Origin of the sequence: Hydrogenibacillus sp. N12, assembly GCF_019645935.1 — a bacterium.
Classification (GTDB): domain Bacteria; phylum Bacillota; class Bacilli; order Thermicanales; family DSM-22653; genus Hydrogenibacillus; species Hydrogenibacillus schlegelii.
This window is the reverse complement of sequence record NZ_CP080953.1, coordinates 113,635-167,697: the sequence shown is the minus strand read 5'-3', so window position 1 is coordinate 167,697 and position 54,063 is coordinate 113,635. Positions and strand designations below refer to the sequence as shown.

General features: G+C 65.0%; 62 protein-coding genes, 8 tRNA genes, 3 rRNA genes and 2 pseudogenes (2 of these 75 cut by a window edge). 10 read left to right on the top strand and 65 right to left on the bottom strand.

Annotated features, from left to right (window positions below):
• Positions 1-521, top strand: partial view of a DUF2249 domain-containing protein gene (locus K2M58_RS00950; protein WP_252393495.1) — the 3' portion only. It extends 106 nt beyond the left edge of the window; the window shows 521 of its 627 coding nt (coding positions 107-627); the start codon falls outside the window, past its left edge; the stop codon is at positions 519-521.
• Positions 522-549: 28 nt separating this feature from the next.
• Positions 550-1,764 carry a cbb3-type cytochrome c oxidase subunit I gene (locus tag K2M58_RS00945; protein ID WP_220677911.1) on the top strand — a complete coding sequence of 405 codons (1,215 nt, stop codon included), beginning with the start codon at positions 550-552 and terminating at the stop codon, positions 1,762-1,764.
• A 77-nt stretch (positions 1,765-1,841) separates the two neighbouring features.
• Here the strand turns inward: K2M58_RS00945 and K2M58_RS00940 are convergent, their stop codons facing one another.
• Together K2M58_RS00940 and K2M58_RS00935 are read right to left on the bottom strand one after the other, a co-directional pair.
• Positions 1,842-3,032: an RNA-guided endonuclease InsQ/TnpB family protein gene (locus K2M58_RS00940; RefSeq protein WP_220677910.1), complete on the bottom strand. Its 1,191-nt coding sequence runs from the start codon at positions 3,030-3,032 to the stop codon at positions 1,842-1,844.
• Positions 3,019-3,144, bottom strand: a pseudogene (locus K2M58_RS00935) (IS607 family transposase); the annotation flags it as partial. The gene K2M58_RS00940 and the pseudogene K2M58_RS00935, both read right to left, overlap by 14 nt.
• Before the next feature lie 329 nt (positions 3,145-3,473).
• Here K2M58_RS00935 and K2M58_RS00930 point away from each other — a divergent pair.
• The gene (locus tag K2M58_RS00930) at positions 3,474-3,821 is read left to right on the top strand and encodes a metal-sulfur cluster assembly factor (RefSeq protein WP_220677909.1); all 348 of its coding nucleotides are present in this window, start codon (positions 3,474-3,476) and stop codon (positions 3,819-3,821) included.
• 20 nt (positions 3,822-3,841) lie between these two features.
• Here the strand turns inward: K2M58_RS00930 and K2M58_RS00925 are convergent, their stop codons facing one another.
• The gene (locus K2M58_RS00925; protein WP_220677908.1) at positions 3,842-4,537 is read right to left on the bottom strand and encodes a Crp/Fnr family transcriptional regulator; all 696 of its coding nucleotides are present in this window, start codon (positions 4,535-4,537) and stop codon (positions 3,842-3,844) included.
• Between the two features lie 78 nt (positions 4,538-4,615).
• Between K2M58_RS00925 and K2M58_RS00920 the strand changes: the two genes are divergently transcribed.
• Positions 4,616-5,896 carry a hypothetical protein gene (locus K2M58_RS00920; RefSeq protein WP_220677907.1) on the top strand — a complete coding sequence of 427 codons (1,281 nt, stop codon included), beginning with the start codon at positions 4,616-4,618 and terminating at the stop codon, positions 5,894-5,896.
• A 49-nt stretch (positions 5,897-5,945) separates the two neighbouring features.
• Here the strand turns inward: K2M58_RS00920 and K2M58_RS00915 are convergent, their stop codons facing one another.
• From K2M58_RS00915 to K2M58_RS00905, 3 genes and pseudogenes are all read right to left on the bottom strand, one after another.
• Complete coding sequence (locus tag K2M58_RS00915; RefSeq protein WP_252393494.1) at positions 5,946-6,809, bottom strand: S1 family peptidase; 864 nt, start codon at positions 6,807-6,809, stop codon at positions 5,946-5,948.
• Positions 6,810-6,930: 121 nt separating this feature from the next.
• Positions 6,931-7,428 (bottom strand): annotated as a pseudogene (locus tag K2M58_RS12915) (substrate-binding domain-containing protein); the annotation flags it as partial.
• Positions 7,429-7,558: 130 nt separating this feature from the next.
• On the bottom strand, positions 7,559-8,044 hold the full coding sequence (locus tag K2M58_RS00905; protein ID WP_066201967.1) for a hypothetical protein: 486 nt from the start codon (positions 8,042-8,044) through the stop codon (positions 7,559-7,561).
• Positions 8,045-8,463: 419 nt separating this feature from the next.
• Here K2M58_RS00905 and K2M58_RS00900 point away from each other — a divergent pair, with 419 nt between their 5' ends.
• Together K2M58_RS00900 and K2M58_RS00895 are read left to right on the top strand one after the other, a co-directional pair.
• Positions 8,464-8,784, top strand: coding sequence for a cupin domain-containing protein (locus K2M58_RS00900; RefSeq protein ID WP_220677904.1), 321 nt, complete (start codon positions 8,464-8,466; stop codon positions 8,782-8,784).
• Between the two features lie 237 nt (positions 8,785-9,021).
• Positions 9,022-9,156 (top strand): tyrosine-type recombinase/integrase, encoded by a 135-nt coding sequence (locus K2M58_RS00895; RefSeq protein ID WP_082718168.1) that lies wholly within the window; start codon positions 9,022-9,024, stop codon positions 9,154-9,156.
• Positions 9,157-9,360: 204 nt separating this feature from the next.
• On the opposite strand, the gene K2M58_RS00890 is transcribed toward K2M58_RS00895, so the two are convergent.
• The 13 genes from K2M58_RS00890 to K2M58_RS00830 all read right to left on the bottom strand — a co-directional run bounded on the left by K2M58_RS00890 (position 9,361) and on the right by K2M58_RS00830 (position 16,506).
• Positions 9,361-9,435: transfer RNA gene (locus tag K2M58_RS00890), tRNA-Lys, on the bottom strand.
• A 6-nt stretch (positions 9,436-9,441) separates the two neighbouring features.
• Positions 9,442-9,515: transfer RNA gene (locus K2M58_RS00885), tRNA-Gln, on the bottom strand.
• 49 nt (positions 9,516-9,564) lie between these two features.
• Positions 9,565-9,650: transfer RNA gene (locus K2M58_RS00880), tRNA-Tyr, on the bottom strand.
• A 6-nt stretch (positions 9,651-9,656) separates the two neighbouring features.
• Positions 9,657-9,732: transfer RNA gene (locus K2M58_RS00875), tRNA-Val, on the bottom strand.
• A 7-nt stretch (positions 9,733-9,739) separates the two neighbouring features.
• Positions 9,740-9,816 (bottom strand) — tRNA-Glu (locus K2M58_RS00870).
• A 3-nt stretch (positions 9,817-9,819) separates the two neighbouring features.
• Positions 9,820-9,894 (bottom strand) — tRNA-Asn (locus K2M58_RS00865).
• A 123-nt stretch (positions 9,895-10,017) separates the two neighbouring features.
• Positions 10,018-10,791 (bottom strand): TrmH family RNA methyltransferase, encoded by a 774-nt coding sequence (locus K2M58_RS00860; RefSeq protein ID WP_220677903.1) that lies wholly within the window; start codon positions 10,789-10,791, stop codon positions 10,018-10,020.
• A 168-nt stretch (positions 10,792-10,959) separates the two neighbouring features.
• Positions 10,960-13,875, bottom strand: a 23S ribosomal RNA gene (locus K2M58_RS00855).
• A 51-nt stretch (positions 13,876-13,926) separates the two neighbouring features.
• Positions 13,927-14,002 (bottom strand) — tRNA-Ala (locus K2M58_RS00850).
• A gap of 4 nt (positions 14,003-14,006) precedes the next feature.
• Positions 14,007-14,082: transfer RNA gene (locus K2M58_RS00845), tRNA-Ile, on the bottom strand.
• A gap of 8 nt (positions 14,083-14,090) precedes the next feature.
• Positions 14,091-14,207, bottom strand: a 5S ribosomal RNA gene (gene rrf, locus K2M58_RS00840).
• Between the two features lie 59 nt (positions 14,208-14,266).
• Positions 14,267-15,796: ribosomal RNA gene (locus K2M58_RS00835) — 16S ribosomal RNA — on the bottom strand.
• The 16S, 23S and 5S rRNA genes sit together here with 2 tRNA genes alongside, the layout of an rRNA operon.
• A 263-nt stretch (positions 15,797-16,059) precedes the next feature.
• Positions 16,060-16,506 carry an OsmC family protein gene (locus K2M58_RS00830; RefSeq protein ID WP_066200635.1) on the bottom strand — a complete coding sequence of 149 codons (447 nt, stop codon included), beginning with the start codon at positions 16,504-16,506 and terminating at the stop codon, positions 16,060-16,062.
• A gap of 271 nt (positions 16,507-16,777) precedes the next feature.
• Between K2M58_RS00830 and K2M58_RS00825 the strand changes: the two genes are divergently transcribed.
• Positions 16,778-17,533 carry a polysaccharide deacetylase family protein gene (locus K2M58_RS00825; RefSeq protein ID WP_220677902.1) on the top strand — a complete coding sequence of 252 codons (756 nt, stop codon included), beginning with the start codon at positions 16,778-16,780 and terminating at the stop codon, positions 17,531-17,533.
• On the opposite strand, the gene K2M58_RS00820 is transcribed toward K2M58_RS00825, so the two are convergent.
• Positions 17,493-18,182 (bottom strand): KinB-signaling pathway activation protein, encoded by a 690-nt coding sequence (locus K2M58_RS00820; RefSeq protein WP_220677901.1) that lies wholly within the window; start codon positions 18,180-18,182, stop codon positions 17,493-17,495. The two genes, K2M58_RS00825 and K2M58_RS00820, sit on opposite strands and share 41 nt — an antisense overlap.
• Before the next feature lie 242 nt (positions 18,183-18,424).
• Here K2M58_RS00820 and gerD point away from each other — a divergent pair, with 242 nt between their 5' ends.
• The gene (gene gerD / locus K2M58_RS00815) at positions 18,425-19,057 is read left to right on the top strand and encodes a spore germination lipoprotein GerD (protein ID WP_066200758.1); all 633 of its coding nucleotides are present in this window, start codon (positions 18,425-18,427) and stop codon (positions 19,055-19,057) included.
• Positions 19,058-19,094: 37 nt separating this feature from the next.
• Here gerD and K2M58_RS00810 read toward each other — a convergent pair whose 3' ends face one another.
• From K2M58_RS00810 to rpsJ, 38 genes are all read right to left on the bottom strand, one after another.
• Positions 19,095-20,165, bottom strand: a complete 1,071-nt coding sequence (locus tag K2M58_RS00810) for an Mrp/NBP35 family ATP-binding protein (protein WP_220678738.1) — start codon at positions 20,163-20,165, stop codon at positions 19,095-19,097.
• 205 nt (positions 20,166-20,370) lie between these two features.
• Positions 20,371-21,291 carry an N-acetylmuramoyl-L-alanine amidase gene (locus tag K2M58_RS00805; protein WP_220677900.1) on the bottom strand — a complete coding sequence of 307 codons (921 nt, stop codon included), beginning with the start codon at positions 21,289-21,291 and terminating at the stop codon, positions 20,371-20,373.
• A 250-nt stretch (positions 21,292-21,541) separates the two neighbouring features.
• Positions 21,542-21,934 (bottom strand): 30S ribosomal protein S9, encoded by a 393-nt coding sequence (gene rpsI / locus K2M58_RS00800; protein ID WP_220677899.1) that lies wholly within the window; start codon positions 21,932-21,934, stop codon positions 21,542-21,544.
• A gap of 99 nt (positions 21,935-22,033) precedes the next feature.
• Positions 22,034-22,489, bottom strand: a complete 456-nt coding sequence (rplM, locus tag K2M58_RS00795) for a 50S ribosomal protein L13 (RefSeq protein WP_220677898.1) — start codon at positions 22,487-22,489, stop codon at positions 22,034-22,036.
• Between the two features lie 55 nt (positions 22,490-22,544).
• Positions 22,545-23,363, bottom strand: coding sequence for a tRNA pseudouridine(38-40) synthase TruA (gene truA, locus K2M58_RS00790; protein ID WP_220677897.1), 819 nt, complete (start codon positions 23,361-23,363; stop codon positions 22,545-22,547).
• On the bottom strand, positions 23,360-24,175 hold the full coding sequence (locus K2M58_RS00785; RefSeq protein ID WP_220677896.1) for an energy-coupling factor transporter transmembrane component T family protein: 816 nt from the start codon (positions 24,173-24,175) through the stop codon (positions 23,360-23,362). Before K2M58_RS00785 ends, truA begins: the two co-directional genes overlap by 4 nt.
• A complete protein-coding gene (locus tag K2M58_RS00780; protein ID WP_220677895.1) occupies positions 24,172-25,047 on the bottom strand; it encodes an ATP-binding cassette domain-containing protein in 876 nt (291 codons plus the stop codon). The genes K2M58_RS00785 and K2M58_RS00780 overlap by 4 nt, the downstream gene beginning before the upstream one ends.
• Positions 25,023-25,880, bottom strand: a complete 858-nt coding sequence (locus K2M58_RS00775) for an ATP-binding cassette domain-containing protein (protein ID WP_220677894.1) — start codon at positions 25,878-25,880, stop codon at positions 25,023-25,025. Before K2M58_RS00775 ends, K2M58_RS00780 begins: the two co-directional genes overlap by 25 nt.
• Positions 25,877-26,251 carry a 50S ribosomal protein L17 gene (gene rplQ, locus K2M58_RS00770; protein WP_066200664.1) on the bottom strand — a complete coding sequence of 125 codons (375 nt, stop codon included), beginning with the start codon at positions 26,249-26,251 and terminating at the stop codon, positions 25,877-25,879. Before rplQ ends, K2M58_RS00775 begins: the two co-directional genes overlap by 4 nt.
• A 31-nt stretch (positions 26,252-26,282) precedes the next feature.
• Positions 26,283-27,227: a DNA-directed RNA polymerase subunit alpha gene (locus tag K2M58_RS00765; protein WP_066200666.1), complete on the bottom strand. Its 945-nt coding sequence runs from the start codon at positions 27,225-27,227 to the stop codon at positions 26,283-26,285.
• Between the two features lie 131 nt (positions 27,228-27,358).
• On the bottom strand, positions 27,359-27,760 hold the full coding sequence (gene rpsK, locus K2M58_RS00760) for a 30S ribosomal protein S11 (RefSeq protein ID WP_066200668.1): 402 nt from the start codon (positions 27,758-27,760) through the stop codon (positions 27,359-27,361).
• A 99-nt stretch (positions 27,761-27,859) separates the two neighbouring features.
• Entirely contained in the window at positions 27,860-28,228 is a 369-nt protein-coding gene (gene rpsM / locus K2M58_RS00755; RefSeq protein WP_066200673.1) for a 30S ribosomal protein S13, read from the bottom strand.
• A gap of 93 nt (positions 28,229-28,321) precedes the next feature.
• Entirely contained in the window at positions 28,322-28,435 is a 114-nt protein-coding gene (gene rpmJ / locus K2M58_RS00750) for a 50S ribosomal protein L36 (RefSeq protein ID WP_008881921.1), read from the bottom strand.
• Positions 28,436-28,471: 36 nt separating this feature from the next.
• Positions 28,472-28,690, bottom strand: coding sequence for a translation initiation factor IF-1 (infA, locus tag K2M58_RS00745; RefSeq protein ID WP_066200676.1), 219 nt, complete (start codon positions 28,688-28,690; stop codon positions 28,472-28,474).
• A 54-nt stretch (positions 28,691-28,744) separates the two neighbouring features.
• The gene (gene map / locus K2M58_RS00740) at positions 28,745-29,524 is read right to left on the bottom strand and encodes a type I methionyl aminopeptidase (RefSeq protein WP_220677893.1); all 780 of its coding nucleotides are present in this window, start codon (positions 29,522-29,524) and stop codon (positions 28,745-28,747) included.
• On the bottom strand, positions 29,521-30,174 hold the full coding sequence (locus tag K2M58_RS00735) for an adenylate kinase (RefSeq protein ID WP_220677892.1): 654 nt from the start codon (positions 30,172-30,174) through the stop codon (positions 29,521-29,523). The genes map and K2M58_RS00735 overlap by 4 nt, the downstream gene beginning before the upstream one ends.
• 37 nt (positions 30,175-30,211) lie before the next feature.
• Positions 30,212-31,504 (bottom strand): preprotein translocase subunit SecY, encoded by a 1,293-nt coding sequence (secY, locus tag K2M58_RS00730; RefSeq protein WP_220677891.1) that lies wholly within the window; start codon positions 31,502-31,504, stop codon positions 30,212-30,214.
• On the bottom strand, positions 31,505-31,948 hold the full coding sequence (gene rplO / locus K2M58_RS00725) for a 50S ribosomal protein L15 (RefSeq protein WP_066200689.1): 444 nt from the start codon (positions 31,946-31,948) through the stop codon (positions 31,505-31,507). It lies immediately after the preceding gene.
• Positions 31,945-32,166, bottom strand: coding sequence for a 50S ribosomal protein L30 (rpmD, locus tag K2M58_RS00720; protein ID WP_220677890.1), 222 nt, complete (start codon positions 32,164-32,166; stop codon positions 31,945-31,947). Before rpmD ends, rplO begins: the two co-directional genes overlap by 4 nt.
• Before the next feature lie 5 nt (positions 32,167-32,171).
• The gene (gene rpsE, locus K2M58_RS00715; RefSeq protein WP_066200695.1) at positions 32,172-32,684 is read right to left on the bottom strand and encodes a 30S ribosomal protein S5; all 513 of its coding nucleotides are present in this window, start codon (positions 32,682-32,684) and stop codon (positions 32,172-32,174) included.
• A gap of 66 nt (positions 32,685-32,750) precedes the next feature.
• Positions 32,751-33,125, bottom strand: coding sequence for a 50S ribosomal protein L18 (gene rplR, locus K2M58_RS00710; protein ID WP_220677889.1), 375 nt, complete (start codon positions 33,123-33,125; stop codon positions 32,751-32,753).
• A 14-nt stretch (positions 33,126-33,139) separates the two neighbouring features.
• On the bottom strand, positions 33,140-33,685 hold the full coding sequence (rplF, locus tag K2M58_RS00705) for a 50S ribosomal protein L6 (protein ID WP_220677888.1): 546 nt from the start codon (positions 33,683-33,685) through the stop codon (positions 33,140-33,142).
• A gap of 17 nt (positions 33,686-33,702) precedes the next feature.
• A complete protein-coding gene (gene rpsH / locus K2M58_RS00700; RefSeq protein WP_066200702.1) occupies positions 33,703-34,101 on the bottom strand; it encodes a 30S ribosomal protein S8 in 399 nt (132 codons plus the stop codon).
• Between the two features lie 58 nt (positions 34,102-34,159).
• Positions 34,160-34,345 carry a type Z 30S ribosomal protein S14 gene (locus tag K2M58_RS00695; RefSeq protein ID WP_066200704.1) on the bottom strand — a complete coding sequence of 62 codons (186 nt, stop codon included), beginning with the start codon at positions 34,343-34,345 and terminating at the stop codon, positions 34,160-34,162.
• 57 nt (positions 34,346-34,402) lie between these two features.
• Positions 34,403-34,948, bottom strand: coding sequence for a 50S ribosomal protein L5 (gene rplE, locus K2M58_RS00690; RefSeq protein WP_082718385.1), 546 nt, complete (start codon positions 34,946-34,948; stop codon positions 34,403-34,405).
• Positions 34,949-34,977: 29 nt separating this feature from the next.
• Positions 34,978-35,292 carry a 50S ribosomal protein L24 gene (gene rplX / locus K2M58_RS00685; protein ID WP_066200707.1) on the bottom strand — a complete coding sequence of 105 codons (315 nt, stop codon included), beginning with the start codon at positions 35,290-35,292 and terminating at the stop codon, positions 34,978-34,980.
• A 33-nt stretch (positions 35,293-35,325) separates the two neighbouring features.
• Positions 35,326-35,694 carry a 50S ribosomal protein L14 gene (rplN, locus tag K2M58_RS00680; protein WP_066200709.1) on the bottom strand — a complete coding sequence of 123 codons (369 nt, stop codon included), beginning with the start codon at positions 35,692-35,694 and terminating at the stop codon, positions 35,326-35,328.
• 26 nt (positions 35,695-35,720) lie between these two features.
• Positions 35,721-35,987 (bottom strand): 30S ribosomal protein S17, encoded by a 267-nt coding sequence (gene rpsQ / locus K2M58_RS00675; RefSeq protein ID WP_156423589.1) that lies wholly within the window; start codon positions 35,985-35,987, stop codon positions 35,721-35,723.
• Positions 35,988-35,999: 12 nt separating this feature from the next.
• Entirely contained in the window at positions 36,000-36,203 is a 204-nt protein-coding gene (gene rpmC, locus K2M58_RS00670) for a 50S ribosomal protein L29 (RefSeq protein WP_066200715.1), read from the bottom strand.
• Positions 36,193-36,627: a 50S ribosomal protein L16 gene (gene rplP / locus K2M58_RS00665; RefSeq protein WP_066200717.1), complete on the bottom strand. Its 435-nt coding sequence runs from the start codon at positions 36,625-36,627 to the stop codon at positions 36,193-36,195. The genes rpmC and rplP overlap by 11 nt, the downstream gene beginning before the upstream one ends.
• A gap of 6 nt (positions 36,628-36,633) precedes the next feature.
• On the bottom strand, positions 36,634-37,284 hold the full coding sequence (rpsC, locus tag K2M58_RS00660; protein ID WP_066200720.1) for a 30S ribosomal protein S3: 651 nt from the start codon (positions 37,282-37,284) through the stop codon (positions 36,634-36,636).
• A 3-nt stretch (positions 37,285-37,287) separates the two neighbouring features.
• Entirely contained in the window at positions 37,288-37,650 is a 363-nt protein-coding gene (rplV, locus tag K2M58_RS00655; protein ID WP_066200723.1) for a 50S ribosomal protein L22, read from the bottom strand.
• Between the two features lie 88 nt (positions 37,651-37,738).
• Positions 37,739-38,017 (bottom strand): 30S ribosomal protein S19, encoded by a 279-nt coding sequence (gene rpsS / locus K2M58_RS00650; protein WP_066200726.1) that lies wholly within the window; start codon positions 38,015-38,017, stop codon positions 37,739-37,741.
• A gap of 51 nt (positions 38,018-38,068) precedes the next feature.
• On the bottom strand, positions 38,069-38,896 hold the full coding sequence (gene rplB / locus K2M58_RS00645; protein WP_220677887.1) for a 50S ribosomal protein L2: 828 nt from the start codon (positions 38,894-38,896) through the stop codon (positions 38,069-38,071).
• Between the two features lie 47 nt (positions 38,897-38,943).
• On the bottom strand, positions 38,944-39,234 hold the full coding sequence (gene rplW / locus K2M58_RS00640) for a 50S ribosomal protein L23 (protein WP_220677886.1): 291 nt from the start codon (positions 39,232-39,234) through the stop codon (positions 38,944-38,946).
• On the bottom strand, positions 39,231-39,854 hold the full coding sequence (gene rplD, locus K2M58_RS00635; protein ID WP_066200735.1) for a 50S ribosomal protein L4: 624 nt from the start codon (positions 39,852-39,854) through the stop codon (positions 39,231-39,233). The genes rplW and rplD overlap by 4 nt, the downstream gene beginning before the upstream one ends.
• 26 nt (positions 39,855-39,880) lie before the next feature.
• Positions 39,881-40,519, bottom strand: a complete 639-nt coding sequence (gene rplC, locus K2M58_RS00630; protein ID WP_220678737.1) for a 50S ribosomal protein L3 — start codon at positions 40,517-40,519, stop codon at positions 39,881-39,883.
• Between the two features lie 19 nt (positions 40,520-40,538).
• Entirely contained in the window at positions 40,539-40,889 is a 351-nt protein-coding gene (rpsJ, locus tag K2M58_RS00625) for a 30S ribosomal protein S10 (RefSeq protein WP_066200741.1), read from the bottom strand.
• A gap of 344 nt (positions 40,890-41,233) precedes the next feature.
• On the opposite strand from rpsJ, the gene K2M58_RS00620 reads away from it, so the two are divergent.
• Positions 41,234-43,288, top strand: coding sequence for a carbon starvation CstA family protein (locus K2M58_RS00620; RefSeq protein ID WP_220677885.1), 2,055 nt, complete (start codon positions 41,234-41,236; stop codon positions 43,286-43,288).
• A 169-nt stretch (positions 43,289-43,457) separates the two neighbouring features.
• Positions 43,458-43,643 carry a YbdD/YjiX family protein gene (locus tag K2M58_RS00615; protein WP_066441823.1) on the top strand — a complete coding sequence of 62 codons (186 nt, stop codon included), beginning with the start codon at positions 43,458-43,460 and terminating at the stop codon, positions 43,641-43,643.
• A 91-nt stretch (positions 43,644-43,734) separates the two neighbouring features.
• Here K2M58_RS00615 and tuf read toward each other — a convergent pair whose 3' ends face one another.
• The 7 genes from tuf to rpoB all read right to left on the bottom strand — a co-directional run.
• Entirely contained in the window at positions 43,735-44,925 is a 1,191-nt protein-coding gene (gene tuf / locus K2M58_RS00610; protein ID WP_220677884.1) for an elongation factor Tu, read from the bottom strand.
• A gap of 72 nt (positions 44,926-44,997) precedes the next feature.
• The gene (gene fusA / locus K2M58_RS00605) at positions 44,998-47,076 is read right to left on the bottom strand and encodes an elongation factor G (RefSeq protein WP_220677883.1); all 2,079 of its coding nucleotides are present in this window, start codon (positions 47,074-47,076) and stop codon (positions 44,998-45,000) included.
• Between the two features lie 29 nt (positions 47,077-47,105).
• The gene (rpsG, locus tag K2M58_RS00600) at positions 47,106-47,576 is read right to left on the bottom strand and encodes a 30S ribosomal protein S7 (protein WP_220677882.1); all 471 of its coding nucleotides are present in this window, start codon (positions 47,574-47,576) and stop codon (positions 47,106-47,108) included.
• A 27-nt stretch (positions 47,577-47,603) separates the two neighbouring features.
• A complete protein-coding gene (rpsL, locus tag K2M58_RS00595; RefSeq protein ID WP_066200423.1) occupies positions 47,604-48,026 on the bottom strand; it encodes a 30S ribosomal protein S12 in 423 nt (140 codons plus the stop codon).
• A 94-nt stretch (positions 48,027-48,120) separates the two neighbouring features.
• Positions 48,121-48,387 (bottom strand): ribosomal L7Ae/L30e/S12e/Gadd45 family protein, encoded by a 267-nt coding sequence (locus K2M58_RS00590; protein ID WP_066200421.1) that lies wholly within the window; start codon positions 48,385-48,387, stop codon positions 48,121-48,123.
• Between the two features lie 75 nt (positions 48,388-48,462).
• Positions 48,463-52,059, bottom strand: a complete 3,597-nt coding sequence (gene rpoC / locus K2M58_RS00585; RefSeq protein WP_220677881.1) for a DNA-directed RNA polymerase subunit beta' — start codon at positions 52,057-52,059, stop codon at positions 48,463-48,465.
• A gap of 45 nt (positions 52,060-52,104) precedes the next feature.
• Positions 52,105-54,063, bottom strand: partial view of a DNA-directed RNA polymerase subunit beta gene (gene rpoB / locus K2M58_RS00580; protein ID WP_220677880.1) — the 3' portion only. The gene runs 1,578 nt beyond the window's last position; 1,959 of the gene's 3,537 nt are visible here — the last part of the coding sequence; the start codon falls outside the window, past its right edge — the gene reads right to left on this strand; its stop codon occupies positions 52,105-52,107.

The following is a 54,063-nucleotide window of genomic DNA, read 5'->3' as shown; positions in this document are numbered from 1 at the left end:
TCGAACCTGACGATGTCCTCCTATTGCATACGACGTTCAAGCCGACGCCGCTCCTCGGCCTCATGCGGGCAAAAGGATATCACTACTCGGTCCAGAAAAAAGCGCGCGATCACTGGCTGATCGCGTTCAGTCGAAACAAGGCGCGCGTCAAGTCGGGGACGGATGGCGAAACAACGCTCGCGGAAGCCGGCGAGAAAGCGCCGATCGGGGGCGCGGAGACGGCTTCCGAAGCGGAAACCGTCAAGCATCCGAAAGGCGGGCTGCCGACTTCGGGGACGGCCGGAGCGCCTTCGGTCATCCGCCTCGACAACCGGGGCCTTGAGCCGCCCCTTCCGATGATGCGCACACTGGCCGCCCTCGAGCGGGCCGACCCCGGAGATCAGATCGTCATTCATAACGACCGCGTCCCCGTTTTTCTCCTCGAAGAACTCGATCAGCTGGGTTATCCCTATCGAATCGAGGAGCAGCCGGACGGCAGTGCCGTCGTGATCATCACCAAACGACCCCCCGTCCACCCGTGAAACAAGGAGACGCAAGGAGACGGACGCCATGTACACCCTGCCGTTCTTGTTTCTCGTAAGCGGTCTTTTGAGTGCGGCGATCTATGCCGTTTCGACGTGGACGCCCCTCATGGCCTTGGTCTTCAGGGACCTTCAGTCGCCCGGCGCCCTTTATTTCGTGCATCTTTTCATGCTCGGCGGGGCGCTGATGATCGCCTTCGGAGCCACCTACCAGTTGCTGTCGGTCGTGCTCGGCCGGGAAATATGGAGCCGGAAGCTTGGATTTGTCCACTATGCCTTCTTTGCCCTGGGCACGATCCTGCTCCTCGTCGCCTTTTTGAACTTCCGGCCGCCTGATATCGCTTTAGCTGCGACACTCGTTTGGATCAGCGTCCTCCTGTTTGCGGTCAATGTGGGCATGACCATGGGGCTGGCAAAGAAGTGGGACGCCGTCATTTTTTCCGTAGCGGGGGCAACGTTTTTTCTCGTCATGGCGGCGACCTTAGGCTGGCTGATGGGCCTTTCGCTCGCCGGATGGATCAAGCTGCCCCATCTCACCCCTATTTTGCTCGCCCATATGTGGTTTGCCGGCGTCGGCTGGTTCGGGCTTTTGATCTCGGGGTTTAGTTACAAGCTGCTCAGCATGTTTTTTCTGGCCCATGGGGTGCCTTTGGGGATCAGGCGGTGGACGAGCGCGCTCTGGTTTTTGAGCGGCTTTTTCGGCGGGTTCTCCTTTTTCATCGCCGGGCCGGGCCGCATCTGGCTTGTCGGCCCGCTCCTTTTGGGGCTTGCGAGCCTGGGGTACGCCCTCCATGTCCGCCAGATCCAAAGCGCCCGCAATAAGAACAATCCCGGTCCCGGAATTCAACTGGCCGTACGCCTCAACGTTCTCTTGCCGGCGCTGAGCTTGTTGATCCTTGTGCTTTCCGGATGGCTCCTCCGGGAAAAGCCGGGACACGAGACCGCCGTCCGGTGGGTCGCGCTTATGATCGGCGCGTATCTGCTCGGTTGGGTTGGCCTGACGATCCTCGCTTATCTTTCCAAAATCTTTCCCTTTTTGTGGTGGACCGCCCGCTATGGTCAGCGGGTGGGGCAAGGCCGGGTGCCGACGGTGAACCAGCTTTTAAACGAGACCTGGACCAGGCGTCTCCTTCGACTCGTCTTCGCCCTTACCTTCAGCACCGTTCCGCAACTCATGGACAAATATTCCATCGAAGGAATACCGCCCCGGTTGCTTCCTGCTTCTTCGGCGGGGTGCTCGTAGACCGCGGCCAGCCGCGTTCCGCCGCAGAGCCCGTCTCCACAGGCTTGACTTCCCGTGGAACTCACGGTAGGACCGTCTTACGCCACGGTCAGGGCAAACCTGAGCAGATTCTTGGCCGCATTCACGTCCCGATCGTGATGCGTGCCGCACGCCGGACACGTCCACGCCCGGACGGAAAGCGGGAGTTCTGACAGAACGTGGCCGCAGGCGTGGCACGTCTTCGACGTCGGCTCAAAGCGCCCTGCCTTCACGATCCGCACGCCTCGAAGTTTGGCTTTCGCTTCGAGGAGCGCCCGGAAGGTGCCCCAGCCGACGTCGGCGATGGGCCGCGCCAGGTGGTCGTTCTTCAGCATGCCGGCAACGTTCAAATCCTCGATCGCGATCACCGGATGCGTCCGGACGAGTTCGGTCGTGCGCTTGTGGAGGAAGTCCAGACGAATGTTCCGGATCTTCCGGTGCAGCCGGGCCAGGCGAAGGGCCGATTTTTGTCGGTTCTTTGAACCTTTTTCCTTCCGGCTGTGGGCACGCTGGCGTCTTTGGAGGAGGCGGAGCCTTTTGGCGAGGGGCTTGGGCGCTTCGATTCGAGTGACGCCGCCGGCTTCTTCCGCCTTCGTCGCGAAGGAATTGAGCCCGAGGTCAATCCCGGCGGCCGGACCCTTAGGAGGGGTGGGATCCGGAATTTCTTCCTCCACCGTTACGCTCACAAACCAGCGGTCAGCCTCCCGGCTGACGGTGGCGTGGAGGATGCGCCCCTGCGGGAAGCGGGGCTTTACGCCGCCTTTCTTCCGGCGGACGGGCTTCTCTTTCAGGCGCACGGCGCCGATGCGAGGGAGCACGATGTGGCGCGCCTTTCCGGGATAACGCCTGTCACTCCCGTCCAGAAGCAGGCGAATCGTGCCGGAACTGTTGTCCAGCCGGAAACTGTCCCGCCGGTCGTGTCTGCGGCGGAACTTCGGATAGCCGATCTTCCGGCCGGTCTTCCGCCCGCGGAAGAAGTTTTGGAACGCCTTTTCCAGGTCCCGAAGCGCCTCCTGCGGTGCCCATTTGGACACTTCGTACATCCACGGGAAGTCCGTCTTCTTCAGGCGGTTCAGTTCCCGGTGGAGCTCCATCGCATTTGTCGTGCGGCCTTCTTTTTCGTAGATCTCGATCCATCGCGCGAGGCCCCAGTTGTAGGCGAAGCGGGCGGCCCCGGCGTGCTTGGCGAGGAGGATGCGTTGTTCCTTGTTAGGATCGAGCTCGTACCGGTAGGCTCTATGGATCTTCACGCTGAAGCGCCTCCAGCGCCTTTTTTGCCCGACGTCTCGGGGAACGCTTGCCATACAATCGTGCGGCAAGGGAAGTGAGGACCTCGGTCATGTCGCGCACCAGGTCATCGTCAACCTCTCTTTCTTCTTGCCCTCTTTGACCCAGCGCCACGCCGTCTTGTAGGTGATGCCGCGATTTTTGGCCCATTAGCTGAGTTTCATGGGTATATTTTATCCGAGAAAGTGATGAAGATCAATCGTATTTTCAGCTGCTGGCAGCCCTCTTTCTGTATGCGCTCCACACCGGACTGGCCCATCGGTCGGCCGGGATGAGCGCGTTTTTATCAGCGTCGGTTGCCGTCTCCCAGGGGCTTTTGTCGGCCGCCCTTTTGGCGTACGTGTTCCTGCTCGGCCGGGTGCTTCGGCGGTAAAAGTCTTCCAGCTGGAGGAGGGATCCGGACCATGTCCGACGTGAGCCACCGTCCATCCCCTCGCCCGCTCCAAACCCCAACCGTTACGCCGGACGAGATCCGCGAGCTGCTCAAAAACGTCTACGATCCGGAACTGGGCGTGAATATTGTCGACCTCGGTCTCGTCTATGAGATTCGCATCGATGACGGTCGGGCGAGAATTCGGATGACGCTGACCACTCCGGGATGTCCGCTGCACAATTCGATCGCCGGCGGAGTAGAGCGCCTGCTCAAGCTTCAGCCCGGCATCCGGGAAGTCACGGTGGAGCTGGTCTGGAACCCGCCGTGGTCGCCGGAGATGATGTCCCGGGAAGCCCGGCGCAAACTCGGTTTGTCATAACCGGACGGCGCCACTGGTCTTTACACCTCCTGCCCCATTTTTTGTTTCAGCGCCGCTACATTGAGCAGCCGGATTTCGCCGCGCCGGTAGTCGATCAGTTGCTCTTTTTTCAGGTCGTTCAGGACGCGATTGACCGTTTCCCGGGTCGTCCCGATCATGGAGGCAAGGTCCTGATGGGTCAAGGGCAGGCGTATCGCGGCCCCCGTTTTTTGGTTGTCGGTCAGAGAAAGGTGGACCAGAACGGTCATGAGCCTTTGCCGCACTTCCCCGGATAAGGCGGCGGAAAGCTGAGCCTGCAGGTCGCTGATCTTTTTCTCCAGCATGTCCCAAAGCGCAAGCTGGATCTCCTGATGGGTCGTGATCAACGTCCGCAACGCCTCCCGGGTCATCCACAGGACGAGCGTCTCCTCCAGGGCTTCCGCCGTCCCGGGATAGCGCCTTTGCTGGAGCAGCCCGATATGGGGAAACATGTCTCCCTTCTGCAAAATGGAAATGATTCGTTCATTGCCCTGGCCGCCCATCTTGTAGACCTTCACCCAGCCGTCGACGATGAAGTAAACGTCCTTCTGCTCCTCCCCTTCCGTAAAGATGATCGAGCGCTTTGCAAACGTCCGTTCGCGCATGCGCTCGCCGATTTCCGCCAACCGTTCCTCCGGCACATCCTTGAAGAGGAAGAATTGCTTGAGCGCCGTATGGCGATGCCGGCCGCTTTCCAATCGAAGTCACTCCCGACGAAACCGGCGTAAGAGCCCGTGCTTTTCCCGGGTCTTTTCGCGACGAGGGAAGGGATCGCGATGCAGAACTTAGATTCCTTGGGGGCTGCCCGAAGATCCGGCCGCGCGCTTCTTTTCCGCTTCCGCCTCACGCGCCGCTTTATGCTGACCGGATGGGGGTTTTTTGGCGCCGCCTGGATCTTGCTCGGCATGTCTTCCGAGGCCCTTGCCGCCGGCAACCGCTTTTCTCCGCTTATGCTCGCCGCCGTCCATCTTCTGACCGTCGGCTTTGCCCTTCACGTCATCCAGGGGGCCATTCTCTTGATGACGCCCATTCTTTTTCAGGGAGCCCTGTTCCACGTCGGACTGGCCCGCCTGGAGCTCGGCTTTTCGCTCTTCGGGGCCGCCGGACTCGTTTTTCAATTTGCCCACGCCGGCGGTCGTTCGGTCGCCTGCTTCGGCGCGCTCCTCGCCCTGGCCTACGCGATTTTGCTTCTCAACCTCGTCCGGAGCATCAGGACCGCCCGACGAAAACGGGACGCCCTGTACACGCTCTGGCCCGTCCTCTGGCTCGGCGTGACCTTAATCGACGGCCTGCGCCTTGCGTGGGGGATCGTTCCGAACGAAAAAGCCCTTTTCGCGCACCACCTCACCGCCGGGCTTCTGGGAACGATGACGGCTTTGATCGGCCTTCTTTCGCCCCGGTTGCTTTCCGTCTTCGTTTCGTCCCGGAGCTCTCCCTTCGCCCGAAAGCCGCGGCCGGAGCCGTGGCTGTTCGCAGGCGTTTTGGCGCTGGTCATCGGCGGAGATCGGCCGGCCCCGTTTGTCGTCGGCAGCGTGCTGTTCCTCACCGCCTACGGCCTTATCGCCTTCAGAGCCTTGCAGGCGCTCCGGAACCGAAGGCGCCGGGAACTCGACTGGCCGATCCCTTGGATCGTCGCCGGCTTTCTGCTCGGCCTCCCGGCGACCGCCGGCTGGCTGGCGGCCGATTGGGCGGTCCGGTCCGGAACGAAGGAAGCGCCTCTTTTTCTCGCCGCCGTCTTATTTCACCTGATGGCTTTCGTCGCCACGACGATCGCCGCGTATCTGGCTCGGATTCTCCCGTTTCTGCGCTGGTCGGTCCGCTATGACCCGGCCGTCCGGCCGGAAATCTGGAAAACCCCGGATCAGGTGCCGAAGCCCCGGCAGATGATGCCGGCACGGCCGGCGATGTTCGGGATGGCCGCCTTCCCGGCGGCCGCGGGCCTGTTCGCCCTGTCCGTTCTCACCGGGCAGGCTTTTTGGGCCGAAATGGGGGCGGGGATCGGCGTCCTCGGATGGAGCGCCTATACCGCCGCGCTGGCGCTCATGGAGCGGCGTTAGGCACATCCGGGCCGCATGCGGGGCGACGCCAATCCTCGGGGCGCGTCCCCTAAGGGCGACCGCCGGGGAGCGAGAGGCCCGCGACCGGCACGGCCAGGCCGATCGCCCGGCGCGCCTTTTCTCCTTCCAGCGTCGCCGTCCCGAAGACGACGGCGAGAACCGTCCCGTCGGCGGCAAGAACCGGCGAACCGCTGTTTCCGGGGAAGATCGGCGCGTCGAGGGCGATCGCCTCCCGCCCGTCCTTCAGGCGGACGGGGCCGAGCACGGTCCCCCGGACGGCGACGTCCGTCTCAAACAGCGGATGGCCGACGACGACGATCGCCTCGCCGGGGCGCGGCATGCGGTCGGCGAGCGGAAGGACCGGATAGCTCCGCTCCGCCACGCCCATCCGTTCCGTTTCGTCTTGCGCGCCGCTCCTCGACGGCCGAAGGAGGGCCAGGTCCTTGGACGGATCCGACCAGACGAGGGCGACAAAAAGCCGCCGGCCGTCGGGAAACACGGCCCAGGCTCGGCCGGCGTCGCCGACGACGTGCCGGTTCGTGACGATCGCCCCTTCCGGGGCGATGTTGAAGCCCGTCCCGTGGCCGTCCGGCGTAACGACCGCGACGATCGCCGGCCGGATCGCCGCGACCGCCTCATCCCCGACGAGGCGCTCTTCGGCCTTCCGTTCGGCGGTCCGTCCGAAGAGGAGGGGAAAAAGCCCCAGTCCGTTGGCAAGAAGCCCGACGATCACCAGCCCCACGACGAGTCGCCTTGCGCCGCGACGCGGGGGCGGAAGATCGTCCCCTTCTTCCGGCCGTTCGGCGCGACCGTCCTCCGAAGCGCCTTCGTCCTCCGAAATACGGGCCGCCTCCGTTCGGCCGTTGTTGCGGGAAGCGCCGCCCGCCTGTTCGACGTCGTCGTTTTCTTTCATGGCCGCCTCCCTTCGTTCGCGGTCGCCGCCCTTCGTTCGCGATCGCCTCCCCTCGCCTGTGGCCGCCTCCCGCCCCTGACGTTCTTCTCAGGGAGCCGCGGGTGCGGGCGCTGGAGGCCCGCACGACGAGCTCCGGCGGAAACCGCCACTCCTCACCGAACTGAAGCGTCGGCCCCCCTTGTCCGCTCCCGGAAACCTGTCCGCTCCCAAAAAGGAGGACGGACACGGCGAGGCGCCCCATGTCCCGAAGCGACTGGGCGACGCTCGAAAACGGCGGGGCGGCCAGGGCGGCGAGCGGTGTATCGTCGAAGCCGACGATGCCGACCGCCTCCGAGACGGAAAGCCCGGGCGTCCGCACGGACCGAAGGACGTCGAGGTCCAGCCGGTCGTTGCAGGCAAATACCGCCGTGGGCGCCACTTCCGCGGTTTGGTGGACGACCGTCGTCCAGGCTTTCGGAACCGGCGCCGGAAGCGCCACGACGGACGCGGCATCGATTCCTCGCGAAAGGAGCCGCTCGGCAAACGCCGTAAGACGCTCGCGGCAGCTTTCGACCGCCCCCGATTCGGGGACGAGGACGACGCCGGTCGCCCGGGCGACGCCGGAGATCGTCGGAGGCATCGTGATCCCCATGGGAGTTGTTTTGGCCTCATTATATCGAAAAAATCGCCCGACATCCCCAGCATCGGGCGATTCTCGACAGAGGGCGGTTGGATGATCACGTCCGACCCGCACTCAATCGCCGTACGCCTCATCCGCCGAACATCAGGCGAAGCCCAAGCCAGCTGACGATCAGTCCCAGAAGAAGGTTGAGTCGCCCCACCCAGCGCCCCAACGCCCGGTAAGAGCCCCGAGTCACCGTCCCTCCCCTGGCCCGCAACCGGGCCATCGCCACATCGTGCAGTACCGTCAACAAGAGAATCCCCAGCACCCCAAGCAGTTTCCAGCCGAGAGTTCGTCCTAAAGGCGTCCGGTAAAACCCCAGATCAAAAAGCGTCTTCCATGGGACGTTAAGAAAATAAAGGTTTCCCACACCCGTCGCCACCAACAGGGCCAGAGCCCCCAACATCCAGGGACGCGATTGCATCCCCACTTCATGGTAGAGCTGGGCTCGTTTTGCCGTATCCCCCTGCCGATACACCACGGGTGTCAGGATCAGCATCAGCGTCAGCATCTCTCCGATCCAGAACATGGCTGCCACCAAATGGAGGTAAAGCATGAGGAACTTTACCGTCATGGATGCTTCACCACGCTTCGATCCTTTCTCCGGTCCTCCGTCCCGAACGGGCGGCAATCGCGATGAAATCGCTTGTCTCCAACGTCTCCTTGTCCCCGTTGTTCCTTTGTCCCGGTGTGGATCGAGTCTATCACAATTCCGGCAGGTGATCCGTGAAAGATATCACAATGTTGGGTGACAGTCGCTCGGGCGGACGGCTCCTCACGATCGAATCGGACCGCGGAATCGGGGAAAAGATCACGATAACGCAACGCCCGCTCTTTCGGCCCGGCATTCCGGCTTTTCCGATCCGGCGTGTGACGAATCTCTCGGCAAAATCGCACACGATGCGGTACGGTCGGTGTGTCCCCGGATCAGGCGGTGCGAAAATCCTTCAAAAGTAAGCCGGTAAAACCTTTAGGATGAGAAGGAGGAGCGCAATGCCGCAAAAAATGTTGCTGTCCGAGGCATTTTCGATCCCTGCCGATCGACCGTTCCGCCGGATCTGGCGCCGGGATGACCCGAGAACCGACGTCCTCATCGGCCTCAAACCGGCCCAGCGCATACCGGAGCACTCCCATCCCGGATCCGAGGTAACGCTTCTCATGCTGCAGGGTAAATTGCAGGTGACCCTATCCGGGGAAATAATCGAACTTTCGGTGGGGGAGCTGTTACGTGCTTCCGGCGACGATCAACTGGCTTTGGACAATGTTGGCGAAATCGATGCCTATGTCCTTGTCATCCTTCAAGAGCATCATTAGCCTCCGCCAAAATCATCATTGACCTCGTTCTTACCGATTGCGTTTCCGGCGGATCAGGAAGCTCTCCTCCCCCGCCTCGGCCGGATGTGAAACCAGAAAGCGACGAAGCGCTACGAAATGCACAGTCAGAATTTCTCACCCTGTCGGTCATAATTCCCGTCGAGAAGCAGGGGACTAAACCGGGAAACCGCTTTGCTACGTCCTCCTCGACGCCATTACGCTGGAGGCGCTCCGGCCATGAGACGGAACGTGTATCGCGATTTTAAGGCCGGCATCCGGAGGGCCGGCGTGCCGGAGATTCGCTTTCACGACCTCCGGCACACGCACGCGACGTATCTCCTGTCGAAGAGGTGGCACCCGAAGGTCGTTTAGGGACGGCCGGGACACGCGAGCATCCAGATCGCGCTCGACACGCACTCGCACGGCTCCCAAGCCTGCAGGACAGTCTGGCAGATGCAACGTTAAACACTCGTCTCTATGACGTCAAAATAGCGGCAGAAAGGCCGGTAAAACGGCCGGTAAAAAAAAGACCTCCGGAGAGTAATCCCCGGAGGCCCTGATCTTCGCAGTATGGACTGGTGAGCCATGCAGGATTCGAACCTGCGACACCCTGATTAAAAGTCAGGTGCTCTACCTCTGAGCTAATGGCTCACCGGCTGGCTGGGGTGGCTGGATTCGAACCAACGATCGCGGATCCAAAGTCCGCTGCCTTACCGCTTGGCTACACCCCAACGTGCATTCGTCGCGATGTGAGAACGCCGTTCGGCGAACCAAGATCGCTGGTGGAGGGGGACGGATTCGAACCGCCGAACCCATGAGGGAGCAGATTTACAGTCTGCCGCGTTTGACCGCTTCGCTACCCCTCCACGGCATGGTGGACGATGACGGGATCGAACCGCCGACCTCCTGCTTGTAAGGCAGGCGCTCTCCCAGCTGAGCTAATCGTCCGCCGCGATGGTGACCCGTAGGGGATTCGAACCCCTGAATGCCGCCTTGAAAGGGCGGTGTGTTCGTCCACTTCACCAACGGGCCGGATGGCTCCGCAGGCAGGATTCGAACCTGCAACCCTCCGGTTAACAGCCGGATGCTCTACCGTTGAGCTACTGCGGAACGGGAACGCGCTAATCGGATCGCCGAAACCATTGGGGTTCCTCAGCCGCGACATAAAATAGTATATCGCAAAGCGATGTTCCCATCAACGGAAAAAAATACATGTTCCTCTTCCCGGAAACGTCATCCGGCCTTCCCGCCGTCGCCGCCCGCCTCGGCGCTTTCCTTTTCGAGCGCCGCCAGCCGTCGCGTCCGGTCGTTCGCCTGCCGAAGCCAGCGGCCGAGCAGGGCGCGCCGCTCGTCACGGCCGAGAAAATATCGCTCTCCGACGAGCGCACGCGCTTTTTGCGTCGCCGTGTAAAGCGTGATGGCGGCCGCGACGGAGACGTTCAGGCTCTCGACAAACCCGACCATCGGGACGATGAACCGGACGTCGGCGAGCGCCCGGGCGGCCTCCGAAAGCCCGTCCTTTTCGTTGCCGAAGACGAACGCCGTCGGCCGGGCAAAATCGAGCGCCTCGAGGGGAACCGCCGTCGGATCGAGGGCGCTTGCGGCGATCACATACCCCGCGGCTCGAAGGGCCGAAAACGCCGCTTCCGGCGAAGGATGCCGGTGGATCGTCAGCCAGCGCTCCGATCCGCGGGCGACGCCCTCGGAGGGGCGAAAGGGCGCTTTGCCGACGAGGATATGAACGTCCTGTACGCCGAACGCATCGGCCGAGCGGAGGACCGCCGCCTGATTGTGTCCGTCGTCGACCGCTTCGAGGACGACGGTCACATGCCGGGTCCGCCGCGCGGCCACCGTGTAAAGACGACGGAAGCGCTCCGGCGTCATTTCCGCGACGTATCGAAGCTCGTCCGGTTCCAGAAGGCCCTTTTGTAGAGCCTCCCGAACGAGCGGATCGTCCGGCATCGGACCGCGGGCGTCGGACCGCTCCGGGATCGAGGGCGTCGACACCGAATCCCCCCACGCGCTTTATCTTGCACCACGGCGTTCGATCACAAAACTTCGGAAACAAAACAAAGGCGGTTTCCCGCCTTCGCTTGATCTTGACCTCTTGTTCGCCATGCACGCCCGTCGAAGCCGACGGTCGGCATCGGCCGATTCCCTCAAAACCGGATCGTGGGGGGCAAAGCCTCGACCGATTCGGATCCGTCAGCTTCACGCGTTACCGCGCTTCCACCTCGGACCGATCGACCTCGTCGTCTACGAGGGGTCTTACCCGGTCAAGCCGGTGGGAAATCTCATCTTGGGGTGGGCTTCGCGCTTAGATGCTTTCAGCGCTTATCCCGTCCGCACTTGGCTACCCAGCGGTGCGCCTGGCGGCACAACTGGTACACCAGCGGTGCGTCCGTCCCGGTCCTCTCGTACTAGGGACGACTCCCCTCAAATTTCCTCCGCCCGCGACAGATAGGGACCGAACTGTCTCACGACGTTCTGAACCCAGCTCACGTACCGCTTTAATGGGCGAACAGCCCAACCCTTGGGACCGGCTCCAGCCCCAGGATGCGATGAGCCGACATCGAGGTGCCAAACCTCCCCGTCGATGTGGACTCTTGGGGGAGATCAGCCTGTTATCCCCGGGGTAGCTTTTATCCGTTGAGCGATGGCCCTTCCACTCGGCACCACCGGATCACTAAGCCCGACTTTCGTCCCTGCTCGACCCGTCGGTCTCGCAGTCAAGCCCCCTTCTCGCCTTTGCACGCTCCGCGCGATTTCCATCCGCGCTGAGGGGACCTTTGGGCGCCTCCGTTACCCTTTAGGAGGCGACCGCCCCAGTCAAACTGCCCACCTGACACGGTCCCCCGACCGGCTCACGGCCGCGGGTGAGTCGTCCGCCGCCTCCAGGGTGGTATCCCACCGCCGCCTCCACGCCCCCTGACGAGGGCGCTTCCCAGGCTCCCACCTATCCTGTACAGAAGGCGGCAAACAACAATATCAGGCTGCAGTAAAGCTCCACGGGGTCTTACCGTCTAGTCGCGGGTACCCTGCATCTTCACAGGGACTACGATTTCACCGAGCCTCCTGCCGAGACAGCGCCCAGGTCGTTACGCCTTTCGTGCGGGTCGGAACTTACCCGACAAGGAATTTCGCTACCTTAGGACCGTTATAGTTACGGCCGCCGTTTACTGGGGCTTCGGTTCAGAGCTTCGCCTAACGGCTCACCCTTCCCCTTAACCTTCCAGCACCGGGCAGGCGTCAGCCCCTATACGTCGCCTTACGGCTTCGCAGAGACCTGTGTTTTTGCTAAACAGTCGCCTGGGCCACTTCTCTGCGGCCTGCCCTCAGGACAGGCGCCCCTTCTCCCGAAGTTACGGGGCCATTTTGCCGAGTTCCTTAGCAGGAGTTCGCTCGCGCGCCTGAGGATCCTCTCCTCGCCCACCTGTGTCGGTTTCCGGTACGGGCACTCCCAGGCCTCGCTAGAGGCTTTTCTCGGCAGTGCGATCCGGAAGGCCTTCGGTACTCGTCTTCCCTCCCCGTCACGGCTCAGGCTTAAGGCGCGCGGATTTGCCTGCACGCCACCCTCGCCGCTTGGACGCGCTCCTCCATCCAGCGCGCGCCTTCGGACCCCCTGCGTCCCCCCGTCGCTCAATCGGCCGGGAGCGGTACGGGATTCTCCACCCGTTTCCCATCAGCTACGCCTCGCGGCCTCGCCTTAGGTCCCGACTTACCCTGAGCGGACGAGCCTTCCTCAGGAACCCTTGGGCTTTCGGCGGGTCGGATTCTCACCGACCTTCTCGCTACTCACGCCGGCATTCTCGCTTCCCTGCGCTCCACGCGCCCTCCCGGTCGCGCTTCTACGCCCAGGGAACGCTCCCCTACCGCACTCCTCGTGCCCGGCGCTTCGGTGTCGCGCTTAGCCCCGTTACATTTTCCGCGCAGCGCCACTCGACCAGTGAGCTATTACGCACTCTTTGAATGATGGCTGCTTCTAAGCCAACATCCTGGTTGTCTTCGCAGCGCCACATCGTTTCCCACTAAGCGCAAACTCCGGGACCTTAGCGGCCGGTCTGGGCTCTTTCCCTCTCGACGACGAAGCTTATCCCCCGCCGTCTGACTCCCAAGGACCACGCCCGGGCATTCGCAGTTTGACAGGGCTTGGTAGCCCTCGCGGGCCCCGCACCCAATCAGTGCTCTACCTCCCAGGCGCTCCCCTTGAGGCTCGCCCTCAAGCGATTTCGGGGAGAACCAGCTATCTCCGGGTTCGGTTGGCTTTTCACCCCTACCCACACCTCATCCCCTGGTTTTGCAACACCAGTGGGTTCGGGCCTCCAGTCGGATTTCGCCGACCTTCACCCTGGACATGGGTAGATCACCCGGTTTCGGGTCGACGCCTGCATACTCCCGCCCTCTTCAGACTCGCTTTCGCTCCGGCTCCAGCCCTGAAGGCCTTAACCTCGCATGCAAGCGTCACTCGCCGGCTCATTCTGCAAAAGGCACGCCGTCACCCTTCGACGGGCTCCGACTGCTTGTAGGCACACGGTTTCAGGTCCTCTTTCACTCCCCTCCCGGGGTGCTTTTCACCGTTCCCTCACGGTACTCCTCCACTATCGGTCGCCAGGGAGTATTTAGCCTTGGGAGGTGGTCCTCCCCGCTTCCCGCGGAATTCCTCGTGCCCCGCGGTACTCAGGAGCCGGGCCAGGAGGAAAGAGCGTTTCGGCTACAGGGCTCTCACCTTCTCCGGCCGACCGTTCCAGGTCCGTTCGCCTACGCCCTCTCTTTGTCACTCCCATGCGGCCCGGTCCTACAACCCCGGACTTCCGTCCGGTTTGGGCTCCTCCCCGTTCGCTCGCCGCTACTTGGGGAATCGCGGTTGCTTTCTTCTCCTCGGGGTACTGAGATGTTTCAGTTCCCCCGGTTGCCCTCCCGCGCCTATGCATTCAGCGCAGGATGCCAGGGCTCCACCCTGGCGGGTTCCCCCATTCGGGCACCCCCGGATCTACGCCCGCTTGCGGCTCCCCGGGGCATTTCGCCGCTTGCCGCGCCCTTCGTCGGCTCCTGGCGCCGAGGCATCCACCGTGCGCCCTTCCACCTTTGCCTCGCCCACGATCCAGTTTTCAAGGAACCTGGCCTTCCGGCCCTCGTCTTCCCTGGTGGAGCTAAGCGGGATCGAACCGCTGACCTCCTGCGTGCAAAGCAGGCGCTCTCCCAGCTGAGCTATAGCCCCACAGTGGTGGGCCTAAATGGATTTGAACCATTGACCTCACGCTTATCAGGCGTGCGCTCTAACCCCTGAGCTATAGGCCCACACCGGTGCCCGGCAGCGTCCTATTCTCCCAAGGGGTCGCCCCCTCAGTACCTTCGGCGCTGGAGTGCTTAACTTCCGAGTTCGGAATGGGATCGGGTGTGGCCACTCCGCCATCGCCACCGGACACCCGGGAATGCTCCCGCATTCCCTCAAAACTAAACAGCACCCAGCCCCAGCTCCTAGAAAGGAGGTGATCCATCCGCACCTTCCGGTACGGATACCTTGTTACGACTTCACCCCAGTCGCCAGGTTCGCCTTCAGCGCTGCCCGCGCCTTCGGGCGCCCCCGACTCCCATGGTGTGACGGGCGGTGTGTACAAGGCCCGGGAACGGATTCACCGCGGCATGCTGATCCGCGATTACTAGCGATTCCGCCTTCATGCAGGCGAGTTGCAGCCTGCAATCCGAACTGAGACCGGCTTTCAGGGATCCGCTCCGCCTCGCGGCTTCGCTTCCCGCTGTACCGGCCATTGTAGCACGTGTGTAGCCCAGGGCATAAGGGGCATGATGATTTGACGTCATCCCCACCTTCCTCCGCCTCGTCGGCGGCAGTCCCCTTAGAGTGCCCGGCTCCACCCGCTGGCAACTAAGGGCAGGGGTTGCGCTCGTTGCGGGACTTAACCCAACATCTCACGACACGAGCTGACGACAACCATGCACCACCTGTCTCCGCCGTCCCTCGCGGGAAAGGCCCATCTCTGAACCCGTCAGCGGGATGTCAAGCCCTGGTAAGGTTCTTCGCGTTGCTTCGAATTAAACCACATGCTCCACCGCTTGTGCGGGCCCCCGTCAATTCCTTTGAGTTTCAGCCTTGCGGCCGTACTCCCCAGGCGGGGTGCTTAATGTGTGAACTCCGGCACGGATGGGTCGCCCCACCCACACCTAGCACCCATCGTTTACAGCGTGGACTACCAGGGTATCTAATCCTGTTCGCTCCCCACGCTTTCGCGCCTCAGCGTCAGTTACAGGCCAGTGCGCTGCCTTCGCCATCGGTGTTCCTCCCGATCTCTACGCATTTCACCGCTACACCGGGAATTCCGCGCACCTCTCCTGCACTCAAGCCCGCCAGTTTCCGCTGCACCCCCACGGTTGAGCCGTGGCCTTTCACAGCAGACTTAACAGGCCGCCTACGCGCCCTTTACGCCCAGTCATTCCGGACAACGCTCGCCCCCTACGTATTACCGCGGCTGCTGGCACGTAGTTAGCCGGGGCTTCCTCGTCGGGTACCGTCAATGCCGCTCACGCAGCCCTTCTTCCCCGACAACAGGGGTTTACAACCCGAAGGCCTTCCTCCCCCACGCGGCGTCGCTCCGTCAGGCTTCCGCCCATTGCGGAAGATTCCCTACTGCTGCCTCCCGTAGGAGTCTGGGCCGTGTCTCAGTCCCAGTGTGGCCGGTCACCCTCTCAGGCCGGCTACGCATCATCGCCTTGGTAGGCCGTTACCCCACCAACCAGCTAATGCGCCGCAGGCCCCTCCTAAAGCGGGTCGCCCCTTTCCTTGCCCCAGCATGCGCCAGGACAATCTATCCGGTATTAGCACCGGTTTCCCGGTGTTATCCCGGTCTTTAGGACAGGTTGCCTACGTGTTCCTCACCCGTCCGCCGCTAAGAGACAGGCTTCCACCCAAAGGCTTCCGCCCGCCTCCCCGCTCGACTTGCATGTATTAGGCGCGCCGCCAGCGTTCGTCCTGAGCCAGGATCAAACTCTCCGTAACACCCCCGGCCCAAAGGCCAGGACCTTCCAATCCCCCCCGGTCCCAACAGACGCCCAAGGCCGCCGGCTCCATCCCGGCCCCCCTCGGCCGCCCGCCGGTCCCGGAAAGGCCTTCCTCACAGGGCGGGTGCTGTTTAGTTTTCAAGGAACGCGGGGCTTTCGTGACGACAATGGCTATAGTATCACCTTTCTCATCGCGCGTCAACCCCCTTTTTCGTGAACGGGATATGATATTTTTGCACTATCCGATGGAGCAGGCCGACTTCAGGCCTCGACGGACGGCGCGTCGGCAGAAAACCGCTCGCCGTTGATTTCGAACGTCGCCGTGAGCGCGGCGTTGAGCGAGGCGGCGGCGGAGCAGTACTTGTCCATCGAGAGGCGGATCGCCCGGCGGACTTTTTCCGGCGGAAGGTCGGTCCCCTGAAGCCGGTAATGGAGGTGGATGCGGGTAAACCGTCTCGGATGCTCGGCCGCCCGTTCCGCCTCGATGTCGAGGGAAAAAGCGTCAAACGAAAGACGCATTTTCTTCAGGATCGACACGATGTCGATGGCGGTGCATCCGCCGAGGCCGTGAAGCAAAAGCTCCATCGGCCGGGCGCCGCGGTTTTCCCCGCCGACCTCCGGCGCGGCGTCGATCGAAACGGCATGACCGCTCGTCTCCCCGCGGCCGACGAAATGCATCTTCCCTTCCCACGCCAGCTGAACGCGCATCGGTCCCCTTCCTTTCTCTTCGTTATTTTCGCCTGACGGATCCTCAAGCGCGCCGGGAATTCAATCCATGGCGCGGATGCTCGGGCCGGCTTGACGGACCGGCCGAGCGCCCTCCCGCTTCGGCGAGCTTTTCCCGGTCGGATGAGCCCGTTACCGTCGGATGAGCCCGTGACATAGGGCCGGACGCCCGGACATAGGGTAAGATCAGCCCGACGCCCGGTCACCGGATCTTCAAACGGGCGGGGAACGATCAAACCGGGAGGCGAACGACATGCCGGTCTGGAGCTTTTCCTGGCCCGCCGTGCGGCGCCTCGCCCTCTTCCTCGCGCTCCTCGGCATCGCCTTGGTCGTCTTGACCCGGGAAATGGAGGCGGTTCCGGCGCTCTGGAGCCGTCCGGTCGGCGCCATCGCCCGGGTGCCGACCGAGGAGCGCCTCGTCGCCCTCACCTTTGATGTGAGCTGGGGCGAGCGCGTCTTTCCCCGGCTTCTCGACGCGATCCAGCGGGCGGACGTCCGCGCTGCGACCCTTTTCGTCACCGGAGAGTGGGCGCGGACCCATGCCGACGCCGTCCGGGACGCCCAGGCGGCGGGGCTGGAACTCGGAACGATGGGGGCGACCCACCGGTCCCTCTCCCGCCTGCCGGACGACGCCCTCGCCGCGGAGATCGCCGCCGGCCAAGAAGCGCTGGAGGCGATCACCGGAAGAAAGCCCACCCTCTTTCGCCCGCCGAACGGCGACGTCGACCGGCGGGTGCTCGCGGCCGCCGACCGGCTGGAACTCATCACCATCCTCTGGGACGTCGATCCGTCCGACTGGAAGACGCCGTCGGCGACGACGATCGCCGAACGGGTGCTTCAGGCCGCCCGGCCCGGATCGATCGTCCTGTTGCACGGAAGCGATGCCGCCGCCGCCACGCCGGAGGCGCTCCCGCTGATCGCCCGCGGCCTTCGGCAGCGGGGCTTTTCCCTGGTGACCGTCTCGGATCTCATCCGCGGCGTCCACGTTCAGGTGAAACGGGTCGACTGACCGGGCGACCCCGCCCGCTCCCCGGCGGCCCGTCCGCTCCGGCGCGATGCCCGGCGGACCGGGCGGCTCGAACGCGGCCGGCGACGAGAACCAGGTAGCCGTTCACCAGCGTCAGGGGAACCGCCATGTCCCAGAAGGCGAGGGGGTTGCCCAAGCGTAGCGCCGGCACGAGCTCCAGGATCGTCCCCGCGAAGAGAAAAAAGACGACCGGAGCCGCTCGCCGGAGCCCGCCCGCCCCGAGGCGGAGCCAAGCGATGAAAACGGACCACGCGAGAAGCGCAAGCGCCGCCGCCGGCGGCGGAAGGGGGAGCCCCAGGCGCTCCCACCCCGAAGCAAAGACGACCGCCTCCAGCGCCAAAAGCGCGGTCGCCATCCAAAGCAGGGTGTCCCAGAGCGCCCGGTAGGGCGGGGAGAAGAGCTCCCGCCCCAACCGGTCGAAGAACGAAAACGCGACGTAGCCGAGAAGGCCGAGGGCCCCAAAAATCGCGCCGCCGCCCAGCCAGCCGACGAAACCCATCAGCCAGTCTGCGGGCGTCCAGCCCCCGGCCCGCCCCGCCGGAAAGGAAACGGCGAAACCCGCGACCGCCCCGCCCAGCGCCCCGACGGCGAGCGTCGAGGCGAGGAGCCGGAAAAAGGTTCGGCTGTCCATCCGCACCGCCTCCAAGCCGCATCCTGCCGCAAACCGGAAGCCGCGGCCCGGCATAGCGCCGGACGCCCGGCCGCATACTAAACGCACCGATTTTCGCGACGCCGAAAGCATCCGCCCCGGCGGACCGCCGCCGGATGGGCGCGGTCCGGAAGCGTTCTTCGGCGGATCGCCCGCCATCGTCGGACCGGGGCCGGCGAATTCGACGGTCGGAACGCGTTCCGGACGAAAGCGGGGGAACGGGCATGCGGAGACCGATTTGGACCGCCCTCGCCGGCTTCCTCCTCCTTGCCGGGTGTGCCGGTGGCGAGGCGGCCTCCGACGGGCAGGGCCGACCCGACTACGGGGAAATCAAATCGATGGTCAAAGACATCCTTCAGACGGAAGACGGCAAAAAGGCGATTCAGGAAACCATCAAGAACGATGCGGTCAAGCAGGAACTTCTGTTCAACCAGGAGGAGATCAAGCGCGCCGTCGTCCAAGCCCTGACCTCGGAACAGGGGAAAAAAACGCTTCGGACGACCCTGGAGGAGCCGAAATGGGCCGCAACCGTCGCCAAAGCCATGCAAAAAGAAAATGAACGGCTGCTCCGGGCGCTGATGAAAGACCCCGAATATCAGGCGATGCTCCTCGACGTGATGAAAGGACCGGACTTTGAAAAAATGCTCCTCGACCTCATGAAAAGCCCGCCCTACCGAAAGCAGATGCAGCAGGCGATTCAAGACGCGTTTGAGAGCCCGCTCATGCAGGAAAAGCTGTACGCCATGATTGAAAAGGCGGTCGAATCGGCCCTCAAACCCGGGCAAAAGGAAAAGGGCGGGGAAAAAGAAAAGGGCGGGGAAAAGTCGGAAGAAGGCGGCGAAGGCGGCGGGAAGTAAGGCCGCGTCGCCCGTGCGCCCTCCGCCCGCCGGCCCGTCAGCGGCGGGGAGAGGGCGATCCGATTTTCGCCCACACCTTCTCCGCCAGCGCGTCATACACTTCGCCGATCGGGTGCCGGGCGTCGTAGACGGACGGCGCAAAATCCGGGTCGTCCGGATCGGCCGCCTCCGGAAGGCCGATCGGGATCTCCGCCAAAAGTTCGGTGCCGAGGACGTCGGCGAGCTTTCGACCGCCGCCCTGGCCGAAGAGGTGAACCCGATCGCCGTTCGGGCAGCGAACATAGCTCATGTTTTCGACGACGCCGAGGAGCTCGTGGCCGGTCCGGAGGGCCATGGCGCCCGCCCGGGCGGCGACGAACGATGCCGTGGGATGCGGGGTCGTGACGATGATCTCCTTTACTTTCGGAATTTTGCTGTGAATGTCCAGCGCGATGTCGCCGGTCCCCGGCGGAAGGTCGAAGAGGAGGACGTCGAGGGGTCCCCAGCTCACCTCTTTGAGGAAGGTGTCGAGCATCTTCCCGAGCATCGGCCCCCGCCAGATGACGGGCGCGTTGTCGCTCACGAAAAAGCCCATCGACATGACCTTGACGCCGAAACGCGGCACCGGCAGGATGACGTCGCCGATCACCGTCGGCCGCTGCTCGATGCCCATCATATCCGGGACGCTGAAACCGTAGATGTCGGCATCGACGATGCCGACGGCCAGTCCCCGACGGGCGAACGCCACGGCGAGGTTGACCGTCACCGTGGACTTGCCGACCCCTCCCTTGCCGCTGGCGACGGCGAGGAAGACGGTGCGGGCGTCGCCGGGCAGGCGGTTAGCATCGAGCCTCACCTGCGCCGGATCTTTGCCCCGGAGGCGAAGCGCCAGCGCCTCTCGCTCCGCCTCGGTCATCGTCGAAAGCTCGACGTCCACCGCTTCGGCGCCGAGGGCGGCGAGTTTTCGTTCGACGTCCTGCCGGATCGTCGTCTGAAGCGGACAGCCGGAGACGGTGAGCTTGACCCGAACGCGCACCCGACCGCCGTCGACGTCGACGCGGTCGACCATGCCGAGGGAAACGATGTCCTGCCCAATCTCCGGATCGATCACCGCGCGAAGCGCTTCCATCACACGCTCAGAGGACAGCGCCAACGAGACCCCCCCTCACGGAACGCGACTTCTGAGAATGATTATAACACATCCTTCCCCGAAGGCCGACCCTCCCGCCGACCGGGACGGTTTTCCCTTGAAAATCGCCGCAAAACGACGGCGCCCCGCGCCGTCGCGGAGCGCCGAGATGGACGGAGCGCCGGAAACCCCGGCGCTCCGGGCTTTACGGCGTTTCGGAGCACGCCCGATCGGCCCGGGCGAAGTAACGCCAGAGACCGATGTACAGCGCCGCGGCGAGCCGGCGCTGGTAGGCGGGATCGACGAGCCGCCGCGCCTCTTCCGGGTGCGACAGGTACCCGAGCTCCACGAGGGCGCCGGGCGGCTCCATCGTGCGGAGAACGTAGAGGTCGTCGCCGCGCTTGATCCCCCGCGGGCTTCCGGTCGCCTCCCGGAGGCTTTCCTGAAGGAGCGCGGCCAGGCAGCGGTTTTCGGGCCGTACTCCGGCGTAAAACGTCTCGGCGCCGAAGGTGCGGGAAGAGGGAAAGCTGTTCAAATGGAGGCTTAACGCCACCTCGACCCCCGGAGCGTTGATCGTGACCATGCGCGCCCGAAGGTCCCGCTCTTTTCGCGTTCCCCGCCCGCTCTCGTCGTCCAGCATCCGATCCTCATCCCGCGTGAGCCAGACGAGGGCGCCGGCCTGATGCAAATAATCCCGAAGGGCTTCTGCGATCTCGAGGACGATCGTCTTTTCCACCGCCCGCCCGTCGAGACCGACGGCGCCACCGTCGATGCCTCCGTGTCCTGGATCGAGGACGATGATCCGGCCGGCGAGCGGCGAAAGCGTCCGGACCGATGCTTCCTCCGGGGTCGTCCGGGGCCCCGCGACCGGGGATTCTCCCGGCGCCGAGGGCGGGGCGATCCCCGCAGGATCCGGCCGAGCCGGAAGGGGCCACCCGGCCATCGACACCGCCGGCGCCAAAAGCGCGGCCTGCGCCGGGGACGCCGCCGGCCCCGGCCCCAAAGTCCCGAACAGCCCGGCGAGCGCCAGGCTGAAGGCGGCGAGCGGACCGGGCCAGGCCCCCCTCCGCCGGCTGCGGGAGGATCCCCGGCGGCCCGGCGTCTTGCGCCCGCTCAGGTCGTTCACCCCCCATCGCCTCCACGCCGGTTTCCCTTTTCATTCTGCCCGGGGTCGGTCGGCCTATGCGAACCGCCCGAGATCGGAGGCCCAAACGCGCCGCCCGGCGCCGATCCCGCGCCCGGAGGCGACCGATCGCGAACCGGGTCGGCCGCCGCGACGCCCTCGCTCGCCGCCTCCGGAGGCGGTCTTCAGGCGGGGACGATCGACCGTGCCACGGCCACAAAAAAGCCCCTGCCGAACGCAGAGGCCCGATCGCTTACCGCTTCGAGAACTGCGGCGCCCGCCGCGCCTTTTTGAGACCGTACTTTTTCCGCTCCACCATCCGCGGATCCCGGGTGAGGAGGCCGGCCTTTTTAAGCACCGGGCGAAACTCCGGATCGACCTTCAGAAGCGCCCGGGCGATGCCGTGGCGGATCGCCCCCGCCTGGCCGGAGATGCCGCCGCCGCTCACGTTGACGACCACGTCGTACTGCCCGAGGGTGTTCGTCAGTCGAAGCGGCTCCTCCACCATCACCCGGAGCGACTCCAATCCGAAGTAAGCTTCCAGAGGCCGGCCGTTGACGGTGATCTTCCCGTCGCCCGGCCGGAGAAACACCCGCGCCACGGCGACCTTGCGCCGGCCGACGGCGTGATACTGAACGGTGGCCACTCGGGTCCCCCCTTTTCGCGGTTCTGCCGTGGATCTCCCTGGCGTCGGTCATCCCGACGCCCGGTCGTCTCGATTCCCTTCCCCTTTTGCTCCCTTTCCTTACGCGTTCGGGCGTTCCGGGATGTCGTAGGGGATCGGCTGCTGGGCTTCATGGGGATGATGGGGCCCGCGGTAGACCTTGAGCTTCTTGAACATCTTCCGGCCGAGACGGTTTTTCGGCAGCATGCCCCAGACCGCCCATTCGATCATCCGTTCCGGAAAACGATCGCGCATCTCCTGAGCCGTCCGTTTTTTGAGGCCGCCGGGATACCCGGAATGCCAGTAGTACACCTTGTCCGTCCACTTTTTCCCGGACAGATGCACCTTCTCCGCATTGATCACAATGACGAAATCGCCCATGTCGACGTGGGGCGTAAAGGTCGGCTTGTGCTTGCCCCGAAGCAGCTTGGCGACCTCACTCGCCAGCCGCCCAAGCGTCTTCCCCGACGCGTCGACGACGTACCACTTCCGCTCGCTCAGGTGAGCGTCGCCTTTCGGCATCCACGTCGTCTGCACGGCGGCTCCTCCTTTCGTTCACTCGTTCCATCTTAAACATCCGATCGCGCCGATGTCAATAGGCCCGCGGCCGCTCTTCCAAAAGGCCGGGCGGCCGGGGGAAGCCGACCGCCGGTTCCGGCGTGAGAAGCTGCTCGGGCGGATATTCGACCCGGAAGAGGTACAGCCCGTCCGGCGGTGCCGTCGCGGCGCCGGGCGCCGACCGGTCGCCGGCGAGACGCCGGCGAATCGCTTCCGGGCTCAGCCGCCCCCGGCCGACGTCGATCAGGGCGCCGGCGATCTGCCGCGCCATCGCGTACAAAAAGCCGTCGCCCCGGAGCCACAGAAAAAGCTCCGACCCTCGCCGAACGAGATCGACGGAAAAGAGCGTCCGCACCGTCGTCCGGGCGCTCCCTCCCGTGCGGGAAAAAGCCGCAAAATCGTGCCGTCCGCGAAAAAGCGCCGCCGCCGCCGCCATCGCCGCCACGTCCAGCCGCTCCGGCACCGCCGTCGCCAGCCCCCGGTCGTGGGGGTAAAGGACGGAACGAAGCACCATCCGGTAGACGTACGTCTTGGCGCGGGCGCCGTACCGAGCGTGGAAATCCGCCGGCACCGGCGCCGCGTTGAGCACCCGGACGTCCGGCGGCAGACGAACGTTGAGCCCGCCGACGAGGGCCGACGGCCCGGGCGGCCGTTCCAGGTCGAGGTGGACGACCTGGCCGAGGGCGTGGACGCCGCTGTCGGTCCGCCCGGCGCCGACGACGGGAACGGGGTGGCCGAACCAGTCCAGAAGCGCCGCCTCCAGCGTCCCCTGCACCGTCCGCCGGCCCGGTTGCCGCTGAAAGCCGGCAAACGCCCGGCCGTCGTAGGCGACGACGAGCGCCACCCGCCTCACGGGCCTCCCCTCCCGCGATCCCACGCCGCAACGGCGAGCGCCAAAGCAAGCGTCGCCGCAAGCACGGCGTCCCGCCATCCGAATGCGAGCCGCCGCCGGCTCGTCCGGGGGGCGTCCGGCCGGTACCCCCGGGCCTCGAGCGCGAGCGCCATCGCCTCGGCCCGCTCAAAGGCAAAGGCAAAGAGCGGCACGACGACCGAAAGGAGCGCCACGATCCGCTCCCGAAGCCGGCCGGAGGTGAAGTCGACCCCCCGGGCTGCCTGCGCCTTCATGATCCGCTCCAGCGCCTCGAGAAGCGTCGGGATGAAGCGAAGCGCCAGCATGAGCATGAGGCCAAAGGCGTCGACGGGCACGCCGAGCCGCCGGAGCGGTGCCGCCAGCCGGACGACGCCGTCGGCGAGGACGAGGGGCGGCGTGGTGAGCGTAAGAAGCGCGCCCAGCGCAAACAACAGAAGCAGCCGGAGCCAGACGAGCACCGCTTCCCTCAGACCGCCGGCCGTCACGGGCAGCGGACCGAGGACGAAAAGCGGCGGCTCAGGGCGCGGGATAAAAAGCTGCACCGCCGCCAAGATCCCGACGAAGACGGCCGTCCGGCCGATCGCACGGACGACGTAGGCCGGCGAAACGCCGCTTCCGGCGATCGCCGCCGGCACCAGAAGGGAAAGCACCAGCACGGCGGCGACGGAGCGGGCGGTGAAGGCGGCAATGGCGATACCGAAGAGGAAGAGGAGCTTGGCCCGCGGGTCAGATCGGTGCAAAAAAGAATCCCCCGGCAGATGGCGCCCGAGCGGAAACGTCCCCAAACCGTTCACGGCCGCGCCTCCTTCCGCTCGCCGGCGAGGCGGGCGGCCAGCCAGTCCGCCAGCGCCGCCGGCGTCCGGGGCGGGTCGTCCCACACGTCCGGCGCCCGGCGCCCGACGGCGAATAGCGCCCGGATAAAAGGCGACGGTCGGAGGCCGAAGCGGCGGTACGCCTCAAAGCGGCGAAGAAGTTCTGCCGGCGTCACGTCCGCCGTGAGGCGGCCGGCGTCGAAGAGGAGCACCCGGTCGGCGAGCCGGATCGCCTCGTCGATCCGGTGCGTCACGTAGAGGACCGTCGGCCGACGGCGCCGAAACACCGCCTCCAGGTGCTCGATGAGCCGCTCCCGGACCTCGGGATCGAGGCCTGCCGTCGGTTCGTCGAAGACGACGAGCTCCGGCTCGTAGACGAGCACGCCGGCGATCGCCGCCCGTCGCTTTTCGCCGCCGCTCAGCCGAAACGGCGAACGGGCGAAATACGTCTCCGGATCGAGGCCGACGGAAAGAAGCGCCGCCCGGACCCGCCGCTCCACCTCTTCCGGCGGCACCCCCCGCCTCCGGAGGGCAAACCCGACGTCCCGGCCGACCGTTTCCTCAAAGAGCTGGTGCTCCGGGTGCTGAAGCACGGCGCCGATCCGCCGCCGGACGTCCGGCGGAAGCCGGCGCTCGGCGGAACTTTCCGCCCCGCCGACGATGACCCGCCCCGCCGTCGGCCGTTCGAGGCCGGCGGCAAGCTGGGCGAACGTCGTCTTTCCGGAACCGGACCGGCCCAGGAGAGCGACGACGCTCCCGGCGGCGATCGAAACGGTGACGGACGAAAGGGCCGGGCGGGCAAACGGCGTCCCGGCGCCGTAGACGTGGCTTACCTCTTCGAAGCGGACGTCCATGCGGCCTCCACCACCGCTTCCGGATCAAACCGCGCCGGTCGGACGGCGATCCCCCGCGCCGTGAGGTCTTTCGCCAGCCGGACGCCAAACGGCGGCAAAAGCCCCGGCAGCGCCAGGCGGCCCTCGGCCAAGGCGGTAAAAAACGGCGCGGGCGGTCCGTCGTACCGGAGGCGACCCCGATCGAGGACGACGAGGCGGGAGGCGACCTCCGCCTCCTCGAGTTCGTGGGTGATGTGGACGATCGCCCGGCCGGCGGCCTGTTCCTCCCGCATCACCGCGAGAAGCCGCGCCCGCGCTTCGGCGTCCAGCATGCTCGTCGCCTCGTCGAAGACGAGCGCTGCCGGCTCCACCGCCAGGGCGCCGGCGACGGCGAGGCGCTGCTTTTCCCCGCCGGAAAGCCGTGCCGGCTCGACCGACCGGAGCGCCTCCAGGCCGGTCCGCCGAAGGGCCGCCGTCACCCGCCGCTCGATCTCGTCCGGCGGAAGCGCGCGGTTTTCCGGCCCGAAGGCGACGTCGTCCTCCACCGTCGCGGCGACGATCTGATCCTCCGGGTTTTGCAGGACGAGCCCGACCGCCTGCCGGAGGATCCACAGGTCCGTTTCCGTCGCCCCGACCGGCGCGCCGCGAAGGACGACGGCGCCGGCCGTCGGTGCGATGAGGCCCGCCAGCACCCGGGCCAGGGTCGATTTGCCGGATCCGTTCGCGCCGAGGACGCTCACCCACTCGCCGGCGCGCAGGGTGAGGTCGATCTCTGCCAGGGCCGGCGGGCCATCCGGGTGGTAGCGGACGGTCACGCCCTCCAGCCGGAGAAGGGGCGGCGTCCCGCCGGTCATTCTTCGACGAATTCGATGATCGCCATCATCGCCCCGTCGCCGCGCCGCGGGCCGAGCTTGAGGACGCGGGTGTAGCCTCCCTGCCGCTCGCGGTACCGGGGACCGAGGATGTCAAAAAGCTTCTGGACGGCGTCCTTGGACTTCCGGTCTTCGGGGTCGGTCTTCACCGGCCGGAGAAAGGCCGCCGCCTGCCGCCGGGCGTGGAGATCGCCGCGCTTGGCGAGGGTGATCATCCGATCGGCGAGGCGCTGAATTTCCTTGGCCTTCGGTTCCGTCGTCCGGATGCGCTCGTGGATGATGAGATCGGTCACCTGGTTCCGAAGGAGCGCCATCCGGGCGCCGGACCGGCGGCCGAGTTTGCGGTAGCCCACGGCCGTCCCTCCTTCATGATGCATTCCGGTTTCATTCTGACTTTTTGAGTGAAAGGCCGAAGCTGGCCAGCTTCTGGATGACTTCTTCGAGAGATTTCTTCCCGAGGTTCCGGACTTTCATCATGTCCTCCTCGGTCTTTTCGGTGAGCTCGCCGATCGTGTTGATGCCCGCCCGTTTGAGGCAGTTGTACGAGCGGACCGAAAGATCCAGTTCTTCGATCGGCAGCTCGAGCACCTTCTCCCGCTTGTCCTTTTCTTTCTCGATCATAAACTCGGCGCTCGATCCCTCGCCAGAGAGGGTGACGAACAGGTTCAGGTGCTCGATGAGGATTTTCGCCGCGTAGCTGACCGCCTCTTCCGGTCGGACGCTTCGGTCCGTCCAGACTTCCAACGTCAGCTTGTCGTAGTTGGTGATCTGGCCGACGCGGGTGTTTTCGACGGTATAGTTCACGCGGAGGACCGGCGAATAAATCGAATCGATCGGGATGACGCCGATCGGGGCGTCGTCCCGTTTGTTGCCCTCGGCGCTCACGTAGCCCCGGCCGCGGCGGGCGGTCATCCGCATGTGGAGTCGGGCGCCGGGGGCGAGGGTGGCGATTTTCAGCTCCGGGTTCAAGATCTCGACATCGCTGTCGGCCCGGATGTCCCCCGCGAGGACGTCCCCCTCGCCGTCCGCTTCGACCGTCAGGACCTTTTCTTCATCGGAGTGAATGCGAAGCGACAGTTTCTTCAAGTTCAAGATGATCTCCGTCACGTCTTCGTAGACACCGTCGATCGTGGAAAACTCATGCAGCACCCCGTCGATCTGGACGGAGGTGACCGCCGCGCCGGGAATCGAGGACAGAAGGACCCGCCGGAGGGAATTGCCGAGCGTCGTGCCGTAGCCGCGCTCGAGCGGCTCGACGACGAACTTGCCGTAACTTCCGTCCGGGGAGACCTCGACGACCTCGATTTTGGGCTTTTCGATTTCGATCATCGACCCGAGGACCCTCCTTCCGCACGTCGGTCCGCCCCTTCATCGGCCCAGAAGATTCGGCCAGCGGTCCAGTCTTATCCAGTCTGGCCGAAAACCGGCGTCACCAAACCCGGGCCCTCGTGCGGCGCGGCTCAGACGCGGCGGCGCTTCGGCGGTCGGCAACCGTTGTGCGGAATCGGCGTGACGTCCTTGATCACCGTGACGTCGAGGCCGGCGGCCTGCAGCGAACGGATCGCCGCCTCCCGGCCGGAGCCGGGGCCCTTGACCCGCACCTCGACTTCCCGCATGCCGTGCTCCATCGCCCCTCGGGCCGCCTGCTCGGCGGCAAGCTGCGCCGCATACGGCGTCCCCTTCCGGCTACCGGTAAAGCCGACCGTCCCGGCGCTCGCCCAAGCGACGGTGTTGCCGTGGGGGTCGGTGATCGTGACGATCGTGTTGTTGAACGTCGAGTGGATGTGCGCGATTCCGACCGGAACGTTTTTCCGGTCGCGGCGGCGCGTCCGGGTCGCCGCTCCTCTGCGCTTGTTGGCCAACGCGCTCCCTCCTTTTCACGGCCGTTCGCGGATCGCCCGCCGGAAGCCGGAGCCGGATCGGTCCGGCCGCGGGGGCCGATCGCATGGCGCCTGATCCGTTTACTTCTTCTTGTTGGCAACGGTCCGCCGCGGTCCCTTCCGGGTGCGGGCGTTCGTCCGGGTCCGCTGGCCGCGGACGGGAAGCCCCTTCCGATGTCGGACGCCGCGGTAACAACCGATTTCGATCAGCCGCTTGATGTTCATCGCCACTTCCCGCCGGAGATCGCCTTCCACCTTGAGGTTCTTGTCGATGTACTCCCGGATGCGGGTCAGTTCTTCTTCCGTCAGATCCTTGACGCGGGTGTCGGGATTGACGCCGGTGGCGGCGAGGATCTTCCGGGACGTCGAGCGGCCGATGCCGTAGATATACGTGAGCGCCACCTCAACCCGCTTGTCGCGGGGGATGTCGACGCCGGCGATGCGCGCCATCGTCTCCCTCCTCTGCTTCCGAATCTCGGAACGGCTTCAGGGCACGGCGCCTTCGGTTCGGACGCCGGAGCGATCCCGCCGAAGGCGCGGTTTTTAGCCCTGACGCTGCTTGTGCTTCGGGTTTTCGCAGATGACCATGACTTTGCCGTGACGGCGAATAACCTTGCATTTTTCGCAGATCGGCTTGACCGACGGGCGGACTTTCATCGCCCCGACCTCCTTTCAGCCGGCCGGCTCGAGCGCTTACTTGTAGCGGTAGGTGATCCGGCCGCGGGTGAGATCGTAGGGGGAAAGCTCGACGGTGACGCGGTCGCCCGGCAGGATGCGGATGAAATTCATCCGGATCTTGCCGGAGACATGCGCCAGGATGACGTGGCCGTTTTCGAGCTTCACCCGAAACATCGCGTTCGGCAGCGGCTCAATGACCGTGCCCTGCATTTCGATGACGTCCTCTTTCGCCACAGGCATCCCTCCTCGCGCTCATCACCGATCGGCTTCGGTCTCGGCGGCAATTTCTCACGGGGCGGCGTACGGCGGCCCGGCTTCGCCGGGAAGCAAGGTCAGAATCTCGGGGCCGGACTCGGTGATGGCGACGGTGTGCTCGAAGTGGGCCGCCCGGCCGCCGTCGACGGTGACGACGGTCCAGCCGTCGGTAAGCGTCCGGACGAAGCGGCTCACCTGATTGACCATCGGCTCGATGGCGAGCACCATTCCCGGGCGAAGAAGCGGCCCCCGGCCCGGCGGGCCGTAGTTCGGAAGCTGGGGCGCTTCGTGAAGCGCTCGGCCGATCCCGTGGCCGACGTATTCCCGGACGACGTGGAGGCCCGCCGCCTCGACGACGGTCTGCACGGCGTGGGAGATGTCCGAAAGCCGCCCGCCGGGGACGGCCTTGGCGATGCCGGCAAACAGCGCCCGGCGGGTGACCTCGAGGAGGTGCCGGTCGGCTTCATCGATCTCGCCGACCGGATACGTCCACGCCCCGTCGCCGTGATAGCCGTCGTAGAAGACGCCGACGTCGATCGAGAGGATGTCCCCTTCGGCGAGGCGCCGTTCGGACGGGATGCCGTGGACGAGGGCTTCGTTGACGGACGTACAGATGTTGGCGGGATATCCCTGATACCCTTTGAAGGACGGCACCGCGCCGAAGGAACGGATGAGCCGTTCGGCGATGCGATCCAGTTCAAGCGTCGTGATCCCCGGCTCGATCTTCCGTTCGAGCGCTCGGAGCACTTCGGCGACGATCCGGCCGGCGGTCCGCATCTTGTCGAGCTCCGCCGGCGATTTCAAAACGATCATGTGGGCGATCCCTCGAGGGCCGCCTGAATGCGACGGAAGACGTCGTCGATGGCGCCGAGGCCGTCGATCTCGGCGAGAACGCCCCGGGCGCGGTAGAAGTCGATCAGCGGCGCCATCGCCGCCGCGTTCACCCGCAGGCGTTCGGCGACCGTCTCCGGCCGATCGTCGTCCCGCTGGTAGAGTTCCCCGCCGCACCGGTCGCAGACGCCGGAGACCTTCGGCGGATTGAACTCGAGGTGGTACGTCGCGCCGCACCGGCGGCAGATCCGGCGGCCGGCGAGACGCCGGATGAGGACGTCTTGCGGGACGGCGAGGTAGAGGACCCGGTCGATCGCCCGGCCGGCATCGGCGAGGAGCCGCTCGAGCGCTTCCGCCTGAGGGATCGTCCGGGGAAAGCCGTCGAGGAGGAACCCTTCCGCCGCGTCCGGCTCGGAAAGCCGCTCCCGGACGATGCCGATCGTCACCTCGTCGGGGACGAGGGCGCCGGCGTCCATGTAGCGTTTGGCCTCCAGCCCGAGGGGCGTCCCCTTCGCGACGGCCGTCCGAAACATGTCGCCGGTCGAGATGTGGGGGATGCGGTACGCGTCCCGGATCCGCTCCGCCTGCGTGCCCTTGCCGGCACCCGGAAGGCCCATCAAGATGAGATTCATGCGCTCCCTCCTTTGCCGCCCATCGCCGCGCCTTCCGTCACCGCCGGATGAAGCCTTCGTAGTGGCGCTTGATGAGCTGGCTTTCGATCTGCTTCATCGTCTCCAGGGCGACACCGACGACGATGAGGAGCGAGGTGCCGCCGATGCGGACCGACGGCGGCAGGCCGAAGACGTCGGTGAAAAAGACGGGCAGGATGGCGACGGCGGCGAGAAAGAGGGCACCGAAGAGGGTGATGCGGTTGATCACCCGCGTCAGGTAGAGGTACGTCTGCCGCCCGGGGCGGATGCCGGGGATGAACCCGCCGTGCTTCTGAAGGTTTTCCGTAAGCTGCTGCGGGTTCAGCTGGACGTAGGTGTAAAAGAAGCTGAACGCAATGATGAGGAGCACGTAGAGGAACATCCCCAGCGGAGCGGTGACGGTGAACTGCTCCAGCACCCAGTCGGCGAAGGCGTTGCCGCGGAAAAACTGGGCGATGATCTGCGGGAAGTAAACGATCGACACGGCGAAGATGACCGGGATGACGCCGGCGGAGTTGACCCGGAGCGGAATGTGAGTCGACTGCCCGCCGACGACCCGCCTCCCGACGACCCGCTTGGCGTACTGGACCGGGATCTTCCGGACGCCCTGCTGGACGAAGACGACGCCGGCGATGATGGCGACGACGATCGCCAGCACGATCAGCGTGATGATCCCGGCGAGAAACAGATTGGCGCCCTCGCCGGTGAACTTCGTGACGTAGATCTGCTCCAGGCTGGAGGGGATCGCCGCCACGATGCCGGCGAAAATGAGGATCGAGATGCCGTTCCCGACGCCTTTTTCGGTGATCTGCTCGCCCATCCACATGAGAAACGTCGTCCCCGCGGTGAGCACGACGGCGATGACGACGTACGAGAAAAAGGTCGGGTGGGCGATCATGTGGTACTGCCGCTCAAAGGCAACCGACATGCCGACGGCCTGGATGAAAGCGAGGACGACGGTGGCGTACCGGGTAACCTGAGCGATCTTCCGCCGGCCGCTTTCTCCCTCTTTGGCCCATTCGGCGAGCTTCGGCACGACGTCCATGCTGAGGAGCTGCATGATGATCGAGGCGGTGATGTACGGCATGATCCCTAGGGTGAAGATCGAGAAGTTGGACATCGCCCGGCCGCTGAACGTGTCGAAGAGGCCGAAGAGGTTGCTGTTCATGATCCCCTGGCGGAGGGCTTCGACGTCGATCCCCGGCACCGGGATGAAGCTCCCGATGCGGAAGACGACGAGCATCATGAGCGTGTAGAGCACCCTCCGCCGGAGATCGGCGACGCTGAAGATGTTCCGGACGGCCTTGAACACTCAGATCACCTCGGCCTTGCCGCCGAGGCGTTCGATCTTCTCCACCGCCGACTTGGAAAACTTGTGCGCCCGGACCGTCAGGCGGACGGTGAGCTCGCCGTCGCCGAGGATTTTCACCCCGTCCTTGAGGTCCCGGATGATGCGGGCCTGGAGGAGATCCTCCGGCGTGACGACGGCGCCGTCCGGGAAGCGATTTAAGCTTTCGACGTTGACGATGGCATACTCCTTCTTAAACGGCGCGTTGGAAAAACCCCGCTTCGGCACCCGCCGGACGAGGGGGTTCTGCCCGCCTTCAAAGCCGGGACGGACGCCGCCGCCGGAGCGGGCCTTCTGGCCTTTGTGCCCGCGCCCGCTCGTCTTCCCGTGGCCGCTCGAGGTGCCGCGGCCGACGCGCTTTCTCTTCCGCTTCGATCCGGGGGCGGGTTTGAGTTCGTGGAGCTTCACCGGCTCTGGCCTCCCTTCGCCGCCTCCTCGGTGGCCGCTTCCGCCGGACGGACTTCGACGAGGTGGGCCACCTTGGCGATCATGCCGCGGATGCTCGGGGTGTCATCGTGGACGACCGACTGATGAAGTTTCCGAAGCCCGAGGGCGCGAACCGTCCGCTTCTGGTCTTCGGGCCGGCCGATCGGGCTCCGCTTCAGGGTGACGACGATCTTGGCCACCGGCCTCACCCCTTGTGGGAAAGAATCTCGTCGACGGATTTGCCCCGGAGGCGGGCGACCATCTCCGGCGTCTTTAAGGCTTTTAACCCTTCAAACGTCGCCCGGACCATGTTGATCGCGTTGCGGGAACCGAGGGACTTGGTGAGGACGTCCCGGACGCCGGCGAGCTCGAGCACCGCCCGCACCGGCCCGCCGGCGATGACGCCGGTCCCGGGAGCGGCCGGCTTCATGAGGACCTTACCCGCGCCGAAACGGCCGATGATCTCGTGGGGGATCGTCGTGCCCCGGAGGGGAACGGTGATCATGTTCTTTTTCGCCGCTTCGATCCCTTTCCGGATGGCGTCGGGAACCTCCGTCGCTTTTCCGAGGGCAAAACCGACACGGCCGTTTTTGTCCCCGACGACGACGAGGGCGCTGAAGTGGAAGCGCCGGCCGCCGGCAACGACCTTCGCCACGCGGTTCACCTGAACGACGCGCTCTTCAAAGGCTTGTTCCCGTTCTCGTTCGCGCCTGGCCATTCCAACCACCTTTCTTCGTATTGAGGCGCTGCGTCTTGGACGCCGGGCGTCCGACGCGGTGCGCCCTTAGAAGTCGAGGCCGCCCTGCCGGGCCGCCTCGGCGAGGGCCGCGACGCGGCCGTGGTAGCGGTAGCCGCCCCGGTCGAAAACGACTTTGTCGATGCCCTTGGCCTTGGCCCGCTTGGCGATGAGCTCGCCCACCTTGGCCGCCGCTTGGACGTTGCCGGTGCCGATCGCTTTGAGCGCCTCCCGGAGCTCGGGGTCGAGCGTCGAGGCGCTGGCCAGGGTCACGCCGCGGGTATCGTCGATGATCTGGGCGTAGATGTGCTTGTTCGAGCGGAAGACCGAAAGGCGCGGCCGTTCGGGCGTGCCAAAGACTTTGCGCCGGATCCGGTAGTGCCGGATCTTCCGCCGTTCGTTGCGACTCGGTTTGACGATCACCGGGCCTCACCCCCTCACTTCTTCTTCGCGCCGGCCTTCCCGACCTTCTGCCGAACGACTTCGCCGGCGTAGCGGATCCCTTTGCCTTTATACGGCTCCGGCTCGCGGAACGACCGGATCTTGGCGGCCACAAGGCCGACTTTTTCTTTGTCGATGCCGCGGACGATGATCTTCGTCGGCTCCGGAACGTCGATCTCGATCCCTTCCTCCGGCTCGTATTCGACCGGATGGGAGTAGCCGAGGGCGATGACCAGCTTTTTGCCCTGTTTCTGGGCGCGGTAACCGACGCCGACGATCTCGAGCGCCCGGGTGTAACCTTCGGTGACGCCCTGGATCATGTTGGCGATGAGGCTCCGGGTCGTGCCGTGCAGCGCCCGCATCGCCGGTTCGTCGTTCGGCCGCTCGACGACGACCTGCCCGGCCTCAAGGCGGATCTTCATCTTCGGGTGAAACGTCCGGCTCAAGGTCCCCTTCGGGCCGCGAACGGTGACGGTCGTGCCGTCGACGGCGACGTCGACGCCGGACGGGATCGGTACCGGGCGCTTGCCGATGCGGCTCATCGTCTCCCTCCTTCGTCTTACCAGATGTAGGCGATCACTTCGCCGCCGGTCCGCTTGGCCCGGGCTTCCTTGTCCGTGAGCACCCCCTGCGAGGTCGAGAGGATGGCGATGCCGAGGCCGCCTAAGACGCGCGGGACTTCGTAGCTCTTGGCGTACACCCGCCGCCCGGGCTTTGAGATCCGCCGAAGGCCGGTGATGACCCGCTCGCCGTTCGGACCGTACTTGAGGAAGAGGCGGAGGATGCCCTGCTTGTTGTCCTCGATGTATTCGTAGTCGCGGATGTAGCCTTCCCGCTTGAGGATCTCGGCGATCTCCCGCTTGAGGCGCGACGCGGGGACTTCCACCTTGTCCTTCTTCGCCATGTTGGCGTTCCGAATGCGGGTGAGCATATCCGCGATCGGATCGGTCATGACCATGTGCGTTCCCCCTTTCGTTCGGGCCGACCGGGCCATCGACCTTCGACCGGCCGTCCGCTTACCAGCTGGCTTTCCGCATGCCGGGGATCTGTCCCTTGTGGGCGAGCTCCCTGAGGCAGATGCGGCAGAGGCCGAACTTGCGGTAGACGCTCCGGGGCCGGCCGCAGCGCTTGCATCGGGTGTAGGCCCGAACCTTGAACTTCGGCTTCTTCTGCGCCTTGAGGATGAGCGCCTTGCGCGCCATCGTCGTCCTCCTTTCGCCTCGATCGTTCACCTCAAGCCTTCAAGCCGCCCGAATCGTTCAAGCCGTCCGAAACGGCATGCCGAGGTGCTTGAGAAGCGCGTACGCTTCTTCGTCCGTCTTCGCCGTCGTGACGATCGTGATCTCGATGCCGCGGATCTTCTCCACCTGGTCGTAGTCGACTTCCGGGAAGATGAGCTGCTCGCGGACGCCGAGGTTGAAGTTGCCTCGGCCGTCAAAGCCTTTCGGCGACACGCCTCGGAAGTCCCGCACCCGGGGAAGCGCCACGTTCATCAGCTTATCGAGAAAATGATACATCCGCTCGCCCCGGAGCGTCACCTTGACGCCGATCGGCATGCCGGCCCGAAGCCGAAAGCCGGCGATCGACTTTTTCGCCCGGGTGACGATCGGCTTCTGGCCGGCGATCACCGTGAGGTCCCGGACGGCGGCGTCGATGAGCTTCGGGTTCTGAACGGCGTCACCGACACCGATGTTCAGGACGATCTTTTCGATTTTCGGCACCTGATGCGGGTTTTTGTAGCCGAACTCCTTCATGAGGGCCGGTACGACGTCCTGCTCGTATTTGTCTTTCAGTCGAGCCCCAATGCCCACAGGATTCCCTCCTTTCGGCGCCTTCAGCGGTCGAGCGGCTCGCCGGAGCGCTTGGCGATGCGCACCTTGCGGCCGTCCGGGAGGATCTGGTATCCGACGCGGGTGGGCTTGCCGGTCTTCGGATCGATCGGCATCACCTTGGAGACGTGGATCGGCGCCTCTTTTTCAATGATGCCACCCTGGGGATACTGGGGGCTTGGCTTCTGGTGCTTTTTGACGATGTTGACGCCCTCGACGAGGACCCGGGATTTTTTCGGATAGGCGGCGAGGACGGTGCCGATCTTCCCCTTGTCCTTGCCGCTGATGACCATCACTTTATCGCCTTTTTTAACATGCATTTTAGGCATGTTCAAGCCTCCTTGCGGCCGGAATCAGAGGACTTCCGGCGCGAGGGAGATGATTTTCATGAAGTCTTTCTCTCGGAGCTCCCGGGCGACGGGGCCGAAGATGCGGGTGCCGCGAGGGCTTTTGTCGTCCCGGATGATGACGGCGGCGTTTTCGTCAAAGCGGATGTAGGAGCCGTCGGGCCGCCGGACGCCCTTTTTGGACCGGACGACGACCGCCTTGACGACGTCGCCCTTCTTAACAACTCCGCCGGGCGTTGCTTGCTTGACGGAGCAGACGATGATGTCGCCGATGTTGGCGTAGCGCTGGTTGCCGCGACCGAGGACGCGGATGCACATGAGCTCCTTGGCGCCGGTGTTGTCGGCGGCGACGAGCCGGGTCTGCGGTTGGATCATGGTCTCCCTCCTTTCCGGAGCCGACGTCAGACGTGTTCGGGCCGCTCAAGGATCTTCACGAGGCGAAAACGCTTGTGCCGGGAAAGGGGCCGCGTCTCCATGATCAGGACGAGGTCGCCGACGCGGGCTTCGTTCTTTTCATCGTGGACCTTGTACTTCTTCGAGTATTTGATGCGCTTGCCGTACAGCGGATGGCGCTTGTACGTCTCGACGGTCACGACGATCGTCTTTTGCATTTTATCGCTCGTGACGCGGCCGATGAGCGTGCGGCGTTTGTTCCGCTCCACCTGGATCCCTCCTTGGCGTCACCCGCGGCGGATGCCGAGCTCCCGTTCGCGAAGGATCGTCTTCGCCCGGGCGATGTTTTTCTTGACTTCCTTGAGCCGGTGCGGCTGATCGAGCTGGCCGGTGGCGTGCTGGAAGCGGAGGTTGAAGAGCTCTTCCTTCCAGGCGCGGATCTTCTGTTCGAGCTCTTGGTTCGTGAGCTCCCGAAGTTCTTCAGCCTTCATCGCGCTCACCATCCGTTTCGCTGCGGTGGACGATCTTGGCCTTGACCGGCAGCTTGTGCATCGCCAGCCGCAAAGCTTCCCGGGCGACGTCTTCCGGAACGCCGCCGATCTCGAACATCACCCGGCCGGGTTTGACGACGCTCACCCAGCCTTCGACGCTGCCTTTCCCGCTTCCCATGCGGACTTCGAGCGGTTTTTTCGTCACCGGTTTGTCGGGGAAGATGCGGATCCAGATCTGGCCGCCGCGCCGAACGTGACGGGTGATGGCGATACGCGCCGCTTCGATCTGCCGGTTGGTCACCCAGCCCGGCTCGAGGGCGACGAGACCGAAGTCGCCGAAGGCGACGGTCCGCCCGCCCTTGGCGCGGCCTTTCATTCGCCCCCGCTGCTGCTTGCGGTATTTGGTCCGCTTGGGCATGAGCATGCTCGGTCACTCCTTCCGGGCCTTGTCTTTCTTCGGCAGCACTTCGCCGCGGAAGATCCAGACTTTGACCCCGATGACGCCGTACGTCGTGTGGGCTTCGGCGACGGCGAAGTCGATGTCCGCCCGGAGGGTGTGAAGCGGGACGGTGCCTTCGCTGTAGCCTTCGGTGCGGGCGATCTCGGCGCCGGCCAGGCGGCCGCTCACCATGACCCGGACGCCCTTGGCGCCGGCCCTCATGACCCGCTGCATCGCCTGCTTCATCGCCCGCCGGAAGGAGACGCGGCTTTCCAGCTGCCGGGCGATCGATTCGGCGACAAGCTTCGCCTCGAGGTCGGGCTTCTTGACTTCGCTGACGTCGATGTGGACTTTTTTTCCGGTCAGCTTCTCCAGCTCCGCCCGGAGCCTTTCGATCTCGGCGCCGCCCCGGCCGATGACCATGCCGGGCTTGGCGGTGTGGATGGTGACGTTCACCCGGCCGGCGGCCCGCTCGATCTCAATCCGGGCGACGGCGGCGTCCTTGAGCGCCGTTTCGATGTGCTTGCGGATGGCGAGGTCCTCGTGCAAGAGCGCGGCGAAGTCTTTTTCGGCATACCACTTGGCGTCCCAGCCGCGGATAATGCCGACGCGGAGGCCGATCGGGCTCACCTTCTGCCCCACGCCTTATCCCTCCTCTTTTTCTGCCACGATGACGGTGATGTGGCTCGTGCGCTTTAAGATCTGCGCGGCGCGGCCCATGGCGCGGGGGCGGTAACGCTTCAGGGTCGGCCCCTCGTCGACGTAGCAGGCGCGAACGTAGAGGGCATCGGGGCGCATGTCGTGGTTGTTCTCGGCGTTGGCGATCGCCGAGCGGAGCACCTTTTCGATGATCGGCGCCGCTTTCTTCGGCGTCTGCCGGAGGATGGCCAGCGCCGTGCCGACGTCTTTGCCGCGAATGAGGTCGATGACGAGCCGGGCCTTTCGCGGCGAAATGCGGACGCCACGGGCGACGGCGCGGGCGGTCCGGACTTCGGTGTCGGTCGGCATGTTCTCCCTCCTTTACGGGAAGATCGTTCGGTCGGCCGGACGGGGGAAGGCGAGGCGCCGGTTTGGCACAGGCGGACGGCGCCGCGCCTCAGCGGCCGGTCTTCTTGTCGTCGCCGGCGTGGCCGCGGAAGGTGCGGGTGGGAACGAATTCTCCGAGCTTGTGGCCGACCATCTCTTCGGTGACGTAGACGGGGACGTGCTTACGGCCGTCGTAGACGGCAAAGGTGTGGCCGACGAATTCCGGGATGATCGTCGAGCGTCGGGACCACGTCTTGATGACCCGCTTTTCGTTTTTCTCATTGAGCGCCCGGACCTTCTTCAGGAGATGGTCGTCAACGAACGGCCCTTTTTTCACGCTGCGGCCCATGCTGGCCCTCCTTTCGCAGGCGGGATCGGGGACGGGATCCCCGTCCGCGGTTTACTTCCGGCGATGCAGGATGTATTTGTCGGATGCCTTCCGCTTCTTCCGGGTCTTGTAGCCGAGGGTCGGCTTGCCCCACGGCGTGACGGGCGACGGACGGCCGATCGGCGCTTTGCCCTCACCGCCGCCGTGCGGGTGGTCGACGGGGTTCATCGCGGAACCGCGGACGTGCGGCCGGCGCCCGAGCCACCGGCTCCGCCCGGCCTTCCCGATCGTGATGAGCTCGTGCTCGATGTTCCCGACCTGCCCGATCGTCGCCCGGCATTCTTTGCGGATCTTCCGGATCTCGCCGGAGGCGAGGCGGATGATGGCGTAGTCGCCGTCCCGGCCGATGATCTGGGCCGAAGCGCCGGCGGCCCGGATGAGTTGACCGCCCTTGCCGGGCTTGAGCTCGATGTTGTGAATCGTCGTGCCGACGGGGATGTGCTCAAGCGGGAGGGCGTTCCCGACCTTGATGTCGGCGTTGGGACCGGATTCGATGACGTCGCCGACCTTCAGGCCCTGCGGCGCGAGGATGTAGCGCTTTTCGCCGTCGGCGTAGTGGATGAGGGCGATGCGCGCCGAGCGGTTCGGGTCGTATTCGATCGCCGCGACCTTGCCCGGAATGCCGTCTTTGTCCCGCTTGAAGTCGATGATCCGGTAGAGGCGCTTGTGGCCGCCGCCCCGGAAACGGACGGTGATCCGCCCCTGGTTGTTCCGGCCGGCGTGCTTTTTGAGGGGTTCGACGAGGGATTTTTCCGGCTCCGTCTTCGTGATTTCCTCAAAGGTGTAGACGGTCATCCCCCGCCGACCGGGCGACGTCGGCTTGTAGGTTCGAATGCCCATGGTCTCCCTCCTTGTCGCCGCGGTCCCGGCGGTCACCGAGCCCGCGATCAGACCCCTTCGTAGAATTCGAGCGGCTTGGAGTCGGCCGTGAGCTTCACGTACGCTTTCTTCCAGGCTTTGGTCCGGCCGACGTGGCGACCGACGCGTTTCGTTTTCGGTTTGACGTTCAAGGTGTTGACCTTTTCGACCTTAACGCCGAAAATCTGCTCGACGGCCTGCCGGATCTCGACCTTGTTGGCCCGGGGATCGACTTCAAAGGTGTAGGTCTTGTTTTTCATCAGCTCCGTCGTCTTTTCGGTAATGATCGGCCGGAGGATGATGTCGTGGGGGTTTTTCATGCGTACACCTCCTCGATCTTCCGGGCGGCCGCCTCGGTGAGGATGAGGGCGTCGTGGTTGAGGAGGTCGTAGACATTGATCTCGCCGGTCGTCGTCACCTTGACGCCGGGAAGGTTCCGGGCGGAGAGGAGGACGTTCCGGTCGACCTCCGGCAGGATGACGAGCGCCTTCCGGTCAACGCTCAAGTTTTTGAGCAGCCGGACGACGGCTTTCGTCTTCGGCGCCTCGATGACGAGGCGGTCGAGGACCTTGAGGGCCCCTTCTTTCGTCTTGGCGGAAAGGACGGACTTGAGGGCCAGGCGGCGCATCTTCTTCGGAAGCTCCAGGCGGTAGCTCCGGGGCGTCGGGCCGAACACGACGCCGCCGCCGACCCACTGGGGCGCTCGGATGGAGCCCTGCCGGGCGCGACCGGTCCCTTTTTGCCGCCACGGCTTGCGGCCGCCGCCCCGGACTTCACCGCGGTTTTTGACGTCGTGGGTGCCGAGGCGCTGATTGGCGAGGTAGGCGACGACGGCCCGGTGGACGACCGCTTCCCGGGGTTCAATGCCGAAGACGCGGTCGTCGAGGTCGATCTCGCCGACGGTGGCGCCGTCCTGATTATAAAGGGGCACTTTGGGCATCGCTGATCCTCCTTTCTCCGGACCGCTTACGCCTCTTGAGGCGCCTTGATCGCCGAGCGGACGATGACGAACCCGCCGCGGGGGCCGGGGACGGCGCCTTTGACGAGGAGGAGGTGTTTGTCCGGGATGACCTTGACGACGAGGAGATTCTGGACGGTGACCCGTTCGTTCCCCATCCGGCCGGGGCCGGGCGTCCCCTTCAAGATGCGGTACGGGCCGATGGCGCCCCGGGAGCCGATGCCGCGGTGGTAACCGGAACCGTGGGCCATCGGACCGCGGGCCTGGTTGTGCCGCTTGATCGCGCCCTGGGTCCCCTTCCCCTTGCTCGTGCCGGTGACGTCGACGAGCTCGCCGGGGGCAAAGAGGTCGACGGTGAGCGTCTGCCCGACTTCGTAGCGGTCGAGGTCGACGTCCCGGATTTCGCGGACGAAGCGCTTGGGCGCCGTACCGGCCTTGGCGGCGTGGCCTTTTTCCGGCTTCGTCGCCCGCTTCGGCTTTTTGTCGAGAAAGCCGAGCTGAATGGCGACGTAGCCGTCGGTCTCCGGCGTCTTTTTCTGGAGGACGACGTTCGGTCCGGCTTCGATGACCGTCACCGGCACGATGCGACCTTCTTCGTCGAAGATCTGGGTCATGCCGAGCTTGCGGCCGAGGATGCCCTTGCGCACCATGGTTCAGCCTCCTCCCTCAGCGGCCGCGGGACCGCTTGCCCTTTTCTTCGGGGCCGCCGGTCAGCTTGATGGAGATGTCCACGCCGCTCGGCAGATCGAGCCGCATGAGGGCGTCGACCGTCTTCGGCGTCGGATCGATGATGTCGATGAGCCGTTTGTGGGTGCGGATCTCGAACTGCTCCCGGGAGTCCTTGTACTTGTGCACCGCCCGCAGCACGGTGTAAAGATGCCGCTCCGTCGGAAGCGGCACCGGTCCGGACACCTTGGCGCCGGTGCGCCGGGCGGTCTCGATGATTTTTTCCGCCGACTGGTCGAGGACACTGTGTTCAAACGCCTTCAGGCGGATGCGGATTTTTTGTTCCGCCATCGTCGGGCCTCCTTTGGCGCCTATTTGGAGCAATAGACTTCTCAGCGAGAATTCCCCGTCCGCCGGGGCGCCCTCCCCGGACGCAAAGCAAATGACCCGGGCGTGCCGGCAACCTCCCGCCTCATCGCATACGCCGACCAAACATACAGCATTATATAGAATGACAGCGCCGAACGCAAGGCGTCGCCGAGCCGTTTTTGAATTTGCACTTGCCGGGACGATCGGTTTTTGCTAGCCTCTCTTTGAAAAATAGCAGTTAAAGCCGCGCTTTTCTCTCCCTCGACATCTTTTCGGGAGACCCGCGTCCGAACGACGCGCTTCGACACGAAAGGAGGCGTTTTTCCATGACGCGGCGGATCGCATCGATCCTCCTCTGGGGGCTCATTGCGGCCCTCGGTGCCGTCGCCTTCGCCGTGCTGGCCCTCGCCCGAGGCGAGACGGTGAACGCGGCGTGGTTGCTCACGGCGGCGATCGTCACCTATGCCGTCGCGTACCGGTTCTACAGCCGCTTCATCGCGACGCGCATCTTCGCCCTCGACGACCGGCGGGCGACGCCGGCGGAGGTGCGGAATGATGGCAAAGACTACGTACCCATGAACAAGTGGGTGCTCTTCGGCCACCACTTTGCCGCCATCGCCGGGGCCGGCCCGCTCGTCGGACCGGTGCTGGCGGCGCAGATGGGGTATCTGCCGGGGACGCTCTGGATCCTCATCGGCGTCGCCCTGGCGGGGGCGGTGCAGGATATGGTCGTCCTGATCGCCTCGATGCGCCGGGACGGAAAGTCGCTCGGTCAGATCGCCCGGGAGGAGATCGGGCCGGTCGGCGGCATCGTCGCCTCGATCGGGACGCTCAGCATCCTGGTCATCCTCGTGGCGGTCCTCGCCCTCGTTGTCGTGAAGGCCCTCGCCCAGTCGCCGTGGGGCGTCTTTACGGTGGCGATGACGATCCCGATCGCGATGTTCATGGGCGTCTACATGCGCTTCATCCGGCCGGGGAAGGTCCTGGAGGGCTCCCTCATCGGTTTCGTCCTCCTCATGCTCGCCCTCTACTTCGGCCGGACGGTGGCGGAAAACCCGGCGCTCGCCCCGTATTTTACGTTCGATGCCGGAACGCTCGCCATCCTCATTGCCGTCTACGGCTTTCTCGCGTCGGTGCTTCCGGTGTGGCTGCTCCTTGCGCCCCGGGATTATTTGAGCTCGTTTTTAAAGATCGGGACGATCGTCCTTCTCGCGATCGGCATCTTCATCGTCATGCCGGAGATTCGCATGCCGGCGGTGACGCGGTTCGTCGACGGCACGGGACCGGTCTTTTCCGGGCCGCTTTTCCCCTTCCTTTTCATTACGATCGCCTGCGGCGCCGTCTCGGGATTCCATTCCCTCGTCGCCTCGGGGACGACGCCGAAGCTGATCGAAAAGGAATCGCACGCCCGGATGATCGGATACGGCGCCATGCTCATGGAGTCGTTCGTCGCGATCATGGCGATGATCGCCGCGACACACCTCGAACCGGGGCTGTACTTTGCCATGAACGCGCCGGCGGCCGTGATCGGCACGACGGCAGAGCAGGCGGCGGCGAAGGTCTCGGAGTGGGGCTTCGTCATCTCGCCGGAGCTCATCGAGCAGATGGCCAAAGACGTCGGCGAGCAGACGATTCTTTCCCGGACCGGCGGGGCGCCGACACTCGCCGTCGGGATGGCGGAGATCTTCTCGCAGTTTATGGCCGGCGCGAAGGCGTTCTGGTATCATTTTGCCATTCTGTTTGAGGCGGTGTTCATCTTGACGACCGTCGACGCCGGGACGCGGATCGGCCGCTTCATCCTCCAGGACCTCGTCGGCAACGTCTACAAGCCGTTCGCCCGGACGGACCGCTGGGTGAACAACGTCGTCGCCTCGGCGATCTTTACGGCGATGTGGGGCTACTTCGTCTACTGGGGCGCGGTCGATCCGTTCGGCGGGATTAACTCCCTCTGGGCGCTCTTCGGCATTTCGAACCAGATGCTGGCGGCGATCGCCCTCGCCGTCGGGACGACGGTCATCATCAAGATGGGAAAGGCCCGCTACGCGTGGGTGACGGTCGTGCCGTTCGCATGGCTCCTCGCGACGACGCTCACGGCCGCATTGATGAAGCTCTTCTCCGCCAACCCGGCGGTCGGTTTCCTCGCCCACGCGGCGAAATACCAGGCGGGGATCGACCGGGGCGAGGTGCTGGCACCGGCGGCAGATATGCGGGTGATGCAGCAGATCGTCTTCAACGACCGGCTTGACGCCGTCGTCACCGGCTTTTTCATCCTCGTCGTCGTGACGCTCGTCCTGAGCGCCTTCCTGCTGTGGTACCGCATCCTGGTGCAAAAGGAGCGGGTACCGCTCATGGAGTCGCCGTACGTCCCGTCGAAGCTGTGACGGACGTCCGTCGACGAAAAGGCCGAATGGCGTCGGCCGCGGCCGGCGGAAGCGGCCGCCGGCCGGCGGTCGGCCGGAAGGCGGTCGGGCGGAGGGCGCCTGTCGCGGCGATCCTAAAAAGGCGATAGGGGGATGGACGATGCGGGACTGGACCGCGGTGCGGGAGAAGATGCGGGATCTTTTGAAGTCGGTATCGCTCACGACGAAGACGATCGTCGGAATGCCGAGCTATGAGCGGTATCTCGAGCATCACCGGCTGCATCACCCCGACGAGGCGCCGATGAGCGAAGGGGAATATTACCTGTACGCCCTGAAGGCCCGATACGCCGACGGCAAGGTGAACCGCTGCTGCTAACGTAAAGAGAAGAAAAGGACGCGCAGCCGTGAAAAAAACCGGATCTTCGCTCGGGAAGATCCGGTTTTTTTCGGCGCTCGGTTGCGTTCGGTCACTGGATGATCTCGGTGACGACGCCGGCCCCGACCGTCCGGCCGCCTTCGCGGATGGCGAAGCGGGTGCCGTTTTCGATGGCGATCGGGCTGATGAGCTCCACTTCGAGGGTCACGTTGTCGCCGGGCATGACCATCTCGACCCCCTCGGGAAGCTTGATCTCGCCGGTCACGTCCGTCGTCCGGAAGTAGAACTGGGGCCGGTAGCCGGTGAAGAAGGGCTTGTGGCGGCCGCCTTCTTCTTTCGTCAGGACGTAGACTTCGCACTTAAACTTCGTGTGGGGCGTGATCGAACCGGGCTTGGCCAGCACCTGGCCCCGCTCGATCTCGTCGCGGTTCACGCCGCGGAGGAGGACGCCGATGTTGTCGCCGGCCTGGGCTTCGTCGAGCACCTTACGGAACATCTCGACGCCGGTGACGGTCGTCTTCTTCGGTTCATCGGTAAAACCGATGATCTCGACTTCGTCGCCGACCTTTACCTTGCCCCGCTCGACGCGGCCGGTGGCGACGGTGCCGCGGCCGGTGATGGTGAAGACGTCTTCCACCGGCATGAGGAAAGGCTTGTCGACCTCCCGCTCCGGCGTCGGGATGTACTCGTCGACGGCGTTCATGAGCTCGAGGATCTTCTCGCCCCACTCGCTGTCCGGATTCTCCAGCGCTTTGAGCGCCGAGCCGCGGATGACCGGGACGTCGTCCCCGGGGTAGCCGTACTGCTTGAGGAGATCCCGCACTTCCATCTCCACGAGCTCGATGAGCTCTTCGTCGTCGACCATGTCCACTTTGTTCAGGAAGACGACGATGTACGGCACGCCGACCTGCCGGGCGAGAAGGATGTGCTCTCGCGTCTGGGGCATCGGGCCGTCGGCGGCGGAGACGACGAGGATGGCGCCGTCCATCTGCGCCGCGCCGGTGATCATGTTCTTGACGTAGTCGGCGTGGCCGGGCGCGTCGATGTGGGCGTAGTGGCGCTTGTCCGTCTCGTACTCCACGTGGGAGACGTTGATCGTGATACCGCGGGCCTTTTCTTCCGGCGCGTTGTCGATCTGATCGTACGCTTTCGCCTCGGCCTTGCCCTGCCGGGCGAGAACGGTCGTGATCGCCGCCGTCAGCGTCGTCTTGCCGTGGTCGACGTGGCCGATGGTGCCGACGTTGACGTGCGGCTTCGTACGTTCGAATTTCGTCTTGGCCATCCTGGACTTCCTCCTTTGCTTTGCTCCTCTATGATAAGCCCGCGCTTCAAGGGGCGCAAGCTTTCAGGGCACTCAGGCGCCTTTTTGCTTTTCGATGATCGCCTTGGCGATGTTCGGCGGCACCTCTTCGTAGTGGCTGAACTGCATGACGTACGTGCCGCGACCCTGCGTCCGGGAGCGGAGGTCGGTGGCGTAACCGAACATCTCGGCGAGCGGGACGTATCCGCGGATCACCTGAACGTTCCCCCGGGGCTCCATGCCCTCGATCCGGCCCCGGCGGGCGTTGATGTCGCCGATGATGTCGCCCATGTACTCTTCCGGGACCGTGACCTCGATCTTGAAGATCGGCTCGAGGAGGACCGGATCGCAGTGCTTGGCCGCCTCCTTGAGAGCGAGCGACGCGGCGATCTTGAAGGCCATCTCCGACGAGTCGACTTCGTGGTAGGAGCCGTCGAAGAGGGTCGCCTTGATGTCGATGAGGGGATAGCCGGCGAGGACGCCGTTTTGCATCGCTTCCTCGATCCCCGCCTGGACCGCCGGGACGTATTCTTTCGGAACGACGCCGCCGACGATCTTGTTCTCGAAGACAAACCCCGCGCCCCGCTCCAGCGGCTCGAACTCGATCCAGACGTGGCCGTACTGGCCCCGGCCGCCGGTCTGCCGGATGTACTTGCCTTCGACTTTGGCTGCTTTGCGGAACGTCTCTTTGTAGGCGACCTGCGGCGCGCCGACGTTCGCCTCGACCTTAAATTCCCGCTTCAGCCGGTCGACGATGATCTCGAGATGGAGCTCGCCCATACCGGCGATGATCGTCTGGCCGGTCTCGGGATCGGTCCAGGTGCGGAAAGTCGGGTCTTCTTCCGCGAGCTTCGCAAGGGCGAGCCCGAGCTTGTCCTGGTCCGCCTTCGTCTTCGGCTCGATGGCGATGCTGATGACGGGGTCCGGGAAGTGCATCGGCTCGAGGACGATCGGATGCTTTTCGTCGGCGAGGGTGTCGCCGGTCGTCGTGTCTTTGAGGCCGACGACGGCGGCGATGTCGCCGGCGTACACCCGGTCGATCTCCTGCCGGTGGTTGGCGTGCATCTGAAGGAGCCGCCCGATGCGCTCCCGCTTGCCCTTGGTGAAGTTCTGGACGTACGTGCCGCTCTCCAGCACGCCGGAGTAGACGCGGATGAACGTGAGCTTCCCGACGAACGGGTCGGACATGATCTTGAAGGCGAGCGCCGTAAAGGGCTCGTCGTCCGACGGCTTCCGCTCGACCGTCTCCCCGGTTTCCGGATGTTCGCCCCGGATCGCCGGGATGTCGGCCGGGGAGGGCAGGTAGTCGACGACGGCGTCGAGGAGGGGCTGCACGCCCTTGTTCCGGTAGGAAGAGCCGCAAAGGACCGGCGTGAGCTTGAGCTCGATCGTCCCCTTCCGGAGGGCGGCCTTGATCTCCTCGGGGGTGATCTCTTCGCCCTCGAGGTATTTCATCATGATCGCTTCATCGACATCGGCGACGGCCTCGAGGAGCTTCGTCCGCCACTCTTCCGCCAGGGGCCTAAGTTCCTCGGGGATCGGTCCCGCCTCGGTGCGGGTGCCGAGATCGTCGAGGTAGGCGTAGGCTTCCATCCGGACGAGGTCGACGATGCCCCGGAACTGATCTTCGGCGCCGATCGGCAGCTGGATCGGCACCGGGTTGGCGCCGAGCCGTTCCCGAATCTGGCGCACGACGCCGAGGAAGTCGGCGCCGATGATGTCCATTTTGTTCACGTAGGCGATCCGCGGAACGCCGTAGCGGTCGGCCTGCCGCCAGACGGTCTCCGACTGCGGCTCGACGCCTTCCTTGGCGCTGAAGATGGCGATGGCGCCGTCCAGGACCCGGAGGGAGCGTTCAACCTCGACGGTGAAGTCGACGTGGCCGGGCGTGTCGATGATGTTGATCCGGTGGCCTTTCCACTGGGTCGTCGTCGCCGCCGACATGATCGTGATGCCCCGCTCCTGCTCCTGAACCATGAAGTCCATCGTCGCCGTGCCCTCGTGAACCTCGCCCATCTTGTGCACGCGGCCCGTATAAAAGAGGATGCGCTCCGTCGTCGTCGTCTTGCCGGCGTCGATATGGGCCATGATGCCGATGTTGCGCGTCTTCTCCAGAGGAAACTCCCTGGGCATCTCGACCTTCCTCTCTTGCAGGCAACGGCTCACCAGCGGTAGTGGGCGAAGGCGCGGTTGGCCTCGGCCATGCGGTGGACGTCCTCCCGCTTCTTCACCGCCCCGCCGGTCCCCTGGGCGGCGTCGAGGAGCTCCGCCGCCAGGCGCTCGATCATCGTCTTTTCGTGCCGCTCCCGAGCGGCGAGGACGATCCAGCGGATGGCGAGCGAAACGCGCCGCTCCGGCCGCACCTCGATCGGCACCTGGTAGTTGGCGCCGCCGACCCGGCGGGCCCGGACTTCGAGGACGGGCATAACGTTTTTCATCGCCGCCTCGAGGACGTCCAGCGGATTTTTCCCCGTCCGCTCCCGGATCCGATCGAAGGCGCCGTAGACGATCCGCTGGGCGAGGCTCTTTTTGCCGTCCATCATGACGCGGTTGATGAGCCGGGCGACGAGTTCGCTGCCGTAGATCGGATCCGGCGCGATCTCCCGCCGCGGCACCGGTCCTTTACGCGGCATCGTGTCCCTCCTTTCTTAAAACGCGACTCACTTCTTCCCTTCCTTCGGTCGCTTGGCGCCGTACTTGGAGCGACCCTGCTTCCGGTTGGCGACGCCGGCGGCGTCCAGTGTCCCCCGGATGACCTTGTAGCGCACGCCCGGCAGGTCCTTGACGCGGCCGCCCCGGATGAGGACGACGCTGTGCTCCTGCAGGTTGTGGCCGATCCCCGGGATGTAGGCCGTCACTTCGATGCCGTTGGTGAGGCGCACGCGGGCGTACTTCCGAAGGGCCGAGTTCGGCTTCTTCGGCGTCATCGTGCCGACACGGGTGCACACGCCGCGTTTCTGCGGCGACGGCAGGTAGCGCTCTTCCTTCTTCAGGCTGTTGTAGCCCCAAAGGAGCGCCGGCGCCTTCGATTTGGCCTTGATCTGCTTGCGGCCCTTCCGGATGAGCTGGTTGATCGTGGGCATCCCGACACCTCCCTCGGTCCATGGTCACTGATCCGGGCGGTTCATTTTGGGCATACAAAGAAGCCGGCGGAGCGGTGCTCCGCCCGGATGTCGCTTAAGTCGGGCGATCGGCCGCCTCGGCGGGGATGGCGACGACGCTCGCCGCGACGTCGATCCCCGCCGCCCGGCCGAGCTCCTGCATCGATTCGACGGTGTGAACGGGGATGCCCCGGGCTTTCGCCTTTTCCACGAGGGGCAGGGTGATGTCCTTCGCCGCGTCCTCGGCGACGACGACGGCGATCGGTTCGCCCTGTTCGATGGCGCGAAGCACCTGCCGCGCGCCGACAATCTTGCGCCGGGCGCTTCTCACCCGATCATACACCGCACCCGCCTCCCGCACGGCAGTATGGCACGCTCACTATCATACCGCGCCGGCCGCACGGTTGTCAAACGGTTTTTAGCTTCCCGCCGCATCGTAAGGCGCCGGCGGCGCCTTCGGCACGACCTCGATCTCCCGGTAGCGGCGCATGCCGGTGCCGGCGGGGATGAGCTTGCCGATGATGACGTTTTCCTTGAGACCGAGGAGCTCATCCCGCTTGCCCTTGATCGCGGCGTCGGTCAGGACCCGCGTCGTCTCCTGGAAGGAGGCGGCGGAAAGAAACGATTCGGTCTCGAGGGAGGCCTTCGTGATGCCGAGGAGGATCGGCCGGGCGACCGCCGGCGCCTTGCCGGCGGCGAGCACCTTGCGGTTCGCCTCTTCGAAGTCCCGGACATCGACGATCGTGCCGGTGAGGAGTTCGGTGTCGCCGGCGTGGATGACGCGGACTTTCCGCATCATCTGCCGAATCATGATCTCGATGTGCTTGTCGTTGATCTCGACGCCCTGCATCCGGTAAACCTTCTGGACTTCCCGGAGGATGTACGCTTGCGTCTCCCGGGCCCCCCGGATGCGGAGCAGGTCCTTCGGATCGACGGGCCCTTCGGTGAGCTCGGCGCCGGCGTCGACCCGGTCGCCGACGGCGACCTTGAGGCGAGAGCCGTACGGAACGGCGTACGTCTTCGTTTCGACGTCGCCCCGGATCTCGATCTCCCGCTTGTCGCGGCCGTCCCGGATGTCGACGACCTCGCCGGCGATTTCGCTGACGACGGCCTGCCCTTTGGGCGTCCGGGCCTCGAACAGCTCCTGGACCCGCGGAAGCCCCTGCGTGATGTCCTCGCCGGCGACACCGCCGGTGTGGAACGTCCGCATGGTGAGCTGCGTCCCGGGCTCGCCGATCGACTGGGCGGCAATGATGCCGACGGCCTCGCCGATCTCCACGAGCCGGCCGGTGGCGAGATCCCGACCGTAGCACATCTGGCAGACGCCATGATGCGTCCGACAGGTGAGGACCGACCGGATGCGGACCTTTTCGATGCCGGCCTCGACGATCCGCCGGGCGATCGCGTCCGTAATGAGCTCGTTCGGCCGGACGAGGACTTCTCCGGTGCGGGGGTCCCGGACCGTCTCGAAGGCGACCCGGCCGCTGATCCGTTCGAACAGGGTCGAGATCTCCTCCGGGCCGGAGCGAAGCGCCGTCACTTCGACGCCCTGGTCGGTGCCGCAGTCGGCCTCCCGGACGATGACGTCCTGGGCGACGTCGACGAGGCGCCGGGTGAGGTATCCGGAGTCGGCGGTCCGAAGCGCCGTGTCGGCCAGTCCCTTCCGGGCGCCGTGGGTGGAGATGAAGTACTCGAGGACCGTAAGACCTTCCCGAAAGCTGTTTTTGATCGGGTGCTCGATGATGCGGCCGGACGGGTTGGCCATGAGCCCCCGCATGCCGGCGAGCTGGGTGAAGTTCGAGGCGTTCCCCCGGGCGCCGGAGGTGGACATCATGTTGATCGGGTTGAACGGCTCGAGGCTGGCGAGGAGCTTCGTCTGAATCTCGTCCTTCGCCTTGCTCCAGATGGCGATGACGCGGTTGTACCGCTCCTCGTCGGTGATGAGGCCCCGGCGGTACTGCCGCTGAACGTTTTGCACCTGCTCCTCGGCCCGGGCCAGAATGTCTTTCTTTTCTTCGAGAACGACGATGTCGGCGGCGGCGATGGTAATGCCGCCCTTGGTGGAGAAGTGGAAGCCGATGTCCTTGATCCGGTCGAGGATCTCCGACGTCGTCGTCGTGCCGTAGCGCTCGTAGCAGATGGCGATGATCTTGCCGAGGTCGCTCTTTTTGAGGGCCTCGGTCGGCGGCAGGGCCTCGATGATCGGCTTGACCGGCACGCCCTTGTCGAAGAGGAGGAACGCCCGATCGACGGCGCCGACCGAATCGCCCTTGAGCGGCGCGTTGATGTAGGGAAAGTCTTCGGGGAAGATCTCGTTGAAAAGGAGCTTCCCGACGGTGGTGATGAGCCGGGCGCGGCGCTCTTCGTCGGTAAAGGACGTTTTCTTCAAGGCCGCCACCGGAAGGACGATGCGGGCGTGGAGCTCGATCTCGCCGAGCTGGTAGGCCATGATCGCCTCTTCCGACGTGGCGAACACCCGTCCCTCGCCCCGGGCACCGGGCTTTTCCATCGTGAGATAGTAGTTCCCGAGGACCATGTCCTGGGTCGGCGTGACGACCGGCTTGCCGTCCTTCGGGTTCAGGATGTTTTGCGCCGCGAGCATGAGCACCCGGGCTTCGGCCTGGGCCTCCGCCGAGAGCGGGACGTGGACGGCCATCTGGTCGCCGTCGAAGTCGGCGTTGTAGGCGGTGCACACCAGCGGATGGAGCCGGATCGCCCGGCCTTCGACGAGGACCGGCTCAAAGGCCTGGATGCCGAGGCGGTGCAGGGTCGGCGCCCGGTTCAGGAGGACCGGGTGCTCCCGGATGACGTCTTCGAGGACGTCCCACACCTCGGGCCGCACGCGCTCGACCTTCCGCTTGGCGTTTTTGATGTTGGACGCCAGCCCCCGATCGACGAGCTCCCGCATGACGAACGGCTTGAAGAGTTCGAGGGCCATCTCTTTCGGGAGGCCGCACTGGGTCATCTTGAGGTTGGGACCGACGACGATGACCGAGCGGCCGGAGTAGTCGACGCGCTTGCCGAGGAGGTTTTGCCGAAAGCGGCCCTGCTTCCCTTTGAGCATGTGGGAGAGGGATTTTAAGGGTCGGTTGCCGGCGCCGGTCACCGGCCGGCCCCGGCGGCCGTTGTCGATGAGGGCGTCGACGGCTTCCTGGAGCATCCGTTTTTCGTTCTGCACGATGATCTCCGGCGCCTCGAGCTCCAGGAGGCGCTTGAGGCGGTTGTTTCGGTTGATGACCCGGCGGTAGAGGTCATTGAGGTCGGACGTCGCGAAGCGGCCGCCGTCGAGCTGAACCATCGGCCGGAGGTCCGGCGGGATGACCGGAAGGACGTCGAGGATCATCCACTCCGGCCGGTTGCCGGATGCCCGGAAGGCCTCGAGCACCTCCAGCCGGCGGATGATGCGCGTCCGCTTCTGTCCCTGGGCTTTTAAGAGCTCTTCTTTGAGCTGGGCGATCTCTTTGTCGAGGTCGATCTCCATGAGGAGCTTTTTGATCGCCTCGGCGCCCATCTCCGCCTGGAAGGCGTCGCCGTATTTTTCCCGGTAGCTCCGGTATTCCTTTTCGGAGAGGAGCTGCTTTTTCTCAAGCGGCGTGAGCCCCGGGTCGGTGACGATGTAGGAAGCGAAGTAGATGACCTCTTCGAGGGCCCGGGGAGACATGTCGAGGACGAGCCCCATCCGGCTCGGAATTCCCTTCAGGTACCAGATGTGGGACACCGGCGCGGCGAGCTCGATGTGACCCATCCGCTCCCGGCGGACCTTGGACCGGGTGACTTCGACGCCGCAGCGGTCGCAGACGACGCCTTTGTAGCGGATCCGCTTGTACTTGCCGCAGGCGCACTCCCAGTCCTTGGTCGGCCCGAAGATTTTTTCGCAGAAGAGGCCTTCTTTTTCCGGCCGAAGCGTCCGGTAGTTGATCGTCTCGGGCTTTTTGACTTCCCCGTGGGACCACGAGCGGATTTTGTCCGGCGATGCGAGGCTGATCTTCATGGATTCAAAGCGGTTGACGTCCATCGTCGTCCCTCCTCGCCCGTCCCGCGAATGCGTCCGCTGGCTTCCTCAAGCCTCGCCGTCTTCGCCGGTGACGCCGGGCGCGAGATAGACCATCTTCTCGACGGGGACGGAGGCGTCGTCCTCGTCGAGCTCTTTGATCTCGATCTCCTGTTCGTCCTTCGACAGGATCTTGACGTCGAGGCCGAGGCTCTGGAGCTCTTTGATGAGCACCTTGAACGATTCGGGGACGCCCGGTTCGGGGATGTTTTCGCCTTTGACGATCGCCTCGTACGTCTTGACGCGGCCGACGACGTCGTCGGATTTGACGGTGAGCATCTCCTGGAGGGTGTGGGCCGCGCCGTACGCCTCGAGGGCCCACACTTCCATCTCGCCGAACCGCTGGCCGCCGAACTGGGCCTTCCCGCCCAGGGGCTGCTGGGTGACGAGGGAGTACGGGCCGGTGGAGCGGGCGTGGATCTTGTCGTCGACGAGGTGGATGAGCTTCAGCATGTAGATGACGCCGACCGTCACCCGGTGGTCGAACGGCTCGCCGGTCCGGCCGTCGTAGAGGACCATCTTGCCGTCCCGGGGCAGGCCCGCCTCCTCCAGCGCATCCCAGATGTCGTACTCGTTGGCGCCGTCGAAGACCGGGGTCGCCATGGCGAGGCCGAGCGCCTTGGCCGCCATCCCGAGGTGCGTCTCGAGGATTTGGCCGATGTTCATCCGCGACGGCACGCCGAGGGGGTTGAGGACGATGTCGACCGGGGTGCCGTCGGGGAGAAACGGCATGTCTTCCACCGGCAGGATGCGGCTGACGACGCCCTTGTTCCCGTGGCGGCCGGCCATCTTGTCGCCGACGGAGATCTTCCGCTTCTGGGCGACGTACACCCGGACGAGCTCGATCACCCCCGGCGGAAGTTCGTCGCCCTGGTCCCGCTTGAACACCTTGACGTCGACGACGATGCCGGCGCCGCCGTGGGGCACCTTGAGGGAGGTGTCCCGGACTTCCCGGGCCTTTTCGCCGAAGATGGCATGCAGGAGCCGCTCTTCGGCGGTCAGCTCGGTCATCCCCTTCGGCGTCACCTTGCCGACGAGGATGTCGCCGTCTTTGACCTCGGCGCCGATGCGGACGATGCCCCGGTCGTCGAGGTTTTTGAGGGCCTCCTCGCCGACGTTCAGGATGTCCCGGGTGATCTCCTCGGGACCGAGCTTCGTCTCCCGGGCCTCGATCTCGTATTCTTCGATGTGGATCGACGTGTAGACGTCTTCCTTGACCAGCCGCTCGCTGATGAGGATGGCGTCTTCGTAGTTGTACCCTTCCCACGTCATGAAGGCGACGAGGACGTTCCGGCCGAGGGCGAGCTCGCCCTGATCCGTCGACGGGCCGTCGGCGAGGATGTCGCCGGCCCGGACGACGTCGCCGGCCTTGACGATCGGCCGCTGGTTGAGGCACGTGCCCTGGTTGGAGCGGCGGAACTTGTAGAGGCGGTATTTGTCGAGCTCGCCGCGGGTGCCGTCGGGATGGAGGCGGCGGACCCAGATTTCCTTCGCGTCGACCCGCTCGACGATGCCGTCGTGGCGGGCGATGACGAGGACGCCGGAGTCGAGGGCGACCCGGTGCTCGATGCCGGTGCCGACGAGCGGCGCCTCCGGCACGAGGAGCGGCACCGCCTGCCGCTGCATGTTGGCGCCCATGAGCGCCCGGTTGGCGTCGTCGTTTTCGAGGAAGGGGATGCACGACGTGGCGACGGAGAAGACCTGCTTGGGGCTCACGTCCATGAGGTCGACTTCGTCCCGCGGCACGGTGACGATCTCGCCGTGCCGGCGGGCGACGACCTCACGCTCGGCGATGTGCCCTTCCTCGTCGAGGGGGGTGTTCGCCGGGGCGATCGTGTACAGCTCTTCTTCGTCGGCGGTGAGGTAGACGATCTCGTCCGTCACCCGGTGGGTTTTCGGGTCGACCCGCCGGTACGGCGTTTCGATGAAGCCGTACTCGTTCACCCGGGCATACGTCGAGAGGGTGTT

Bases quoted from the DNA above. Each gene is read 5' to 3' on its own strand.
- K2M58_RS00825 (WP_220677902.1), top strand. From the start codon at position 16,778: ATGCCGGTCTGGAGCTTTTCCTGGCCCGCCGTGCGGCGCCTCGCCCTC.
- K2M58_RS00915 (WP_252393494.1), bottom strand. From the start codon at position 6,809: ATGAAAGAAAACGACGACGTCGAACAGGCGGGCGGCGCTTCCCGCAAC.
- K2M58_RS00765 (WP_066200666.1), bottom strand. From the start codon at position 27,227: ATGATCGAAATCGAAAAGCCCAAAATCGAGGTCGTCGAGGTCTCCCCG.
- K2M58_RS00695 (WP_066200704.1), bottom strand. From the start codon at position 34,345: ATGGCGCGCAAGGCGCTCATCCTCAAGGCGCAGAAGAAGCCGAAGTTC.
- K2M58_RS00900 (WP_220677904.1), top strand. From the start codon at position 8,464: ATGCCGCAAAAAATGTTGCTGTCCGAGGCATTTTCGATCCCTGCCGAT.
- rpsM (WP_066200673.1), bottom strand. From the start codon at position 28,228: ATGGCGCGCATCGCCGGCGTCGACATCCCCCGCGACAAGCGGGTTGAG.
- rplW (WP_220677886.1), bottom strand. From the start codon at position 39,234: ATGAAAAACCCCCACGACATCATCCTCCGGCCGATCATTACCGAAAAG.
- rplD (WP_066200735.1), bottom strand. From the start codon at position 39,854: ATGCCCAAAGTGCCCCTTTATAATCAGGACGGCGCCACCGTCGGCGAG.
- K2M58_RS00895 (WP_082718168.1), top strand. From the start codon at position 9,022: ATGAGACGGAACGTGTATCGCGATTTTAAGGCCGGCATCCGGAGGGCC.
- rpsG (WP_220677882.1), bottom strand. From the start codon at position 47,576: ATGCCGCGTAAAGGACCGGTGCCGCGGCGGGAGATCGCGCCGGATCCG.
- K2M58_RS00780 (WP_220677895.1), bottom strand. From the start codon at position 25,047: ATGGACGTCCGCTTCGAAGAGGTAAGCCACGTCTACGGCGCCGGGACG.
- rplN (WP_066200709.1), bottom strand. From the start codon at position 35,694: ATGATCCAACCGCAGACCCGGCTCGTCGCCGCCGACAACACCGGCGCC.
- K2M58_RS00920 (WP_220677907.1), top strand. From the start codon at position 4,616: ATGCAGAACTTAGATTCCTTGGGGGCTGCCCGAAGATCCGGCCGCGCG.
- rplV (WP_066200723.1), bottom strand. From the start codon at position 37,650: ATGCCGACCGACACCGAAGTCCGGACCGCCCGCGCCGTCGCCCGTGGC.
- tuf (WP_220677884.1), bottom strand. From the start codon at position 44,925: ATGGCCAAGACGAAATTCGAACGTACGAAGCCGCACGTCAACGTCGGC.
- gerD (WP_066200758.1), top strand. From the start codon at position 18,425: ATGCGGAGACCGATTTGGACCGCCCTCGCCGGCTTCCTCCTCCTTGCC.
- rpmC (WP_066200715.1), bottom strand. From the start codon at position 36,203: ATGAAGGCTGAAGAACTTCGGGAGCTCACGAACCAAGAGCTCGAACAG.
- K2M58_RS00775 (WP_220677894.1), bottom strand. From the start codon at position 25,880: ATGACCGGCGGGACGCCGCCCCTTCTCCGGCTGGAGGGCGTGACCGTC.
- rpsH (WP_066200702.1), bottom strand. From the start codon at position 34,101: ATGGTCATGACCGATCCGATCGCGGATATGCTCACCCGCATTCGGAAC.
- rplX (WP_066200707.1), bottom strand. From the start codon at position 35,292: ATGCATGTTAAAAAAGGCGATAAAGTGATGGTCATCAGCGGCAAGGAC.
- K2M58_RS00620 (WP_220677885.1), top strand. From the start codon at position 41,234: ATGACGCGGCGGATCGCATCGATCCTCCTCTGGGGGCTCATTGCGGCC.
- map (WP_220677893.1), bottom strand. From the start codon at position 29,524: ATGATCGTTTTGAAATCGCCGGCGGAGCTCGACAAGATGCGGACCGCC.
- K2M58_RS00810 (WP_220678738.1), bottom strand. From the start codon at position 20,165: ATGGAAGCGCTTCGCGCGGTGATCGATCCGGAGATTGGGCAGGACATC.
- rpsS (WP_066200726.1), bottom strand. From the start codon at position 38,017: ATGGGCCGCAGCGTGAAAAAAGGGCCGTTCGTTGACGACCATCTCCTG.
- K2M58_RS00830 (WP_066200635.1), bottom strand. From the start codon at position 16,506: ATGCGCGTTCAGCTGGCGTGGGAAGGGAAGATGCATTTCGTCGGCCGC.
- rpmJ (WP_008881921.1), bottom strand. From the start codon at position 28,435: ATGAAAGTCCGCCCGTCGGTCAAGCCGATCTGCGAAAAATGCAAGGTT.
- rplF (WP_220677888.1), bottom strand. From the start codon at position 33,685: ATGAGCCGCATCGGCAAGCGCCCGGTACCGATCCCGTCCGGCGTCGAC.
- K2M58_RS00945 (WP_220677911.1), top strand. From the start codon at position 550: ATGTACACCCTGCCGTTCTTGTTTCTCGTAAGCGGTCTTTTGAGTGCG.
- rplB (WP_220677887.1), bottom strand. From the start codon at position 38,896: ATGGGCATTCGAACCTACAAGCCGACGTCGCCCGGTCGGCGGGGGATG.
- rpsE (WP_066200695.1), bottom strand. From the start codon at position 32,684: ATGGCCAGGCGCGAACGAGAACGGGAACAAGCCTTTGAAGAGCGCGTC.
- K2M58_RS00615 (WP_066441823.1), top strand. From the start codon at position 43,458: ATGCGGGATCTTTTGAAGTCGGTATCGCTCACGACGAAGACGATCGTC.
- rpoC (WP_220677881.1), bottom strand. From the start codon at position 52,059: ATGGACGTCAACCGCTTTGAATCCATGAAGATCAGCCTCGCATCGCCG.
- K2M58_RS00905 (WP_066201967.1), bottom strand. From the start codon at position 8,044: ATGACGGTAAAGTTCCTCATGCTTTACCTCCATTTGGTGGCAGCCATG.
- rplP (WP_066200717.1), bottom strand. From the start codon at position 36,627: ATGCTCATGCCCAAGCGGACCAAATACCGCAAGCAGCAGCGGGGGCGA.
- K2M58_RS00735 (WP_220677892.1), bottom strand. From the start codon at position 30,174: ATGAATCTCATCTTGATGGGCCTTCCGGGTGCCGGCAAGGGCACGCAG.
- fusA (WP_220677883.1), bottom strand. From the start codon at position 47,076: ATGCCCAGGGAGTTTCCTCTGGAGAAGACGCGCAACATCGGCATCATG.
- rpsL (WP_066200423.1), bottom strand. From the start codon at position 48,026: ATGCCCACGATCAACCAGCTCATCCGGAAGGGCCGCAAGCAGATCAAG.
- K2M58_RS00820 (WP_220677901.1), bottom strand. From the start codon at position 18,182: ATGGACAGCCGAACCTTTTTCCGGCTCCTCGCCTCGACGCTCGCCGTC.
- K2M58_RS00930 (WP_220677909.1), top strand. From the start codon at position 3,474: ATGTCCGACGTGAGCCACCGTCCATCCCCTCGCCCGCTCCAAACCCCA.
- rpsJ (WP_066200741.1), bottom strand. From the start codon at position 40,889: ATGGCGGAACAAAAAATCCGCATCCGCCTGAAGGCGTTTGAACACAGT.